55 protein-coding genes (1 of these 55 cut by a window edge) are annotated in these 55,969 nt (G+C 71.7%); 23 read left to right on the top strand and 32 right to left on the bottom strand.

Features of this window, described 5'->3' with window-relative positions; genetic code table 11:
* Positions 1–221: the 3' portion of a glycoside hydrolase domain-containing protein gene (locus DJ010_RS19865; RefSeq protein WP_109697051.1), read on the top strand. Its footprint begins 1,123 nt before the window's first position; the window shows 221 of its 1,344 coding nt (coding positions 1,124–1,344); its start codon lies beyond the left edge, outside the window; its stop codon occupies positions 219–221.
* A 38-nt stretch (positions 222–259) separates the two neighbouring features.
* Here DJ010_RS19865 and DJ010_RS19860 read toward each other — a convergent pair whose 3' ends face one another.
* From DJ010_RS19860 to DJ010_RS19845, 4 genes are read right to left on the bottom strand one after another with little or no spacing between them, the layout of a single operon-like run.
* Positions 260–703, bottom strand: a complete 444-nt coding sequence (locus DJ010_RS19860; RefSeq protein WP_109697049.1) for a DUF3817 domain-containing protein — start codon at positions 701–703, stop codon at positions 260–262.
* Complete coding sequence (purQ, locus tag DJ010_RS19855) at positions 700–1,368, bottom strand: phosphoribosylformylglycinamidine synthase subunit PurQ (RefSeq protein ID WP_109697047.1); 669 nt, start codon at positions 1,366–1,368, stop codon at positions 700–702. Before purQ ends, DJ010_RS19860 begins: the two co-directional genes overlap by 4 nt.
* Positions 1,365–1,619: a phosphoribosylformylglycinamidine synthase subunit PurS gene (purS, locus tag DJ010_RS19850; RefSeq protein ID WP_109697045.1), complete on the bottom strand. Its 255-nt coding sequence runs from the start codon at positions 1,617–1,619 to the stop codon at positions 1,365–1,367. The genes purQ and purS overlap by 4 nt, the downstream gene beginning before the upstream one ends.
* Positions 1,620–1,628: 9 nt before the next feature.
* Positions 1,629–2,636, bottom strand: a complete 1,008-nt coding sequence (locus DJ010_RS19845) for a phosphoribosylaminoimidazolesuccinocarboxamide synthase (protein WP_109697043.1) — start codon at positions 2,634–2,636, stop codon at positions 1,629–1,631.
* A gap of 74 nt (positions 2,637–2,710) precedes the next feature.
* Here DJ010_RS19845 and DJ010_RS19840 point away from each other — a divergent pair, with 74 nt between their 5' ends.
* The 3 genes from DJ010_RS19840 (at position 2,711) to DJ010_RS19830 (ending at position 5,107) form a co-directional block, all read left to right on the top strand.
* Positions 2,711–3,139 (top strand): hypothetical protein, encoded by a 429-nt coding sequence (locus DJ010_RS19840; RefSeq protein ID WP_109697041.1) that lies wholly within the window; start codon positions 2,711–2,713, stop codon positions 3,137–3,139.
* Between the two features lie 30 nt (positions 3,140–3,169).
* Positions 3,170–4,684, top strand: a complete 1,515-nt coding sequence (locus DJ010_RS19835) for an alpha/beta fold hydrolase domain-containing protein (RefSeq protein ID WP_245927730.1) — start codon at positions 3,170–3,172, stop codon at positions 4,682–4,684.
* Positions 4,685–4,789: 105 nt separating this feature from the next.
* Positions 4,790–5,107 carry an antibiotic biosynthesis monooxygenase family protein gene (locus tag DJ010_RS19830; RefSeq protein WP_109697039.1) on the top strand — a complete coding sequence of 106 codons (318 nt, stop codon included), beginning with the start codon at positions 4,790–4,792 and terminating at the stop codon, positions 5,105–5,107.
* Between the two features lie 2 nt (positions 5,108–5,109).
* On the opposite strand, the gene DJ010_RS19825 is transcribed toward DJ010_RS19830, so the two are convergent.
* The 6 genes from DJ010_RS19825 to purD all read right to left on the bottom strand — a co-directional run bounded on the left by DJ010_RS19825 (position 5,110) and on the right by purD (position 10,753).
* Complete coding sequence (locus DJ010_RS19825; protein WP_109697037.1) at positions 5,110–5,760, bottom strand: hypothetical protein; 651 nt, start codon at positions 5,758–5,760, stop codon at positions 5,110–5,112.
* On the bottom strand, positions 5,760–6,344 hold the full coding sequence (locus tag DJ010_RS19820) for an RNA polymerase sigma factor (RefSeq protein WP_109697035.1): 585 nt from the start codon (positions 6,342–6,344) through the stop codon (positions 5,760–5,762). Before DJ010_RS19820 ends, DJ010_RS19825 begins: the two co-directional genes overlap by 1 nt.
* A 36-nt stretch (positions 6,345–6,380) precedes the next feature.
* On the bottom strand, positions 6,381–7,304 hold the full coding sequence (locus DJ010_RS19815) for an oxygenase MpaB family protein (protein WP_109697033.1): 924 nt from the start codon (positions 7,302–7,304) through the stop codon (positions 6,381–6,383).
* A gap of 9 nt (positions 7,305–7,313) precedes the next feature.
* Complete coding sequence (purB, locus tag DJ010_RS19810) at positions 7,314–8,753, bottom strand: adenylosuccinate lyase (RefSeq protein ID WP_109697031.1); 1,440 nt, start codon at positions 8,751–8,753, stop codon at positions 7,314–7,316.
* A 232-nt stretch (positions 8,754–8,985) separates the two neighbouring features.
* Complete coding sequence (locus DJ010_RS19805) at positions 8,986–9,444, bottom strand: GNAT family N-acetyltransferase (RefSeq protein ID WP_109697029.1); 459 nt, start codon at positions 9,442–9,444, stop codon at positions 8,986–8,988.
* A gap of 1 nt (position 9,445) precedes the next feature.
* On the bottom strand, positions 9,446–10,753 hold the full coding sequence (gene purD / locus DJ010_RS19800) for a phosphoribosylamine--glycine ligase (RefSeq protein WP_109697027.1): 1,308 nt from the start codon (positions 10,751–10,753) through the stop codon (positions 9,446–9,448).
* A 100-nt stretch (positions 10,754–10,853) separates the two neighbouring features.
* Here purD and DJ010_RS19795 point away from each other — a divergent pair, with 100 nt between their 5' ends.
* Positions 10,854–12,947 carry a serine/threonine protein kinase gene (locus DJ010_RS19795; protein ID WP_158283075.1) on the top strand — a complete coding sequence of 698 codons (2,094 nt, stop codon included), beginning with the start codon at positions 10,854–10,856 and terminating at the stop codon, positions 12,945–12,947.
* Positions 12,948–12,957: 10 nt separating this feature from the next.
* Entirely contained in the window at positions 12,958–15,150 is a 2,193-nt protein-coding gene (locus DJ010_RS19790; RefSeq protein WP_109697023.1) for a protein kinase domain-containing protein, read from the top strand.
* A 10-nt stretch (positions 15,151–15,160) separates the two neighbouring features.
* Here the strand turns inward: DJ010_RS19790 and DJ010_RS19785 are convergent, their stop codons facing one another.
* The 4 genes from DJ010_RS19785 to DJ010_RS19770 all read right to left on the bottom strand — a co-directional run bounded on the left by DJ010_RS19785 (position 15,161) and on the right by DJ010_RS19770 (position 20,226).
* Positions 15,161–15,448, bottom strand: coding sequence for a hypothetical protein (locus DJ010_RS19785; RefSeq protein ID WP_109697021.1), 288 nt, complete (start codon positions 15,446–15,448; stop codon positions 15,161–15,163).
* A gap of 103 nt (positions 15,449–15,551) precedes the next feature.
* The gene (locus DJ010_RS19780; protein WP_109697019.1) at positions 15,552–17,297 is read right to left on the bottom strand and encodes an Ig-like domain-containing protein; all 1,746 of its coding nucleotides are present in this window, start codon (positions 17,295–17,297) and stop codon (positions 15,552–15,554) included.
* A 150-nt stretch (positions 17,298–17,447) separates the two neighbouring features.
* Complete coding sequence (locus DJ010_RS19775) at positions 17,448–18,731, bottom strand: adenylosuccinate synthase (RefSeq protein WP_109697017.1); 1,284 nt, start codon at positions 18,729–18,731, stop codon at positions 17,448–17,450.
* 67 nt (positions 18,732–18,798) lie between these two features.
* Positions 18,799–20,226 (bottom strand): carboxyl transferase domain-containing protein, encoded by a 1,428-nt coding sequence (locus DJ010_RS19770; RefSeq protein WP_109697015.1) that lies wholly within the window; start codon positions 20,224–20,226, stop codon positions 18,799–18,801.
* 41 nt (positions 20,227–20,267) lie between these two features.
* Here DJ010_RS19770 and DJ010_RS19765 point away from each other — a divergent pair, with 41 nt between their 5' ends.
* Both DJ010_RS19765 and lysS read left to right on the top strand, forming a co-directional pair.
* Positions 20,268–21,197, top strand: coding sequence for a diacylglycerol/lipid kinase family protein (locus tag DJ010_RS19765; protein WP_245927728.1), 930 nt, complete (start codon positions 20,268–20,270; stop codon positions 21,195–21,197).
* A gap of 17 nt (positions 21,198–21,214) precedes the next feature.
* A complete protein-coding gene (gene lysS, locus DJ010_RS19760) occupies positions 21,215–22,945 on the top strand; it encodes a lysine--tRNA ligase (RefSeq protein ID WP_109697013.1) in 1,731 nt (576 codons plus the stop codon).
* Positions 22,946–23,010: 65 nt separating this feature from the next.
* Here lysS and DJ010_RS19755 read toward each other — a convergent pair whose 3' ends face one another.
* On the bottom strand, positions 23,011–23,433 hold the full coding sequence (locus tag DJ010_RS19755) for a DUF3151 domain-containing protein (RefSeq protein WP_109697011.1): 423 nt from the start codon (positions 23,431–23,433) through the stop codon (positions 23,011–23,013).
* Positions 23,434–23,510: 77 nt separating this feature from the next.
* On the opposite strand from DJ010_RS19755, the gene DJ010_RS19750 reads away from it, so the two are divergent.
* Both DJ010_RS19750 and DJ010_RS19745 read left to right on the top strand, forming a co-directional pair.
* The gene (locus tag DJ010_RS19750) at positions 23,511–25,016 is read left to right on the top strand and encodes a DHA2 family efflux MFS transporter permease subunit (protein WP_245927727.1); all 1,506 of its coding nucleotides are present in this window, start codon (positions 23,511–23,513) and stop codon (positions 25,014–25,016) included.
* A 7-nt stretch (positions 25,017–25,023) separates the two neighbouring features.
* Positions 25,024–25,635 carry a class I SAM-dependent methyltransferase gene (locus DJ010_RS19745; protein WP_211318892.1) on the top strand — a complete coding sequence of 204 codons (612 nt, stop codon included), beginning with the start codon at positions 25,024–25,026 and terminating at the stop codon, positions 25,633–25,635.
* A gap of 1 nt (position 25,636) precedes the next feature.
* Here DJ010_RS19745 and fbaA read toward each other — a convergent pair whose 3' ends face one another.
* The gene (fbaA, locus tag DJ010_RS19740; RefSeq protein WP_109697008.1) at positions 25,637–26,668 is read right to left on the bottom strand and encodes a class II fructose-bisphosphate aldolase; all 1,032 of its coding nucleotides are present in this window, start codon (positions 26,666–26,668) and stop codon (positions 25,637–25,639) included.
* Between the two features lie 134 nt (positions 26,669–26,802).
* On the opposite strand from fbaA, the gene DJ010_RS19735 reads away from it, so the two are divergent.
* The 5 genes from DJ010_RS19735 (at position 26,803) to DJ010_RS19715 (ending at position 31,534) form a co-directional block, all read left to right on the top strand.
* Entirely contained in the window at positions 26,803–27,645 is an 843-nt protein-coding gene (locus DJ010_RS19735) for a septum formation family protein (RefSeq protein WP_109697006.1), read from the top strand.
* A gap of 29 nt (positions 27,646–27,674) precedes the next feature.
* Positions 27,675–29,435 (top strand): right-handed parallel beta-helix repeat-containing protein, encoded by a 1,761-nt coding sequence (locus DJ010_RS19730; RefSeq protein WP_109697004.1) that lies wholly within the window; start codon positions 27,675–27,677, stop codon positions 29,433–29,435.
* Complete coding sequence (locus tag DJ010_RS19725; RefSeq protein WP_109697002.1) at positions 29,432–29,971, top strand: hypothetical protein; 540 nt, start codon at positions 29,432–29,434, stop codon at positions 29,969–29,971. The genes DJ010_RS19730 and DJ010_RS19725 overlap by 4 nt, the downstream gene beginning before the upstream one ends.
* Positions 29,972–30,095: 124 nt before the next feature.
* Complete coding sequence (locus DJ010_RS19720) at positions 30,096–31,040, top strand: hypothetical protein (protein ID WP_109697000.1); 945 nt, start codon at positions 30,096–30,098, stop codon at positions 31,038–31,040.
* Positions 31,037–31,534 carry a SigE family RNA polymerase sigma factor gene (locus tag DJ010_RS19715; RefSeq protein WP_109696998.1) on the top strand — a complete coding sequence of 166 codons (498 nt, stop codon included), beginning with the start codon at positions 31,037–31,039 and terminating at the stop codon, positions 31,532–31,534. The genes DJ010_RS19720 and DJ010_RS19715 overlap by 4 nt, the downstream gene beginning before the upstream one ends.
* Positions 31,535–31,537: 3 nt before the next feature.
* Here the strand turns inward: DJ010_RS19715 and DJ010_RS19710 are convergent, their stop codons facing one another.
* On the bottom strand, positions 31,538–32,185 hold the full coding sequence (locus DJ010_RS19710; RefSeq protein ID WP_109697222.1) for a TrmH family RNA methyltransferase: 648 nt from the start codon (positions 32,183–32,185) through the stop codon (positions 31,538–31,540).
* 103 nt (positions 32,186–32,288) lie between these two features.
* Here DJ010_RS19710 and DJ010_RS19705 point away from each other — a divergent pair, with 103 nt between their 5' ends.
* Entirely contained in the window at positions 32,289–33,056 is a 768-nt protein-coding gene (locus DJ010_RS19705) for a DedA family protein (RefSeq protein ID WP_245927725.1), read from the top strand.
* Between the two features lie 26 nt (positions 33,057–33,082).
* Here the strand turns inward: DJ010_RS19705 and pyrE are convergent, their stop codons facing one another.
* Entirely contained in the window at positions 33,083–33,628 is a 546-nt protein-coding gene (gene pyrE, locus DJ010_RS19700; RefSeq protein WP_211318891.1) for an orotate phosphoribosyltransferase, read from the bottom strand.
* 50 nt (positions 33,629–33,678) lie between these two features.
* Here pyrE and DJ010_RS19695 point away from each other — a divergent pair, with 50 nt between their 5' ends.
* The gene (locus DJ010_RS19695; RefSeq protein ID WP_281271152.1) at positions 33,679–34,854 is read left to right on the top strand and encodes a pyridoxal phosphate-dependent aminotransferase; all 1,176 of its coding nucleotides are present in this window, start codon (positions 33,679–33,681) and stop codon (positions 34,852–34,854) included.
* Here the strand turns inward: DJ010_RS19695 and DJ010_RS19690 are convergent.
* The 4 genes from DJ010_RS19690 to DJ010_RS19675 form a co-directional block, all read right to left on the bottom strand.
* The gene (locus DJ010_RS19690; RefSeq protein WP_109696996.1) at positions 34,844–35,962 is read right to left on the bottom strand and encodes a hypothetical protein; all 1,119 of its coding nucleotides are present in this window, start codon (positions 35,960–35,962) and stop codon (positions 34,844–34,846) included. The two genes, DJ010_RS19695 and DJ010_RS19690, sit on opposite strands and share 11 nt — an antisense overlap.
* Positions 35,963–36,217: 255 nt before the next feature.
* Positions 36,218–37,075, bottom strand: a complete 858-nt coding sequence (locus DJ010_RS19685; RefSeq protein ID WP_109696994.1) for an SGNH/GDSL hydrolase family protein — start codon at positions 37,073–37,075, stop codon at positions 36,218–36,220.
* A gap of 30 nt (positions 37,076–37,105) precedes the next feature.
* Positions 37,106–39,715: an ATP-dependent chaperone ClpB gene (gene clpB, locus DJ010_RS19680; RefSeq protein ID WP_109696992.1), complete on the bottom strand. Its 2,610-nt coding sequence runs from the start codon at positions 39,713–39,715 to the stop codon at positions 37,106–37,108.
* Between the two features lie 109 nt (positions 39,716–39,824).
* Positions 39,825–41,150: a serine/threonine-protein kinase gene (locus DJ010_RS19675; RefSeq protein ID WP_109696990.1), complete on the bottom strand. Its 1,326-nt coding sequence runs from the start codon at positions 41,148–41,150 to the stop codon at positions 39,825–39,827.
* A gap of 102 nt (positions 41,151–41,252) precedes the next feature.
* Between DJ010_RS19675 and DJ010_RS19670 the strand changes: the two genes are divergently transcribed.
* Positions 41,253–41,762 carry a metallophosphoesterase family protein gene (locus tag DJ010_RS19670; protein ID WP_109696988.1) on the top strand — a complete coding sequence of 170 codons (510 nt, stop codon included), beginning with the start codon at positions 41,253–41,255 and terminating at the stop codon, positions 41,760–41,762.
* A gap of 18 nt (positions 41,763–41,780) precedes the next feature.
* Here the strand turns inward: DJ010_RS19670 and DJ010_RS22525 are convergent, their stop codons facing one another.
* Together DJ010_RS22525 and DJ010_RS19660 are read right to left on the bottom strand one after the other, a co-directional pair.
* Positions 41,781–42,722 (bottom strand): Abi-alpha family protein, encoded by a 942-nt coding sequence (locus DJ010_RS22525; RefSeq protein WP_245927751.1) that lies wholly within the window; start codon positions 42,720–42,722, stop codon positions 41,781–41,783.
* A gap of 26 nt (positions 42,723–42,748) precedes the next feature.
* Complete coding sequence (locus DJ010_RS19660; RefSeq protein ID WP_245927724.1) at positions 42,749–44,101, bottom strand: DUF445 domain-containing protein; 1,353 nt, start codon at positions 44,099–44,101, stop codon at positions 42,749–42,751.
* 227 nt (positions 44,102–44,328) lie between these two features.
* On the opposite strand from DJ010_RS19660, the gene DJ010_RS19655 reads away from it, so the two are divergent.
* The gene (locus DJ010_RS19655) at positions 44,329–44,790 is read left to right on the top strand and encodes a hypothetical protein (protein WP_109696986.1); all 462 of its coding nucleotides are present in this window, start codon (positions 44,329–44,331) and stop codon (positions 44,788–44,790) included.
* Between the two features lie 20 nt (positions 44,791–44,810).
* Here DJ010_RS19655 and DJ010_RS19650 read toward each other — a convergent pair whose 3' ends face one another.
* From DJ010_RS19650 to DJ010_RS19620, 7 genes are all read right to left on the bottom strand, one after another.
* A complete protein-coding gene (locus DJ010_RS19650; RefSeq protein ID WP_109697210.1) occupies positions 44,811–45,239 on the bottom strand; it encodes a heat shock protein transcriptional repressor HspR in 429 nt (142 codons plus the stop codon).
* A gap of 5 nt (positions 45,240–45,244) precedes the next feature.
* Positions 45,245–46,411, bottom strand: coding sequence for a molecular chaperone DnaJ (dnaJ, locus tag DJ010_RS19645; RefSeq protein ID WP_109696984.1), 1,167 nt, complete (start codon positions 46,409–46,411; stop codon positions 45,245–45,247).
* Between the two features lie 35 nt (positions 46,412–46,446).
* Positions 46,447–47,070, bottom strand: coding sequence for a nucleotide exchange factor GrpE (gene grpE / locus DJ010_RS19640; protein ID WP_109696982.1), 624 nt, complete (start codon positions 47,068–47,070; stop codon positions 46,447–46,449).
* A complete protein-coding gene (gene dnaK, locus DJ010_RS19635; protein ID WP_109696980.1) occupies positions 47,067–48,920 on the bottom strand; it encodes a molecular chaperone DnaK in 1,854 nt (617 codons plus the stop codon). Before dnaK ends, grpE begins: the two co-directional genes overlap by 4 nt.
* A 114-nt stretch (positions 48,921–49,034) precedes the next feature.
* The gene (locus DJ010_RS19630; RefSeq protein WP_109696978.1) at positions 49,035–49,613 is read right to left on the bottom strand and encodes a hypothetical protein; all 579 of its coding nucleotides are present in this window, start codon (positions 49,611–49,613) and stop codon (positions 49,035–49,037) included.
* A 45-nt stretch (positions 49,614–49,658) separates the two neighbouring features.
* A complete protein-coding gene (locus DJ010_RS19625) occupies positions 49,659–50,090 on the bottom strand; it encodes a nuclear transport factor 2 family protein (protein WP_109696976.1) in 432 nt (143 codons plus the stop codon).
* Positions 50,091–50,162: 72 nt separating this feature from the next.
* Positions 50,163–50,645, bottom strand: a complete 483-nt coding sequence (locus tag DJ010_RS19620; protein WP_109696974.1) for a nitroreductase/quinone reductase family protein — start codon at positions 50,643–50,645, stop codon at positions 50,163–50,165.
* 144 nt (positions 50,646–50,789) lie between these two features.
* On the opposite strand from DJ010_RS19620, the gene DJ010_RS19615 reads away from it, so the two are divergent.
* The 4 genes from DJ010_RS19615 to DJ010_RS19600 are packed head-to-tail and all read left to right on the top strand — an operon-like array spanning position 50,790 to position 55,709.
* Positions 50,790–52,160, top strand: a complete 1,371-nt coding sequence (locus tag DJ010_RS19615) for a calcium-binding protein (RefSeq protein WP_109696972.1) — start codon at positions 50,790–50,792, stop codon at positions 52,158–52,160.
* Positions 52,161–52,195: 35 nt separating this feature from the next.
* Positions 52,196–53,596 carry a calcium-binding protein gene (locus tag DJ010_RS19610; RefSeq protein ID WP_158283074.1) on the top strand — a complete coding sequence of 467 codons (1,401 nt, stop codon included), beginning with the start codon at positions 52,196–52,198 and terminating at the stop codon, positions 53,594–53,596.
* 41 nt (positions 53,597–53,637) lie between these two features.
* A complete protein-coding gene (locus DJ010_RS19605) occupies positions 53,638–54,534 on the top strand; it encodes a TIGR03619 family F420-dependent LLM class oxidoreductase (protein ID WP_109696967.1) in 897 nt (298 codons plus the stop codon).
* Positions 54,531–55,709 carry a hypothetical protein gene (locus DJ010_RS19600; RefSeq protein ID WP_245927723.1) on the top strand — a complete coding sequence of 393 codons (1,179 nt, stop codon included), beginning with the start codon at positions 54,531–54,533 and terminating at the stop codon, positions 55,707–55,709. Before DJ010_RS19605 ends, DJ010_RS19600 begins: the two co-directional genes overlap by 4 nt.
* Before the next feature lie 139 nt (positions 55,710–55,848).
* On the opposite strand, the gene DJ010_RS19595 is transcribed toward DJ010_RS19600, so the two are convergent.
* Positions 55,849–55,969: integrase core domain-containing protein (locus DJ010_RS19595; RefSeq protein ID WP_146207348.1), on the bottom strand; the 121-nt coding region annotated here is incomplete at its 5' end.

Genomic DNA, 55,969 nt, shown 5'->3' with positions numbered 1-55,969 from the left:
GCCGGGACTACGCGCAGAAGATCGGGTCGACCGGCCCGCACGTACGACGCGCGCAGCGTGCCCTCAACGCGGCGAACTCCTCGCTGCAGCGGAAGGTCGACGGCATCTTCAAGAAGAAGACGGCGAAGGACGTGAAGGCCTACCAGCGGAAGGTCGGCCTGAAGGCGACCGGCATCGTCAACCGGGCCACCTGGGAGCGGTTGCGCGCTGGTCGGTCCTGACCGACTGCCCCGGGCGCGCGAGTGGAGCTACTCCATCTTCAGCCGACCGGCGGGCCGACCAGCAGCGCGAGCCCGGTGAGCGCGGCCACCGCGACCACGAAACCGGCCAGCGCCTGCCGCCGGTGGCCGATCAGCCAGGCGACGGCGCGCTGGGAGCCGTTCGGGCTGTCGGGACGCGAGTGCCAGGTGTCGTCGAGCCCACCGCGCGCCTCGACGTGGCGGTCGAACCACACCGTCATCAGCGGCGGCACGGCCGACACCAGGCCGAGCACCAGCCGCCCGCTCGTCCACCGCTGGTCGACGCCGACGACGACGGTCGCGAGGCAGTAGGCGATGAAGACGGTGCCGTGGACCGGCCCGGCGACCTGCACGCCGACCTCGGACGCGTCGACGACGTACTTCACGAACATGCCGGCCAGCAGGCAGACCCAGGTGATGGCCTCCGCGACGGCGAGCGCACGGAAGACCCGGCGCGGCGTCACGTCAGGACAGCCGCGGCGAGCGAGGTGAAGAAGCCGAGCCCGTCGGTGCCGGAGCCGGTCAGCTCCTCGACGGCGTGCTCCGGGTGCGGCATCAGGCCGACCACGTTGCCCCGCTCGTTGGTGATGCCGGCGATGTCGTTGAGCGACCCGTTCGGGTTGACCTCGAGGTAGCGGGCGACGACCTGCCCCTCCCCCTCGATCCGCGCGAGGGTCCCGGGGTCGGCGACGAACCCGCCCTCGCCGTTCTTGAGGGCGATGACGATCTCCTCGCCCGGCGCGTACGACGACGTCCACGCGGTGCGGTTGTTCTCGATCCGCAGCCGCTGGTCGCGGCACACGAACTTGCGGTGGTCGTTGCGGATCAGCGCACCCGGCAGCAGGTGGGACTCGCAGAGGATCTGGAAGCCGTTGCAGATGCCGAGCACCGGCAGGCCGTCGGTCGCGGCGCGGACCACCTCGGTCATCACCGGCGCGAACCGGGAGATCGCGCCGCAACGCAGGTAGTCGCCGTAGGAGAAGCCGCCCGGCAGGACGACGGCGTCCACGCCCTTCAGGTCGGCGTCGGCGTGCCAGAGGGCGATCGCCTCGTTGCCGCCGATCCGTACGGCGCGACGCGCGTCGACGTCGTCGAGCGAGCCGGGGAAGGTGACGACCCCGACCTTCACCGGTCGGCCTGCTCGACGCTCACGGTGTAGTTCTCGATGACCGGGTTGGACAGCAGCGTCTCGGCCATCTTCTCGACCGCGGCGAGCACGTCCGGCGTGGCGTCGCCCTCCACCTCGAGCTCGAACCGCTTGCCCTGGCGCACGTCGGTCACACCGGTGAAGCCGAGCCGGGGAAGCGCCCCGAGCACCGCCTTCCCCTGGGGGTCGAGGATCTCGGGCTTCGGCATGACGGCAACGACGACTCGGGCCACGCCTGAAGTCTAGAAGGTCTCGCCGGTCAGCAGCTCATAGGCCTCGACGTAGCGCGACCGGGTCCGCTCAATGACCTCCGGCGGCAGCGGCGGCGGGGCCTCACCGGACGCCTTGTCCCAACCGGACTCCGGCGAGAGCGCCCAGTTGCGCACGATCTGCTTGTCGTACGACGGCTGCGCGCGGCCGGGCCGCCACTCGGCGGCCGGCCAGTAGCGCGACGAGTCGGGCGTGAGCACCTCGTCGCCCAGAACGATGCCGTCGCTGCCGGTGGAGGTGGTCGAGCCGTCACCGGTGGTCGAGCCGTCACCGGTGGTCGAGCCGTCACCGGTGGTCGAGCCGTCACCGGTGGTCGAGCCGTCACCGGTGGTCGAGCCTGTCGAGACCCCGAACTCGAGCTTGGTGTCGGCGAGGATGATCCCCCGCTCGCGGGCGATCTCCTCGGCCCGGCCGTAGACGGCGAGCGTCAGGTCGCGGAGCCGGGCGGCGACCTCGGCGCCGACGGTGGCCACGACGGCGTCGTAGGAGACGTTCTCGTCGTGGTCGCCGAGCTCGGCCTTCGTCGCCGGGGTGAAGATCGGCTCGGGCAGACGGCTGCCGTCGACCAGGCCGGGGGGCAGGGCGATGCCGCACACCTCGCCCGTCGCGTCGTAGTCGAGCAGCCCGGTGCCCGTGAGGTAGCCGCGGGCGACGCACTCGACCGGGTACATCGCGAGCTTCTCGCAGATGACCGCGCGGCCGGCGACCTCGGCCGGGACGTCGGTGCTGACGACGTGGTTCGGCACCAGGTCGGCGAGCTGCTCGAACCACCACAGCGACGTCCGGGTGAGGATCTCCCCCTTGTCGGGGATCGTCGTCTCCAGGACGAAGTCGAAGATCGAGAGCCGGTCGCTGGCGACCATCAGCAGCCTGCCGGCGTGCGGGCCCTCGGTCAGCTCGTAGAGGTCGCGCACCTTGCCCGAGTGGAGGTGGCGGGTTCCGGGGAGGACCGGTGCCGGCGGGATGTTCGCGAGCGTCACGGGGCCAGCCTAGGGAAACCCGTGAGTTCGGGGGTCTCTGCCCTTCGCTCGGAGCGGGATGGCAGAGTCCTGCCATGCCGCTCTCACCCGCCGAGGCCTACGACCAGATCGTGTCCGCCACGCGACCGTCGCTCGACGACGGCTGCCCCGAGTGCATCCGGGTGGCGACCGACCGCATCGTGTGGGAGGACGAGAGCTGGGTGCTGTCCGCGGCCGACCATCCCGACAGCGTGGCCGCCGCGCTGCTGCTGCAGACCCGTGAGCACAGCAAGGTCGGCCAGCTCGACGACGAGCTCGCCTCGGCGTTCGGCCGGATCTCCAACCGGCTGGTGCGGATCATCGAGAGCACGCCGCAGGCCGAGTACGTCGACGTCAGCCGGTACGGCGCGCATCGCGGTCACTTCCACGTGTGGTTCTTCGCGCCGGCCGTCGGCGACGGCCCGGCGGACCTCCACCTGATCGCGACCAAGCTCGCGAACTGGGGCGGCGACGGCAGGGCATAGCCCGTCGGGGAGGAACTCGTTCCTCCCTTCGTGAGGGACATCAGGCGCATCCTCGGCACGCTGGCGCTCGCGCTGGCCACCCTGCTCGCCGTCGCACCGTCGCACGGTGCACCGGGCGATCCCGACCCCAAGGGCCTGCTCGGCGACACCGAGGCCGACCTCGCGAACATGCGGGCGGCGTACGGCCGGATCCTCGACAGGGGCGGCCAGCTGCGGAACCCGGCGTACCTCCCGGCGCTGGTGCGCGAGAGCTCGGCCGTCACCGTCTCCCAGCTCCTCGCCCAGGCCGCGACGCCGGACCGGCTGGCGGTCACGCCGGCGCTGCTGGTGCCGGGCTGGAACGTGGGCAACCCGCTGCGTGCCGGCTGGAACGGCACCCGCGGCCGCTCGCAGCCGGTCGCGTTCACCAACCGGTTCGGTGCGCTGCTGCGCGGCACCCTCTACGGACCGCTGCCGGGCGCGAAGGACCCCTACACCGGGAAGGTGCTCGCGGCGCCGTACCCGGGCGTCGTGATCACGCCGGGCTCGGTCGGCGGTTCGCAGGGCATGTACCAGTGGCTGGCGCAGGACCTCGCCGAGCGTGGCTACCTCGTGCTGCTCTACGACGTGCAGGGCCAGGGCACCAGCGAGACCCTGCCACACACGGGCGACCCGGTCTTCCCGTTCTGCAACCCGTTCGCGCCCGTCGAGGGTGACCCGGCCCTCGGCACCGGCCAGATGACCCCGTGCCCGGGCGTGCCGTTCCAGCAGCTCGCCAACTTCACCACCGGCACCGTGGACGCGCTCGACTTCTTCACCTCGCGACCGTCGGCGCCGTACGCCAACCCCGGCGTAGGCACCACGAAGGTCGATGCCTACAACCCGTGGTGGCAGCAGTGGGACCGCTCCCCGATCGAGGACCCGCAGACGGCGGGGCGGACCACCCGGCTCGCGGTCATCGGCCACTCGATGGGGGCCTCGGCGGTCTCCTACGTGCAGGCGTACGACGACCGCGTGGCCACCGTCGTCGCGCTCGACAAGCTGTTCGCCGACGCCCCGGCGCCGGTGGGCCAGGGCCACGTGGACCCGGTGGTGCCGGCTCTCGGCATCCAGTCGGAGTACGGGTTCACGGTGACGCCGCGCCAGCTGTCGGCCGGCTCGTCACTGGTGCCGGCGGCCGGCCTGCCCGACCCGATGCGGGAGCGCGCGAGCGGATTCGAGGCGTGGCGGGCCGAGGACCTCGACACCATGGTCGTGGTGCCGCGTGCGAGCACCCACCTGGAGTACACCGACATCCCGCTGGTGCTGCCGGCCAGCCGCTACGGGCAGGCGCTGAGCAGCGTCTACACCCAGGCCTGGCTCGGCCACTACCTCAAAGGCGACACTAGTGCGAAGGCCCTGCTGGCGGAGCGGTTCCGCTACCTCGAGCCGGTCGGCCGCGGCCGCTGGGCACCGATCACCCTGCGCCGCGACCCGCTGCTGAGCGCGCGGTACTGCTCGGCGTACCACCTCGATGTCGACGGCCAGGTCCGCACCGACCTCGACGTGGTGGACGTCGGCTGCTGAAACCTCGGTGATCGAGCAGCCCGAGCGCCGTACGCGGGGACCCCGGTGGTCGAGTAGCCCGAGCGCTCTGCGCGAGGGCGTATCGAGACCCCTTACGCTCGAGCCATGTCCGTCGTCAAGATCAACGCCATCCACGTGCCCGAGGGTGCGGGGGCCCACCTCGAGGAGCGGTTCGCCGCGCGCGCCGGGACCATCGACGGCTCCCCCGGCTTTTTGGGCTTCCAGCTGCTGCGGCCGGTGGCTGGCGACGACCGCTACTTCGTCGTGACCCACTGGGAGGACGAGGAGTCGTTCGCCGCCTGGCGCGACGGTGCCGGCATGGCCGCGCACGCGAAGAGGCCCGGCGAGGAACAGCAGAAGCCGGTCGCGAGCGGCGCGGACCTGCTGGAGTTCGAGGTCGTGCTGGACGTCCAGCCGGGCTGAGGTCAGCCCCGCTGGCGGGGCTTCTCGGGGACCACCCGGATCCACTTGCAGTCCTCGCCGATGGCGATCGCTTTCCGTCCCTTGCGGACGACGTAGAGCTTCCAGTGGTGCTTGCCCCGCTTCAGGACCTTGTCCAACCGGGTGAGCTCGTCGTTGCGGTCGAGGGTCTTGATGTCGGTCAGGCACTCGCGCAGGGTGCGGACGTCCCCGATGCGGACGCCCGTCCGACGGACGTCGTCTCGTCGACGGGGCTCCTTGGTCGGTTTCGCGGTCTCGGTCGCGGTGACCTCGGTCGTCGGCTCCGTCGACTCCGGTGACTCCGTCGACCCGGTCGGGTCGCTCGCCTCGTCGCTCGGGCCCGGGCCGTCCGAGGACGCAGCGACCTGGGCGTCGTCGCGATCCCCGCCGGAGCCGTCGGAGCCGTCGTTCGTGACCGCCCAGGCGCCACCGACGACGAGGGCGAGGGCGGCTGCGATGCCAGCGGTGGACAGCAGGACTCTGCGACGGGCGGGTGATTCGCCGGCTTGGGACACGATCTCCTCCAGGAGCTCCTGGCGCGCGTCGTGGAGGGGCCAGACGTCGATCTGCTCCCGCGGGTGCGGGTCCTTGCCGGACAGTGGGTCGGGACCCGCGTCCTTCCGATCGTCGCTCATCAGCCCTCCCCGATCACGTGCTCGAACGGGACTGCCTGGACATGTCCGAGCAGGGCGGGTGCGTCACACCCAGGTTCGGCGATCTCGCGGAACCGCTGCCGCGCGCGGGCCAGCCGCATCCGCGCGGTGCCGGGTGCGATGCCGATGACACCGGCCGCCTCGGTCGGCGTGAGCCCGTCCCAGCCGACGAGCATCAGCAGCTCGCGGTCGTCGGGACGCAGCTTGAGCAGCACCCGCCGGAGCCGGTCCCACTCGGCGACGCCGATCGCCGGGTCGGGCACCACGTCGCGGGCGAGGGCGTCGCGCAGCCGGCCGCCCAGTCGCTGTCGGCGGCGCTGGCCGCGGTGGTAGTTGGAGAGGACGTGCCGGGCGATCCCGAACAGCCACGGCCGCCCGTCCCCCGGCGGGGCCTCGGCGAGCCGGCGCCACGCGACCAGGAAGACCTCGCTCACCACGTCGGCCGCATCGGCCGGCTGATCGACCCGGCGCAGCGCGTAGCCGAGGACGGCGGCGAAGTTGCCGTCGTACAGGGCCCGGAACTGCTCTTCCGGGTCGTGCGCGTCCGCGACGGGGTGAGGGGTCATGCCCTTCCATGTCCGGCCTCGCACGCAGCGTCACACCTAGGCCGAGCCGGCGAGGGAGTCGTACGGCGACGGCGCGTCCGAGACGCCCGGGATGCTGACGCCGCCGCGCTCGAGGAGGGCCTTCTCCCCGCGCTGGACGACCTTGTAGAACTCCTGGCTGCGGCCGCGGGCCAGCCCGGTGCGGGCGACCGGCGACAGCCGGCCGTTGACCGCGCGGCTGGCGCGACCGAACAGCCGCCAGGCCGCCTCGTCCCGCGCGCTCCACGGGATGTCGTAGTGCCGGCGCACCCGGGGTCCGAGGCTCCCCTGCACGATCGTCGCCAGGGTCGGGGAGCTGACCCGGCGCAGCGGCAGGGCGTAGCCGGAGGTGCCGGCGATGTGGCGGCCGACCAGCCGCGCCTCCTCGACGAGGTGCGGCTCGTCGGAGCGGAGCCAGCCGTCGAAGGTGGCGCGGAACTCGTCGTACGTCGCAGGTGCAGCGGAGCGCGGCATCCCGAACAGCTCGGCCCACCGGACGAACCCGGCGAAGAGCTCCTCACGCTCGCGGTGGCGGAGGCGACGGACGAGCGCGTCGTACATGAACTCGACGGAGTCGAGCGTGAACGCGGCCGTCCACCACATCAGGCCCGGATCGGCCGCACTGTAGGGCGATCCGGCCGGGTGCGCGGCGCCGCCGTCGACGGACATCGTGCCGCGGACCGTCGTGTGCCGCTTGGCCGCGTAGTCGAGCGCGCGGTCGGCCTCCTCCCTGCTGCCGAGGAAGACCGACTCGAAGAGGCGGGCGGTCAGCCCGAGCCGGGTGTAGGGCGATTGCCGGTGGGTGGTGTGCTGCGCCGTACCGACGAAGAGGCGGGGGTGCAGCGCGCCGATCACCAGCGCCCGCTGGCCGTAGGTGAGCCCGACCGCGCGCGACGACAGGGCGCGCACGACCATCGAGTCGGCGGCGAAGTAGCCGGGCATGCCCCGAACCTAGAGGATCGAGCCCGGGGAGTACGTCGCTGCCGCCGGGTGCCGCTCGACGACCTCGGCCACGCGGCGGCAGACCGCCTGGGTCTGCGCGACCGCGGCGCCGGTGAACGTGATCGGGTCGGCGACGAGCGTGTCGAGCTGGTCGGCGGTGAGGCCGAGCCGCTCGTCGGCGGCCAGCTTGGCGAACACGTCGTTGTCGGCCTGGCCCTGCCGCATCGCCAGCGCGGTGCCGACGGCGGCCTCCTTGATCGCCTCGTGCGCGGTCTCGCGGCCGACGCCGTTGCGGACGGCGGCCATCAGCACCTTGGTGGTGGCGAGGAACGGCAGGTAGCGGTCGAGCTCGCGCTGGATCACCGCCGGGAACGCCCCGAACTCGTCGAGGACGGTGAGGAAGGTCTGGAACAGTCCGTCGACGGCGAAGAACGCGTCCGGCAGCGCCACCCGTCGTACGACGGAGCAGGAGACGTCGCCCTCGTTCCACTGGTCGCCGGCCAGCTCGCCGACCATCGAGAGGTAGCCGCGGGTGATGACCGCGAGCCCGTTGACCCGCTCGCAGGAGCGGGTGTTCATCTTGTGCGGCATCGCCGACGAGCCCACCTGACCCTCCTGGAAGCCCTCGGTGACCAGCTCGTTGCCGGCCATCAACCGGATCGTGGTCGCGAGGTTGGAGGGTGCGGCGGTCAGCTGCACGAGGGCCGAGAGCACGTCGAAGTCGAGGCTGCGCGGGTAGACCTGGCCCACGCTGGTCAGCACCCGGCCGAACCCGAGGTGGGCGGCGACCCGCTGCTCGAGCTCGGCCAGCCGGTCCTCGTCGCCGCCGAGCAGGTCGAGCATGTCCTGCGCCGTGCCCATCGGGCCCTTGATGCCGCGCAGTGCGTAGCGGGCCAGCAGGTCCTCGACCCGCTCCAGCGCGATGAGCAGCTCGTCGGCCACCGTCGCGAACCGCTTGCCGAGCGTCGTCGCCTGCGCCGCCACGTTGTGGGAGCGCCCGGCCATCACCGTCAGCTCGTGCTCGGAGGCCAGCCGCGCCAACCGCGCCAGCGTCGCGACCGTCCGGTCCCGCAGCAGCTCGAGGGACTGCTTGACCTGGAGCTGCTCGACGTTCTCGGTCAGGTCCCGCGAGGTCATCCCCTTGTGGATGTGCTCGTGCCCGGCCAGCGCGGAGAACTCCTCGATCCGCGCCTTCACGTCGTGCCGCGTCACCCGCTCCCTGTCCGCGATCGACGCCAGGTCGACGCTCAGCTCGCCCTTGGCGACGACGTCCTCGTAGGCCTCCACCACCCCGTCCGGCACGTCGATCCCGAGGTCGCGCTGCGCCTTGAGCACCGCGATCCACAACCGCCGCTCCAGCACGATCTTGTGCTCGGGCGACCAGATCTCGGCGAGGTCGGCCCCGGCGTACCGGGTGGCCAGGACGTTGGGCACGGTCACGTCCCTCATTCTCCCACGACGTCGATTCCTCCCTCGTGGTCGGTTGAATCGTGGGTTGTGGTCAGTTGATTCGTCAGTCGTGGCCCGTTGATTCGTCAGTCGTGGCGGGTTGATTCGTCAGTTGTGGCGGGTTGATTCGTCAGTGGTGGCGGGCTGGGTCGCCACGAGAGACGAATGAACAGGCCACGAGGGACGATTCGACCCGCCACGAGGGAGGAATCAACCCGCCACGAGGGAGGAATCAAGGAAGGGGCGGGAGGGGACGGACGAGGACAAGCTCGCCGTCCTCGTTGGAGCCGCGGATCTCGGTGAAGCCGGTGCGGGTGGCGACGGCGAGGCTGGCGGCGTTGTCGGGGGCGATGCTGGCGCGGACCCGGACGCCCTCGCGGTCGCAATTGGACAGTGCCCACTGGAGGGCGCGGGTGGCGATGCCGCGGCCGCGGACCTCGGCGACGAGGCCGTAGCCGACCTCGACCTCGGGTACGCCGTCGGCGGCCGGCTCGGGCGCGCCGAAGAAGCCGATCGAGCCGGAGACCAGCCCGTCGACGACGATGGAGCGCGGGCCCCACGGGTCGCCCTCGCGCCAAAGGCTCGCGGCGTCGACGTCCTCGTTGCGCGGGAACGACGGGTGCCAGCCCGCGAGCCGCCCGCCGGACCGGATCGCCGCGACGGTCGCGGCGTCCCAGAGCGGCAGCGTCACGTCAGGAGCCCTCGGGGTCGGCCAGCGACGCGCCCTCGACGACGCCGAGCGGCTCGGCCGCGATGTCGGAGCGGCGCTGGAGGCCGTCGAAGGTGATCAGGTCGGCGGCGGCGTACGCACGGGCGCGGGCGTCGGCGACGTCGTACCCCACGGCGCGTACGGCGAGCACCCGCCCGCCCGCGGTCACCAGGTGCTGGTGGTCGGGGTCGCCCGGCTCGGGGGCGGCGACGATCGCGGTGCCGGCGTGGATGACGTCGACGTCGTTGACGCCGTTGGCCGCGCCGACGCCGCGGATCACGTCACCCTTCGACGACGACTCGGGGTAGCCGGCCGACGCGAGCACCACCGTCACCGCGGCGTCGTCGCGGAAGACCGGGGCCGGCACGTCCGTGAGCCGGCCGGTGGCCGCGGCGCGCAGCAGCGCCCCGAACGGTGAGTCGAGCACGGCCAGCACCGGCTGGATGTCGGGATCGCCGAAGCGACAGTTGAACTCGATGACCCGGGGCCCGTCGGCGGTGAGCGCGAGGCCGACGTACAGGCAGCCAACGAACGGCGCGCCCCGCCGGGCCATCTCGTCGAGGGTCGGCTGCACGACGGTCTCCATCACCACCTGCGCCAGGTCCGGCTGCGCCCAGGTGAGCGGCGTGTAGGACCCCATCCCGCCGGTGTTCGGGCCGCGACCGCCGTCGAAGATCCGCTTGAAGTCCTGCGCCGGCTGGAGCGGGTACGCCGTCCGCCCGTCGCACACCGCGAACAGCGAGACCTCCGGCCCGTCGAGGAACTCCTCGACCACGACCCGACCGCAGGTCGCCGCGTGCGCGAGCGCCTCGTCACGGTCGCGGGTCACGACGACCCCCTTGCCCGCGGCCAGCGCGTCGTCTTTCACCACGTACGGCGCGCCGTACTCCGCCAGCGCCGAGGCGACCTCCTCGGGCGTGGTGCACGTGCTCGAGCGGGCCGTCGGGACAGCGGCCGCGGCCATCACCTCCTTGGAGAACGCCTTCGACCCCTCGAGCCGCGCGGCGGCTGCGGACGGGCCGAAGCAGGGGATCCCGGCGGCGGTGACGGCGTCGGCGACACCCGCGACGAGCGGCGCCTCCGGACCGACGACGACCAGGTCGGCGCCGACCTGCTGGGCCAGGGCGGCAACGGCCGCACCGTCCATCGGGTCCACCTCGTGCAGCGTGGCGAAGGCACCGAGCCCCGGGTTGCCCGGCGCCGCGTGGACCTCGGTCACCCCGGGGTCGCGGGAGAGGGCCAGGCCGATGGCGTGCTCGCGGCCACCGGTGCCGATCACGAGGGCTCTCACGGGGCTCGATCCTAGGGCCGCACCGGGCCCACCGGGATTGCCGGTCCCACGGCTGGGGCAGACTGGCCGACGTCCATCAATCTCATGGGGGTTTCTCGGCGTGGTGTTCCCGCAACCCGGCGACCAGATCGGTCGCTACCGGATCGACTCGGTGATCGGCCAGGACGGACTCGGGGTGGTGTACGCCGCGACCGACGAGCGGCTGCAGCGGACGGTCGCGATGCACGTCCTACGACCCGAGCTCGCCGCGACCCCTGGGTTCACCGACCGGTTCCGGGAGTCGGCCACCCGGCTGTCCCGCCTGTCGTCGCCGTACGTCGCCCAGGTGCACGATCACGCGACCGACGGCGACCACGTCTACCTGGTCAGCCAGCACGTGCCGGAGGGGACGCTCGCGGCCTGGCTGCAGCAGCACGGGGCGCTCCCCCAGCACGCGGCCCTGACGCTGGCCGAGCAGGCGGCCGCCGGTCTCGCCGACGCGCACCGGCAGGGGCTCGTGCACGGCGACGTCGGGCCGCACCAGGTCCTGGTGCGGGAGGCCGGCACGGTCCGCGCCCATGCCTGGCTCACCGGCTTCCCCCTGACCGACGCCAACCCGCAGGCGAGCACCACCGGCGACCTGCAGGGGGTCGGTCGGCTGCTCATCGCCGCCCTGACCGGCACCGACCCCGGGCCGTCACCCACCCCGCCCCCGCCGGGCAGCTTCGGCCCGCAGGTCGACGCCCTTCTCAACCGGCTGCTCGGTCCGCACCCGGAGGCCGGGCCACCGCACGCGGACGCCCTGCGCGCCGAGCTCGCGGACATGACCCGCCGCTGGGCCCCGGCCACCCCGCCGCCTGGGGCACCCGGCGCACCCGGGGCAGCCCCCTCCTCCGCCGCAGCGCCGACGGCGATCCGGCCCGCCGCGCCGCCGACCGCCGTCCGTCCTGCTCCGCTGGCGCCGCCCCCACCGCCCAGCTCTCCGCCCGCGAGTGACGGGAAGGTCCGGCGCAACGGCCTGCTGGTCGCGCTCGTCGCGGCCGCCGTGGTGCTGGTGGTCGTCGCGGGGGGTGTCGCCTGGCGGCTGCTGTCCGATGGCGGCGACGGAGACGGTGACGGCGGCGGCGACCCGACGACAGCGGCCGGCGTCGTGACCGGCGACCTCGACGGCGACGGCCGCGGCGACGTGCTCCTCGACCGCCTCGACCCCGAGACGCTCGGCAAGGTCGGCGAGACGGTCTTCCTGTCCTCGGGGGAGGACGGTGTCGGCGATCCGGCGAGCGAGCCCTACCCCGACGCCGTGGCGATCGACACCTTCCCCACGCTCCAGCTCGCCGACGTCGACGGTGACCAGCAGCTCGACAAGGTGTTCACCGCGAGCGTCGACCTGGCGCTCGTCATCGACGTCGTGCCGGCCGAGGGTGAGCCGTGGCACCAGGAGATCCGTACCGAGGGCACCGACTGGGGAGCGACGGACTCGTTCACCGCGCTCTTCGGCGACGTCGACCGCGACGGCCGCGACGACCTCATCATCGGCAACGAGTTCGCTGCCGGCGGCGGCGTCCGCCTCTTCGTCGGGTCGGCCGGCGACGATGCCTTCGCCGACCCCGCGGAGTGGTACTCCTCCGACAGCGACGCCGACTACGCCCAGTTCGACGTCGCCGACTTCGACGGCGACGGGGAGGACGACGTCCTGGCCACCCTCGAGGGCGACGGCCCCGGCGAGGGCGAGCAGCCCTGGGACATCGAGCTGCAGCTGATCACCTCGGACGGCAGTGCACTGGCCGACGCCGGCGCGCCGCTGCCGTTCGGCCCGGACAACTACACCCAGGGCGTCCGGCTGTACGGCGACCTCGACGGCGACGGCGACGACGAGCCGCTGCTCGTCGGGCCCGACGGCTTCGCCACGACCGAGTTCGCGGACGGCGCGTGGTCGGCGATCGACCTGATCTGGCAGGCGCCGCCGGACAACGCGGCCTGGCAGGGCCGCTACAACCGCTACAGCTCGTCCGCGACCGCCGACTGGGTCATGTCGGACGTGGACGGTGACGGCGACGACGACCTGGTGTTCCTCAAGTACAACGGCGACCCCAGCAAGCCGGTGACCGTCCGGATGGCCGAGGGCGGCACCCTGGCGGAGCCGGTGCCGTGGGGGACCTTCGACTGCGCACCGAGCTGCGGTGACAGCTTCAGCCCGGTGACCCCGGCGTACTGATCGGAGAGCGATGCAGATCCCCCAGCCCGGGACCGTCCTCGGCCAGTACCGCATCGAGCGGCTGATCGGCCAGGGCGGCATGGGTGTCGTGTACGCCGCGACCGACACCCGGCTCGGCCGCGAGGTCGCGCTCAAGGTGATCACAGGCCCGCTCGCGTCCAACGAGGAGTTCCGCCGCCGGTTCCACCACGAGGCGCTCGCGATGTCGCGGGTCCAGTCGCCGTGGGTCGTGCAGGTCCACGACCACGACGAGCTCGACGGCTATCCCTACATCGTCACGCAGTTCGTCGCCGGCACCGACCTCGGCTCGTTGGTCGAGCAGCAGCAGCGGCTGACCGCACGCCGGGCACTGCGGCTCTGCGCGCAGGTGGCCCGCGGCCTCGACGACGTGCACCGGGCCGGCGTGCTGCACCGCGACGTCAAGCCGGGCAACGTCTTGCTCTCCGACCCCGGCACTCCTCACGAGCGGGCCTTCCTCTGCGACTTCGGCATCGCGACCTCGGACGCGGCGAGCCACCACACCGCCACCGGCATGGTCGCCGGCACCTGGGCCTACCTGGCGCCGGAGCGCACGCTCGGCTCGCCCGCCGTCCCGGCCAGTGACCTCTACGCCGTCGGCTGCATGCTGTGGACCTGCCTGACCGGTAGCACGCCCTACACCGGCACCGAGGTCGAGATGGCGATCGCGCATGCGAGCGCCCCGATCCCCCAGCTGCCGGATGACGGTGAAACGGTCCGCGGCCTGAACGCCCTCCTCACGCGGGTGATGGCGAAGGACCCGAAGCAACGGCACGCCGACGGCGCCGCCCTGGCTGCGGAGATGGAGGCACTGGCTGCCACTGCGTCGGACGAGCCGGTGCGCGCACCCGTGGCCGCGGCACCCCCGACCGCCGTCCGCAGCAGCTCACCCGGGAGCCACGGGAGCCCACCACCTCCGCCGCCCGCCGCTCCCGCGGCGCCGACCGAGGCGGCGCGACCCGCCGGGCCCTCACCCCGCCGGCGTCGTTGGCCGTTGGTCGTCGGTGGGATCGTCGCCCTCGCGCTGGTGGGCGGACTGGCCACCTGGGCCGGGCTCGCAGCGCGGGACGACGACGAGCCGGGGGGCGCGAAGGGCGACCCGAAGCCGGTCGAGCTGGTGAGTGGCGACCTCACCGGCGACGGCCTGGGGGACGTGGTGGCGCAGGTCCGCGCGAACGCCTTCGAGGCCGAGGCGAGCGGCACCGGGACCGTCACGAGCCTGGCGTCGACCGGCACCACGCTGGGCGAGCCGAAGGACCACGGCACCGAGGCCGGTCGGCCGCTGCTGGGCGACGTCGACGGCGACGGCCGGATGGACCAGGTCTGGTTCACGGCGCAGGACGGAGCAGGCACCTACAAGCTGCGGGTGATCCCCGGCGACGGCTCGATCTGGGAGCACCCCCAGACCCTCACCGCCACCGTCGAGTGGGACGTGCTCACCCCGTACCTCGCCGATGTCGACGGCGACGGCAGCGACGACCTCCTCTTCGCGAACAGCTATCTCGACGACGGCAGCCTCGTGACGATGTATGCGTCCCTCGCGGGCGACGAGTCCTTCGCGAAACCCGAGCTGGTGCTCGACCTGGGCCGGACCGAGGACCCGATCACCGGCGTCGGGGACCTCGACGGCGACGGCGACGACGACCTGTTCCGCGCGACGAACACCCACCGCGGGAACCGGATCACCGGCGTCGAGCTCCAGCCGTTCGTCAACGACGACGGCAGCTTCTCCGCAGAGGAGCCGCTGCGTCCCGACGTCGACACCTGGGGCGTCGGGTGGTTCATGGCCGGGGACGTCGACGACGACGGTGCCGACGAGGTCGTGGTCACCAACGGCCGGCGCGGGTCTGTCGGGGTGGTCGAGCTCGACGCGGACGAGGGCCGCTTCGGCGACGTCACCGAGTGGCTGCCCGGCCGTGGGACCGACGAGGAATGGGAGCAAGAGGTCTTCGACCGCGGCGCGCCGGCCTTCGAGCAGTCGCTCTCGGACGTCGACGGCGACGGCGACGACGACCTGGTGTCGACCAGGGAACGCGACGGCGCGCTCCAGATCGGCGTGGCGGTCTCGGACGGCGAGAGCTTCGCCCCCTTCGGCGAGGACGTGTGGGGAACCATCACGTCGTGCCCGCTCGAGGGCTGCGGCCTGATCCGCCTGGTGGTGAACGTGGAGCCGTCCATCCTCTAGCGGTGGAAGGTCAGGCCCCGTCGAAGCCGTTGAGCAGCAGGAAGAACAGCACGACGCCGACGAGCGCGGCGCCGACGCCGACCAACGCACCGAGGGCGACCCGCTTGCCGCCGGACGCGCCGTCACCGACGAGCGGGGGGGTGACCGCGCCGACGAGCGCGCCGATGACGGCCATCCCGCCGAGCTGGGCGGGGAGGATCCAGTTCTCCGAGCCCTCACCGTCGAACACCGCTGCGGCGACGGGCAGGCTCAGGACCCCGGCGACCAGCAGCACGAGGTAGGCGAGGATGCGTGGCACGCGCCGAGCGTAGAGCCACAGAGTTGCGCGGGTCCCGGAAACGGCGATCGCCCCGCCGGCACCGAGGTGCCGACGGGGCGTCGTCGTGGTGCTGGGATCAGCGCTACTTCTTGGGGGCGCGCTTCACCGTGATGGTCTGCTCCGTCGACGAGGGCTTGGTGAAGTCGCCCTTGAAGACCTTGACCGAGAGCACGTGCTCGCCACGGGGCAGCTTGCCCACGACGAACTTGACCTGGCCGTCACGGTCGAGCGTGCCGGTGCCGACCCGCTTGCCGTTGTCCTTGACGACGAACGCGACACCGTTGGTCGCGCCGGAGGTCTCGACGGCAAGGAACACCTTGACCTTGTTCTTCACCGTGATGACGTCGGGCTTGACCGTCATCGTGCTGCTGGTCGGCGCGCGGTCGACCTTGACGGTCACGGTGCCGGTGTCGCTGCCGCCGCGGCCGTCCTCGACGGTGTAGTCGAACGTCTTGGTCCCGACGAAGCGCGGGCCGAACGAGGCCTCGAGCACGCCGGCGACGGGCTCGCCGTCGACGGTGTAGGTCAGCTCGTCGCCGTCGGCGTCGGTGGCCTCGAGCGGGACGGAGACGCTGCCGCCGGCGACGGTGCTGGCGGTGAGGTCCTCGGCGACCGGGGCCGTGTTGGGGGCCTCGGCGGCGGTGAACGTGTAGGTCGTCAGGCCGACGGTGATCGACTCGATCACGCCGTCACCCTTGACGCCCGAGCCCAGCGACCAGCCGGCCGCGACGACGGTGGCCTCGGCCGGCAGCGCGGCGCGCCACTCGGCGAGGGTGCCGTTGAAGGCCGAGCCGTAGCCGCCCGAGGTGGACGGCGCCAGCGCCTTGAAGTCGGCGGACGAGCCGTTGGTCAGCCACCAGTTGGTGAGGCCGAAGTTCTCGCGGTAGAGCGCGTCGCCGTTGGCGTAGCTGCGCTCGCCGACGAGACGGCCGTCGAACGCGCCGTCGCCGTTGATGTCGATGAACAGCTGCAGGCCCGGGCGGAGCGTGTTCTCCGAGCCGTTGGCGCGCCAGCTCATGCTGGGCTCGCCGACCTCGGCGAACGGCTGGCCGACCAGGAAGGCGCCGGCAGCCTTGTCGCTGCTGGTGTTGCCCTCGGTCCAGACGCGGACGCCCGACGTGAGCCGGAAGTCGTTGTGACCGGTGGAGCCGGACTCCTGGGTGTTGACGTCCCCGGGACGCAGGACCTTGGTCTCGTCCGCCTGCTCGTCGCTGAAGAGGTACTCGGTGCCGCCCACGGTCAGGCCGTAGACGGTGCCGTCGCCCTTGACGCCGGAGCCGAGCGACCAGCCGGCCTGCACGACCTCGGCGTCGGGGTAGGCCGTCTGCCACTCGGTCAGGGTGCCGTTGAGCGGGCCGCCGCCACCGCCGGTGGTCGGCGGAGTGTTGGGCTCGGCGAAGACGGCGGCGTCCTGGACGCTGCCGACCCACCAGTTGCCGCCGTACACGGTCTCGCCGACGAGGATGCCGTCGACGTCGCCGTCACCGTCGAAGTCGGTGGTGAGCTGCAGGCCCGGCTCGGGACCGGTGCCGGCCCACTCGAGGCTCGGCGTGCCGACCTCGGCGAGCGCCAGGTGGACGTCGAAGTAGGCGGCGGCCTTGTCGGTCGAGGTGTTGCTCTCGGTCCAGACGCGGACGCCGTCGGTCTGGAAGTCGTTGTGGCCGGTGGCCCGCGTCGCGTCGGTGTTGACGTCGACGGGGGTGAGCACGACCTGGTCGGCGTGAGCGGCCGGAGCGCCGGCGATCACGAGCCCGGCAGCAGTGACGGCACCGGCGGCGAGGCCGGCGCTGACGCGCCCGATCTTGGGCGCGCTGAAGCGGTTGAACATTCGTTGCCCTTCGGTTGGTTCGTTCCCTCCGCTCCGCAGAGCGCGGAGCCCGGCCGCCGGACCGGCGGCCGACTAGACCACACCACGAACCGGCGGGCTTTTATGCGGTTTTCGGTAAAGAGATGAAAGAAATAGCCGAACGGGCAGATCTCAGCGCAGCGGGTGGAGCACGACGGCCTGCTCGCGCTCCGGCCCGACACCCACGACGGACATCCGGCCACCCGAGATCTGCTCGAGCTCCTGCACGTAGGAGCGGGCGTTCGCCGGGAGGTCGTCGAGGGTGCGGGCGCCGCTGATGTCCTCGGTCCAGCCGGGGAAGTACTCGTAGATCGGCACCGCGTGGTGGAACGCGCTCTGGTTGGCGGGCATCTCGTCGTACCGCTCGCCGTCGACGTCGTAGGCCACGCACACCGGGATCTGCTCGAGACCGGTCAGCACGTCGAGCTTGGTGAGCACGAAGTCGGTCACGCCGTTGACGCGGGCGGCGTAGCGGGCGATCACGGCGTCGTACCACCCGCAACGGCGCGGCCGCCCGGTCGTGGTGCCGAACTCTGCGCCGGTGTTGCGCAGGAAGTCGCCGGACTCGTCGTGCAGCTCGGTCGGGAACGGACCCTCTCCCACCCGGGTGGTGTAGGCCTTCACGATCGCGATCACCTGGTCGATCCGCGTCGGCGGGATGCCGGAGCCGGTGCACGCGCCGCCCGCCGTCGCCGACGACGACGTCACGAACGGGTAGGTGCCGTGGTCGACGTCGAGGAGCGTGGCCTGCCCGGCCTCGAGCAGCACGGTCTCGTCGCGGTCCAGGGCCTCGCCCAGCAGCAACGTCGTGTCGCAGACGTACGGCGAGAGCCGGTCCGCGTGCGCCAGCAGCTCCTCGACGGTCTGGTCGACCGACGGTGCGCGGCGGTTGTAGATCTTGGTGAGGATCTGGCTCTTGAGCTCGAGCGCGCCCTCGACCTTCTGGGCCAGGATCTTCTCGTCGAAGAGGTCCTGGACGCGGATGCCGAGCCGGTTCATCTTGTCGGCGTAGGTCGGGCCGATGCCGCGCCCCGTCGTGCCGATCTTGCGGCTGCCGAGGAACCGCTCGGTCACCTTGTCGAGGGTGCGGTTGTAGTCGGCGATCACGTGCGCGTTGGCGCTGACCTTGAGCGCGCCGGTGTCGATGCCGCGCGCCTCGAGCCCGTCGATCTCGTGGAACAGCACGTCGAGGTCGACGACGACGCCATTGCCGATGACCGGCGTGCAGCCTGGGGTGAGGATGCCGCTCGGGAGCAGGTGGAGCGCGTACTTCTCGTCGCCGATCACCACCGTGTGGCCGGCGTTGTTGCCGCCGTTGAACTTCACCACGTAGTCGACGCGGCTGCCGAGGTGGTCGGTCGCCTTGCCCTTGCCCTCGTCGCCCCACTGGGCGCCGACGATCACGATCGCTGGCATCGGTTGCGCTCCTTCGCAAAAAGCGAGAAGCCCGGTCGCAAGACCGGGCTCTTGCGGAGAGACGCTATCAAAACCTCAGGTGATGAGCGATCTCGGCGACGACGGCGGACGCCAGGTCGGCGGGGGTGTCGTCGTCGCGCTCGGGGACGACGACGTGGACCTCCCCGCCGGTCAGCAGGTCGACCGCGCGAACACCCTGGTCGGCGGCCATCTCCGCGGCCCGCTCGACGGTGCCGTACCGGATCACGCTCGCGCCCTCGGGCGGCAGCGGGGAGAGCCAGGCGTGCTCGGTCGCGATGACGGTGCGGGCGGGGAGCAGCGCGAGCGCGCCACCACCACAGCCCTGGCCGAGGATCACCGAGACGGTGGGCACGGTCATCGTCACGAGGGTCGCGATGCAGCGGGCGATCTCGCCGGCGATCGCGCCCTCCTCGGCTGCCGGCGACAGCTCGGCGCCGGGGGTGTCGACGACCGTGACCAGCGGCAGCCGGAGCTCCTCGGCGAGCCGCATCGCGCGCCGGGCCTCGCGCAGCGCCCCCGGCCCCATCGGCGTGGCTGCCGTCTGCCGGGAGCGGTCCTGGCCGACGACCACGCACGGGGCGCCGTCGAGCCGGGTCAGCGCCACGATCACCGTCTCGTCGCGCTCGCCCTCGTCGGTGCCGCGCAGGCGCAGGGTGCCCTCGGCGCCGTGCTTGAGCAGGTCGCGGACGCCGGCTCGACCCTCGGCGCGGGTGCGCTCGATGGACTCCCAGGCCGGCGCACCCTCGCTCCCCGCCGGCAGCGGCGTACGACGCTCGCGGGTGCTCGGCGCCGGCGGGTCGACCAGCACCGCGAGGGCCCGGTCGAAGAGCAGCCGCAGGTCCTCGCTGGCCACGACGGCGTCGATCACACCCTTCGCGGCGAGGTTCTCGGCGGTCTGGACGCCGGCGGGGAACGGGCGGCCGTTGAGCGCCTCGAAGACCTTCGGACCGAGGAAGCCGACCAGTGCGCCCGGCTCGGCCACCGTCACGTGTCCGAGCGACCCCCACGAGGCGTACACCCCACCGGTGGTGGGGTGTCGCAGGTGCACGACGTAGGCGAGCCCGGCCGCGCGGTGCTCCATCAGCGCCCGGGTGATCTCGATCATGTGGACGAACGCCCGGGTGCCCTCCTGCATGCGGGTGCCCCCGGACGCCGTGCTCGCCACGACCGGGATGCCCTCGGCCGTCGCCCGACGGACGGCAGCGGCGATCCGCTCCGCGGCGGCGACACCGATCGAGCCGGCCAGGAACCGGAACTCGTTGACCACGAACGCGACCGGACGCCCGTCGACGGTGCCGCGTCCGGTGAGGACCGACTCGTCGGTGCCGGCCTTCTCGGCGGCGGCACGGAGCTCGGCCTGGTAGTCGGCGGGGTGCCCGCTGACGTCGACCGGCTGGTCCCACGACTCGTAGGACCCCTCGTCGAGCACCAGGTCGATCAGCTCACGCGCGGTCCACCGGCGGCTCGTCCCCATGCCGCTGCATCCAACCACCACGTGCCGCCTAGGGTGGGGCGGTGTCCAACCCCGAGCCGCTCCTGGTGATCACCAACAGTGACGCCGGCACCGCCGACGACGCCGCGCTCGACGCCGCGCTCGGTGTGCTGCGGAGCGCGACGTCGGTCGAGGTGGCCGCCACCTCCGACCCCGGTGAGCTCGACGGCGCGCTGCACCGCGCCGGGTCGCGCCGGGTCGTGGTGGCCGGCGGTGACGGCAGCCTGCACGCGGTCATCACTGCGCTCTACCGGCGGCGCGAGCTCGGCCCGGACCGGGTGCTCGGCCTGATCCCGCTCGGCACCGGCAACGACTTCGCCCGCACCCTGGGCATCCCGCTCGACGCGGTCGAGGCGGCGGAGTCCCTCGTCGAGGGCAAGGTGCGCGAGTTGGACCTCCTGGTCGACGAGGTCGGCCAGATCGTCGTCAACCAGGTGCACCTCGGCGCGGGCGCGGAGGCCGGCCGCAAGGCAGTGCCGTGGAAGGAGCGGCTCGGCCGGGTCGGGGTCGGCCCGGTGAACCTGGGCCGGCTCGGCTACCCCATCGGCGCGCTGCTCTCCTCGATCGACCCGCCCGTCCTCCGGCTGCGGATCGAGGTCGACGGCGAGGTCGTCTGCGACGTCGACCACCCGGTGCTGATGGTGGCGCTCGGCAACGGCGCCACGGTCGGCGGCGGCCTCGAGCTCACCCCTGACGCCGACCCCGGCGACGGACGCATCGACGTGATGATCGCGCGTCCCAAGGGCACGCTCTCCCGGCTGGCGTACGTCGCCCGCCTCGGCATCGGCACCCACGCGACCCACCGGGACGTCGAGACCCGCAGGGCCTCGACGGTGACCGTGAGCGGCAGCGAGTTCTGGTGCAGCGCCGACGGTGAGCTCTACGGACCGGAGCGGCACCGGAGCTGGCGACTCGAGCCGTCGGCGTACTCGATGATCGTCCCGGCCGGCTGACCCAATAACCTCGTGGGGTGGCACGAGGACGCAACACCGACCCGTCAGGCGCCGACCCGACCGACTGGGTGACCCGCACCGCCGACCTGGCGCTCCGCCACGCGGAGACCGTCAACGGCGGCGCGCTGCCCGAGGTCGTGACCTGCGCGTCCGGCATCAGCCCGTCCGGACCGATCCACCTCGGCAACCTCCGCGAGTTCCTCACCGTCCACTTCGTCGCCGAGGAGATCCGGCGCCGCGGCGTCACCGTGCGGCACCTGCACAGCTGGGACGACTACGACCGGTTCCGCAAGGTGCCCGCCGGCGTCGACCCGTCCTGGGAGGAGCACATCGGCCGGCCCTTGTCGGCCGTGCCCGACCCGACCGGCGAGTTCGAGAGCTGGGCGGAGCGCTTCAAGGCGCCGCTGCGCGACGCGCTGGCCGCGATGGGCTGCGAGATGGTCGAGGTCGAGCAGACCGGGATGTACCGCTCCGGCGCCTACCGCGAGCAGGTCCTCACCGCGGTCCGCAGGCGCGGCGAGATCGAGTCCGTGATGTCGCGCTACCGCACGAAGAAGACGGAGGCGGCTGACGCGGCCGAGGCGGCGGAGGAGGGCGCCGAGGACGGCGGCCACGGCGCCAACGAGGACCTGGCCCGGTTCCCGTTCAAGCCCTACTGCCGCGGGTGCGGGCGTGACACGGTCACCCTCACCTCCTACGACGACGAGTCGACCGACCTCGCCTACACCTGCGACGTGTGCGGCGACTCCTACGTCACCAACCTCGCGACCCAGGACGAGGGCAAGCTGGTCTGGAAGGTCGACTGGCCGATGCGCTGGACCTACGAGGCCGTCCACTTCGAGCCCGGCGGTGTCGACCACGCCAGCCCCGGTTCGTCGTACACCGTCGGCAAGGAGATCGTCGGCCCGGTCTTCGGCGGCACCGCCCCGTCGTTCGTCGGCTACTCGTTCGTCGGCGTCGCCGGCATGCCGAAGATGTCGTCCTCGAAGGGCGGTGTCCCGACCGCTGCCGAGGCGCTGCGGATCCTCGAGGCACCGATCCTGCGCTGGCTCTACGTGCGCCGGCAGCCGAAGCAGGCGTTCAACGTGGACTTCGGTCAGGAGGTGCTGCGCCTCTACGACGAGTGGGACGCGCTCACCAAGAAGGCCGCCGTCCCCGAGAAGCGCGACGCCGCCGTCCTGGCGTGGGAACGGGCATCGGCCACCGCCGCCGCCGGCACCCTGCCGACGCCCGAGGTCGTCGTACCGTTCCGGATGCTGTCGTCGGTCGCCGACGTCACCGCCGGCTCCCTCGACCTGATCTCGCAGACCGTCGGCAAGGTGGGCTACGTCCACGACTCCGTCGCCGAGCTCGAGCCGCGGCTGTCGAAGGCCGCGACCTGGATGACGGAGTACGTCGACCCCGAGGACCGCACCAACGTCCGCGACTCCCCCGACGCCGACCGGCTCGCCGCGCTGAACGAGGACGAGGAGCTCTGGCTGCGCCAGCTGCTCGACCGGTTGCCCGACTCGTTCGACGACGCCGACGAGCTGACCACGCTGATCTACGGCGTCCCCAAGCTCGGTCGCGGCCTCACCCTCGAGGACGCGCCCACCGACGAGGTCAAGGCCGACCAGAAGGCATTCTTCCGCCTCCTCTACCAGCTCCTCGTCAGCGCCGACCGCGGCCCGCGCCTCCCCACCCTCTTCGCCGCCCTCGGCCCCGAGCGGGTGCGGTCGCTGCTCACGCCTTCATCGGTCGTCGAGTAGGGCGCGAGCGCAGCGAGCGACCGTATCGAGACGCGTCTCGACACGGTCTCGCCCAGGGTCTCGGCCTACTCGACGACCGGCAGCAGCGCGTCAGCCGCGGTGGGGCTGGACTCGCGGAGGAAGGTCGAGCAGCGCTCCCACTCCTCGTCCTCGCCGATGGCGCGGGCGGCCTTCGCGAGGAGGGCCAGGCAGGTGAGGAAGCCGCGGTTGGGCTCGTGCTCCCACGGGACCGGGCCGTGCCCCTTCCAGCCGTTGCGGCGCAGCAGGTCGAGCGAGCGGTGGTAGCCGACGCGCGCGAAGGCGTAGACAGTCACGTCGTCGGCGTCCTGGTCAACGGCGGCGGTGGCGAGGGCGGCCCAGGCAGCGGGCGACGCCGGAAACCGTCGTACGACGGCCGCCGGCGCCTCTCTCGCGGCGAGTGCCTCGGCCGCGGGGTCCTCCGGCAGGTGGGTCGGCGGGGGTCCGGCCATCAGGTCCTGGTGACTCATGTGACCAGCCTGACAGACACCGGAGCACTCATCACGCCCGGGGAATGGTTGTCGGCGGCAAGTGGTTGGGTCGCACCGTGACCCAGACCTCGACACCCGCGGCCGGCACGCCGTCCGACGTGAGGCCCTGGCCCGCGCTCGCGGCCCTCTGCATCGGCTTCTTCATGATCCTCGTCGACATGACGATCGTGACCGTCGCGACGCCGGACATCATCGTCGAGCTCGACGCCAGCCAGAACGCGGTGCTGTGGGTCACCAGCGCCTACCTGCTGGCCTACGCCGTTCCGGTGCTGATCACCGGGCGGCTCGGTGACCGCTACGGCCCCAAGTGGCTCTACCTCATCGGGCTGGCGGTCTTCACGGTCGCGTCGCTGTGGTGCGGGCTGAGCGGGTCGATCGAGATGCTGATCGCCGCTCGCGTCCTCCAGGGCGTCGGCGCGGCGCTCATCACCCCGCAGACGATGGCCGTCATCACCCGGATCTTCCCCGCCGAGCGGCGCGGCCAGGCGATGGCGCTCTGGGGCGCGACCGCCGGCGTCGCCACGCTGGTCGGGCCCATCCTCGGCGGCGTCCTCGTCGACGCGTTCGGCTGGGAGTGGATCTTCTACATCAACGTGCCGATCGGCCTGGTCGCGCTCTACCTCAACTGGCGCCTGGTGCCGGTGCTCTCGACCAACGACCACCGCTTCGACTGGCTCGGTGTGGCGCTGAGCGGGGCGGCGATGTTCGCGCTGGTCTTCGGGATCCAGAACGGCGAGCAGCGCGCGTGGGACGGCGTCGTCTGGGCGCTCATCGTCGGCGGGCTGGCGCTCTTCGTGTTGTTCGTCCTCTGGCAGGCGCGCAACCGCCAGGAGCCGTTGGTCCCTCTCGGGATGTTCGCCGACCGCAACTTCTCGGTGTCCAACCTCGGCATCTCGTGCATGGGGTTCGCGGCCGTCGCGATGGGCTTCCCGCTGATGCTCTACGCCCAGCTGGTGCGCGGGCTGTCCGCCCTCGAGGCCTCCCTGCTGATGGTCCCGATGGCGGTGGTCTCACTCGTCATGGCGCCGGTCGTCGGCCGGTTCACCGACAAGGTCCACCCGCGCCTGCTCACCGCCACCGGCTTCGGGCTCGCGGCAGCCGGGGTGTTCTGGGTGGGCCATGCGCTGGCACCGGAGACGCCGTACTGGGAGATCCTCGTGCCGATGGGCGTGCTCGGCCTCGGCATGTCGGGAGTCTGGGCGCCGCTGGCGGCGACCGCCACCCGCAACCTGCCCATGCACCAGGCCGGTGCCGGTGCCGGCGTCTACAACGCGACCCGGTTGGTCGGCTCGGTCATCGGCTCCGCCGGCATCGCCGTGCTGCTCGACAGCCGGCTGATCGCCAACGGGCTCGGCGCGGGCGGCGGGCCCGAGGCCGCCGGGCAGTCGCTGCCGGAGCAGGTCTACGCCCCGTTCAGCGAGGCGATGTCCGAGGCGATGCTGCTGCCTGCCGCGGTGCTCGCGCTCGGGTTCGTCGCAGTGCTGTTCTTCGAGGCACCGCGCCACTTCGGCGCGGCGTCACCGGCCGCCTCCACTCCCCCGGTGGCCGCGCCGGTGGAATGATCGACCCATGGTGAGCCCGTACGAGCGCTACGTGCTGCCCTGGCTCTTCGAGCACGCCTGCGGCGTCGGCCCGATCCAGCAGAAGCGAGCCGGGTTGGTCCCGCGGGCGCAGGGCCGGGTGCTCGAGATCGGCATCGGCACCGGCCACAACATGGCGTTCTACGACGCGGACCGGGTCACCGAGGTGATCGCCGTCGACCCCGCCGAGCAGATGCACGACAAGGCACGTGCCCGCGCGGCCGCGGCCGGCATCGACGTCCGCGTGCTCGGCCTGTCCGCCGAGTCGATCCCGCTCGAGGACGGAGAGATCGACACCGTCGTCACGACGTTCACGCTCTGCTCGATCCCCGACCCGGCCGCGGCACTCGCGGAGATGCGGCGGGTCCTCCGGCCCGGCGGCGAGCTGCTGTTCTGCGAGCACGGTCTCGCGCCGACGGACCGGGTCCGGAAGTGGCAGCGCCGGCTCAACCCGGTCCAGCGCCGGATCGCCGGCGGCTGCCAGTTCGACCGCGATGTTCCGAGCCTGGTGCGTGGCTCGTTCGAGGTCACGACCCTCGAGGAGGGCTACTTCCCCGGCCCGAAGTTCGCGAGCTACCTCTACACCGGCACGGCCGGCTGAGTCAGCCGACGGTCTTGCCGGCCGACCGCAGGTTCTCGCAGGCCTCGACGACGCGCTCGGCCATGCCGGCCTCGGCCGCCTTGCCCCACGCCCGCGGGTCGTAGGTCTTCTTGTTGCCGACCTCGCCGTCGACCTTGAGGACGCCGTCGTAGTTGCTGAACATGTGCGCGGCGACCGGGCGGGTGAAGGCGTACTGGGTGTCGGTGTCGACGTTCATCTTCACCACACCGAAGTCGACGGCCGCGCCGATCTCCTCGGCCGTCGAGCCGGATCCGCCGTGGAAGACCAGGTCGAACGGCTTCGAGCCGGCCGGCAGGCCGAGCTTCTCGACGACGGCCTCCTGCGCGGACTTGAGGATCTCCGGCCGCAGCCTGACGTTGCCCGGCTTGTAGACGCCGTGCACGTTGCCGAAGGTGAGCGCGGTCAGGTAGCGGCCCTTCTCGCCGACCCCGAGCGCGGCCACGGTCGCGAGCGCGTCCTCGGGGGTCGTGTAGAGGTGGTCCCCCATGCCGCCCTCGACGCCGTCCTCCTCGCCGCCGACGACGCCGACCTCGATCTCGAGGATGATTTTGGCCGCCGCCGCCTTCGCGAGCAGCTCCTCGGCGATCTGCAGGTTCTCGTCCAGCGGTACGGCGGACCCGTCCCACATGTGGGACTGGAACAGCGGGGCCTCACCGCGCGCGACCCGCTCGGCGGAGATGTCGAGCAGCGGCCGGACGAAGCCGTCGAGCTTGTCCTTCGGGCAGTGGTCGGTGTGCAGCGCGATGTTGACCGGGTAGTTCTTGGCGACCTCGGCGGCGTAGGCCGCGAACGCCACCGAGCCGCTCACCATGTTCTTCACCGTCGGGCCGGAGAGGTACTCCGCACCGCCGGTCGAGACCTGGATGATGCCGTCGGAGCCGGCGTCGGCGAAGCCCTTGAGGGCGGCGTTGAGGGTCTGCGAGGACGACACGTTGATCGCAGGGAACGCGAAGGACCCGGCCTTCGCGGCGTCCAGCATCTCGGCGTACTTCTCGGGGGTGGCGATGGGCATCGGGCTACTGCTCCTGCTCACGGGGTCGGTTGCGCATCCACCCTAGTCGGGCCGGGGGCTTTACTTTCGGCTCGGTCGCGACTTATGGTCCGCGCGCACCATGGCGGTGCGTTCACCGAACTCTGGGGATCCTCTTGAAGCTGCGACTCGGCGCCGCCGTCATCCTGGCCGCTGCCCTCACTCCGTTGTCGGTCGTGACCACGACCTCGGCCGCTGCCGGCGCCGGTGTCGACACGAGCCCTCCCGCGATCGGGAGCTGCTTCAACCTGACGTACGACGAGATCCGCGGCGTGAGCAGCGACAAGCCGCCGGTCGACTGCTCGACGCGTCACACGACGCTCACCTTCGACGTCGTCGAGTTCGATGTCGCACCCGACTGGAACGACGAGGACTCCTACCTCGGCGAGGTCTACGGCCAGTGCAATCCCTCGTGGATCAAGGTGCTGGGGGGCGACCCGCGCAAGATCGCCCGGTCCGCCTATACCTACCACTGGCTCCTGCCGACCCCGGTCCAGCGCGAGGCGGGCGCGTCCTGGGTCCGCTGCGAGCTCACCATCGCCGGGGGCTCCAGGACGGTGCCGCTGCCGGAGAGCGTGCGGCTGCGAAGGCTGCCGCTGCCGGCCAGCATCGCGCGGTGCAGCGAGGGCGCCCGCGGCGACTTCCGGGCCACCGCGTGCTCCCGGCCGCATCAGTGGCGTGCGACCCACTCACCCGCGGTGCGCTCCAAGCGCTGGCGCGGCGCCGACAAGATCCAGCAGCTCGCTCTCGACGCCTGTCGTCGCGAGATCCCGCGTGGCTCCTTCAGGTACTCCTGGCCCTCGTCGCAGTACTGGTGGCGCCTCGGATTCCGCTACGCCGTCTGCTACAAGCGGGACGCCGACCGGAAGGCCGCCCGGGCCGAGGAGCAGGTCGCCCGACCCACTCCCCGTAACTCTGTGACCTGGGACACGTTGGCAGGGCATCAGCGGAGGCGGTAACGCGGCTGCCTCCGTGGAGGAGGCTCCCGATGCGCCGTACCCCTGCCGGCCTGTTGATCGTCGCCCTCGGGCTGCTCGCACTGCTGCTCTCCGCAGCGCCCGCCACCGCTCACGAGGAGCGGGACTCGCAGTTCCCGCCCGGCAACGGGTCGACACCGAAGCACCGCAGCGAGGCGCAGGCCGCCGACGTGATCGTCGTCTGCCGCCCCGACTCGCGGAGGCGGATCGACCGGATCGGCAACGCCGCGGTCCGCCAGCGCAACCTCCGGCTGTTGCAGGACTGCGAGTTCCGCAACCTGCAGGCGGCCGTCGACGCGGTCCGCGTGCAGCGCACCAACATCTACGTCCTGCCCGGCGTCTACCGCGAGCGGCCGTCGTGGGACGCCGCCTGCATGAAGGGGTACGACGGCGGCATCGTCACCTACGAGCTCTCGCACTCGTGCGGGGAGGTCGTCAACCTGGTCACCATCGCCGGCGACGACCCGGAGGACCAGGACATCGTCTGCGACAGCGCGCTGTGCAACCTGCAGGTCGAGGGCACCGGCGCCCGCCCTGGCGACGTGCTCTTCCGCGGCGGGTTCGCCGAGAACGGCGACTGGATCAAGCACAACGGCATCAAGGCCGACCGCGCCGACGGCTTCTACCTCGCCAACATGACGCTCGAGCTGTTCCGCGAGAACGCCGTCTACATCCACGAGACCGACGGCTACGTCGTCGACCGGGTCGTCACCCGCTACAACGACCTGTACGGCGTGCTCACCTTCACCTCGGACCACGGGCTGATCCAGCGCTGCAACGCCCACCACAACGGTGACTCCGGCATCTATCCCGGCAGCGCCGCCGACGTGAACGCCCGCAACCGCAAGACCGGCCCCCTGACCCGGTGGGCGGTCGAGGTGCGCAACTGCAACATGCACCACAACGCGCTGGGGTTCTCGGGCACGGCCGGCAACTCGGTCTACGTGCACGACAACAAGATCCACCACAACGGCGTCGGCTACGTGGTCGAGTCGATCCTCGCCGGGCACCCGGGCATGCCCCAGGACCACGGCTGGTTCTCGGACAACAAGATCTACTCCAACAACGTCAACTACTACGGCAACGTCGCCGGCGACGACGCCCCCTGCCAGGCGGAGCACCCTGTCGATCGCGGGCACCAGCGCGGCGTGGTCTGCCCGGCCTTCGCCCTCCCCGTCGGCACCGGCGGGATGATGGTCGGCAACCACAACTACGTCGAGGGCAACCAGGTCTGGAACAACTACCGCCAGGGGTTCATGCTCTTCTGGGTCCCGCCGGCGCTGCTGCGTGACGACTTCAACCCGCTCCACCAGTTCGACAACTCGAACTTCAACCACTTCACCGACAACGTGATGGGGATGACGCCGAACGGGAAGCGCAGCCCCAACGGCCTCGACTTCTGGTGGGACGACGCCGGCCGCGGCAACTGCTGGGAGGACAACGAGGCCGCGAAGGGCGAGAAGATCACCCACAACGCGACGCTCGGCTACCTGCCCGACTGCAAGGCGCCCTCCCTGCTCCCGATCAGCAACCTGGTCAAGACCACCACGCTGCTGAGCTGCGCGTCGTACGACCGCTACTCCAAGCCGACCCCGGCCGGCTGCGACTGGATCGTGACGCCGCCCAAGCCGACCGCCGAGAGCATCGCGGCCGCCCAGGCCGCGGCCGAGCAGGGTCCGAACGACCCGACGGTCCCGATCGCGCTGGTGGCGATCGGCCTGGTCGGCGCCGCCACTCTCCGGCTCCGGGCCCGGACCGCCAGGACGCGATGATCCTCCTCCTCAAGACCGCCTCGCTCGGCGTCGCCGGCCTCGCGGCCGGGTGGGCGCTGCTGCCGCTCGGCGTGCGGCTCGATCCCGAGGTCGCGCCGTCGCTGCCGGTCGACGCCGGGCTGCAGATCCGCGAGTACGGCAGGGAGGGGACGTTCGCGCTCCACTACCGCCACCAGGACGAGGTCACGATGAGCGTCCCCGTCGACAACGGGGGCCCGCTGCCGATCACGATCGACGCCGCCGACCTCGACGACGGACCCCTCCCCCTGCTGGTGCCGGTCGCCGACAACCTGCCCGTCGAGGTAGGCGCCTGGGGCGAGGAGGTCGTCGAGCTCACCTTCCGCTTCGACAACTGCCGCTACTACCACGAGCGGTCGGCCGTCACCTGGGACCGCGTCGACCTCGAGGGCTCGGTGCTGGGCCGCGGGTTCGACCGCGAGCTGGAGCTGGAGTACCCGATCGCCCTGCACGGCCAGGTGATCCGCAACTGCCCCGACCGGACGCTGGTCCGGGGCGACGACGTCCGGCCCCACTAGCCGGGTCGTCATCGCCAGCGCGGCGTGGGGGTCACGCTGGCGATGACGATCCCGAACGCCTGGCAACCGATCGGCGGCTCGGTCCGTATCCACGGTTGAGGAACACTCGACCGACGGAGGAACCATGCCGAACATCGCCGACCAGCTGGACGCAGCCATCGGAGCCGCACCGTCGGACGGCCCCGCGCTCGCCCCCACCCTCGAGCTCGGTCGCCGCGCCGTGCGGCGACGCCGGCTGGCGTACGGCGCCGGAGTGGTCGCGACCGCTCTGGTCATCGGCGGTACGGCGTGGGCGGCCTCCCCCGGCGACACCGAGCGGCAGCGATCGCAGGAGCCCGGGTTCGCCGGCGGGCCGACGGCCTCGCCCTCCGCCTCGCCCTCCGACCCTGCCGACGAAGGCGTGGACTCGACCGAGCGAGACCGGGAGGAGCCGTGGTTCGGTGCCGACGCGGCCCGCCGCGGTCCGGACGGCCGGCTCGAGATCAGGGACGGCTGGACCGCCACCCGGGTCATCGAGGAGGTGAACGGCCCGGGCACGGTCGGGGTCGAGGTCGCCAAGGGCTCGCGTCTCCAGTGGTTCCTCTTCGGTCACCGGATGACGATCGCCACCCTGCGCGCGCCGTCGGAGGGCTACTCCGACTTCCAGGAGTGGATCGACGTCAACGGCCCCAACATCAAGAGCAGCCGTCCCGACAAGAAACGCGACGGCACCGGAGAGGGGAGCGACGCTGCCGGCGACTGGCCCGGCGTGCCGCGCGACGACCTGGTCGTGTTTGCCCCGAAGGCGATGTCCTCGGCCCGCGGCCTGGTCGCGGTCAGCGACGACGTCGTGGTCGTCGACCAGGTCTACGACCCCGACCTCGGCGCCTCCTTCGCGCCGCCCGGCGAGTCCGGGGTCGCGAAGGTCCGCAAGGACGGACAGGTCTGGTACGTCGTCGCCCGCCGCCCCGACGACTACATCGCCGTCTCGGCGTCCAAGGCCTCGGAGCAGTACGACGTCGAGGACCTCGCCGACTTCATCGCCTTCGCGCAGGAGCGGTACGCCGAGGGCGGCGGTGGGCTGCTGTGAACCGCACCGAGCGGGAGGCGGCCTACGTCGACTACGTGACCGCCCGGCGCGCCCACCTCCGCCGCGTCGCCTATGCGCTGTGCGGCGACTGGCACCGGGCCGACGACCTCCTGCAGACCGCCCTCGTCAAGCTCTACGTCGCCTGGCCGCGGGTACGGCGGGCCGGCTCCGAGGACGCCTACGTCCGCAAGATCCTGGTGCGCGCGGCCATCGACGAGTCGCGCCGGCCGTGGCGGCGCGAGCAGGCGACCGACGACCTGCCCGACCGGCCGGCGCCCGAGCCGACCGGTGTCGAGGAACGCTCCGCGTTGTTCGCCGCGCTCCAGGCGCTGCCCGTGCAGCAACGCGCGGCGGTGGTGCTGCGGCACTGGCTCGGGCTGTCGGTGACCGAGACCGCCGACGAGCTGGGGCTCGCGGAGGGCACGGTGAAGAGCCACACCTCGCGCGGCCTGGCGACGCTGCGGCTCTCCCTCGAGCCGAGCGAAGCGGGCTGAGGCTCACCCCCGCCAGGCCGACTCGTCGCTGAGGTCGGCGTGGGCGCGGACCCACGCGTGCATCGCGATCGCGGCGGCGGCGGAGGCGTTGATCGACCGGGTCGACCCGAACTGGGCGATCGAGAAGGTGCCGTCGCAGGCGGCGCGGGCGGCGTCGGAGAGCCCGGGGCCCTCCTGCCCGAAGAGGAAGCAGACCCGCCGCGGCACCGCCATCGTCTCCAGGTGCGCGGAGCCGGGCAGGTTGTCGATGCCGAGCAACGGCACCGGCCCGTCGTCGGTCCCGGCGAGGTAGGCGTGCAGGTCGGCGACCGTCGGGTGGTGGCGCACGTGCTGGTAGCGGTCGGTCACCATCGCGCCGCGCCGGTTCCAGCGACGGTTGCCGACGATGTGCACCTCGCGCGCCAGGAACGCGTTGGCCGAGCGCACGATCGTGCCGATGTTGAAGTCGTGCTGCCAGTTCTCGATCGCGACGTGGAAGTCGTGGCGGCGGGAGTCGAGGTCGGCGACGATCGCCTCGACCGACCAGTACCGGTAGCGGTCCACGACATTGCGACGGTCGCCCTCGGCGAGGAGCGCGGCGTCGTACTGCTCGCCCTCGGGCCACCGCCCCTCCCACGGCCCGACGCCGACTTCGGCCGGCCCGTGCGGCATCGGGTCGTACGGCGCCCGCTGCTCCTCGGGTGTGTCCGGATCCACCTCCACGAACGGCACCCTAACGACCACACGGGTTGGGATCGGCCGGTACGGTGGCCGCGTGAACTCGCTGGTCGCGACCCCGGTCGTGGTGCCGATGCTGCTCGGCATCGAGTGGCTGGATCCCGAGTGGCTGCAGCACGAGTACGGCTCCGCGTTCATCTGGATCGCGATCGCCATGGTCTTCGTCGAGTGCGGGTTGTTCTTCCCGTTCCTCCCCGGCGACACCCTGCTGTTCGCGCTGGGGCTGTTCATCGCCGGGAGCAACGCGACCGGCTACTCCGTCGTCGGCATCGAGAACGAACCGGTCGAGCTGGTGATCGCGATGGCGCTGCTCATCGTGGCCGGGTTCGGCGGGAACTGGTCGGGCTACGAGATCGGCCGCAAGATCGGCCCGCCGCTCTACCAGCGCGACGGCAGGATCCTGAAGAAGGAGTACCTCGACAAGACGAGCGCCTTCTTCGACAGGCACGGCAACAAGGCGCTGGTGCTCGGCCGGTTCGTGCCGTTCGTGCGCACCTACATCACCGTCGTCGCCGGGGTCACCCTGATGGAGCGTCGCCGGTTCCTCGTCTGGAGCGCGATCGGCGCGGTCCTGTGGGTCGTCTCCATCACCCTGCTGGGCTACTTCCTCGGCGCCGCGTTCCCGTGGCTCGGCGAGAACATCGACTACGTCACCATCGCGATCCTGGCGTTCACCCTGGTGCCGATCGTGTGGGAGTGGTGGCGGCACAAGCGGCACGGCGCGCACGCTCCCAGCGAGGAGGACGTCGCCGTCGCCCCCGAGATCGTCGGGCCCGCCGAGATCGACTCCCCGGTCGCCGACTGACGTCCACGCCCGGCACCCGGCCGACGTCAGGCGGTCGCTGCCGCCCGCGCCGCGTCCAGCTCGGCCTTGGTGAGCACCGCCCGGATCTCCAGGCCCAGGTCGGCGAGCGGGTTGCTGCCCTCGGGGCTGCGGTCGATCGCGCACACGACGGTCTCGACGACCGCACCGCCCGCCCGCAGCGCGTTCGTCGCGTCGCGCACGGCGCCGCCGGTGGTGATCACGTCCTCGATCAGGGTGACCCGCTTCCCGTCGTACGACGGGCCCTCGGCGAGCTTGCAGGTGCCGTACTCCTTCACGGCCTTGCGCACGAACAGCGCCGGCATGCCGATCAGCTGGCTGATCGCGGTGGCGATCGGGATGCCGCCCATCTCCAGGCCGCCGAGCAGCTCGGTGTCGGCCGGCAGCAGCTGCGCCATCTCGCGCGCGACGCGGGCGAGGAGCAGCGGGTCGGCCTCGAAGAGGTACTTGTCGAAGTACTCGTTGCTCACCTGGCCGGATCGGAGCGTGAACTCCCCGCTGAGACGGCAGGTGGCGTCGATGTCGGCGGCGAGGTCGGGATCGGTCGTGGTCACGGAGTGCAAGGCTAGAGGATCGCCTTCGGCGCTCCTGCTTGGATGAGGAGGTGACCGCGCGTAGAGCACGCCGCCTCGACGGCGTCGAGACCACGATCTTCACCGAGATGTCCGCCCTCGCGGTGCGGACGGGGGCGGTCAACCTCGGTCAGGGCTTCCCCGACCGCGACGGCCCGCCGGAGGTGATCGCTCGTGCGGTCGCCGCTCTCGAGGGCGGCGCCAACCAGTACGCGCCCGGGCCCGGTGTGCCCGCGCTGCGCACCGCGATCGCCGACCACCAGCGGCGGCACTACGGGATCGAGCTGGACCCGGACTCCGAGGTGGTCGTGACGACGGGCTGCACCGAGGGCATCGCCGCTGCGCTGCTCGCGTTCGTCGACCCGGGCGACGAGGTGGTGGTGCTCGAGCCCTACTACGACTCCTACCAGGCGATGATCGCCTTCGCCGGAGGAGTACGGCGCCCGGTCACCCTGCGCTCCCCCGACTTCCGCCTCGATCCCGACGAGCTCCGCGGCGCGGTCGGTCCGCGGACGCGGGTACTCCTGCTCAACACCCCGCACAACCCGACCGGCACGGTGCTGACCCGTGCCGAGCTCGACGCGGTCGCGGCGGTGGCGATCGAGCACGACCTGGTGGTCGTCACCGACGAGGTCTACGAGCACCTGGTCTTCGACGACCACGAGCACGTGCCGATCGCGACCCTGCCGGGGATGGGGGAGCGGACGGTCACCCTGTCCAGCGCCGGCAAGTCCTACTCCTTCACCGGCTGGAAGGTCGGCTGGGCGACCGGGCCGGCCGGCCTGGTCGGCGCGCTGTTCGCCGCCAAGCAGTGGCTCACGTTCACCTCCGGCGCTCCGCTGCAGCCCGCCGTCGCGACCGCGCTCGACGAGTGCGGATCCTGGCCCGCCGACCTCGCGCGCAGCCTGCAGGGTCGGCGCGATCGGCTGGTCGCGGGGCTGCGGGAGGCCGGGCTGGCGCCGTACGTCCCGCAGGGCACCTACTTCGCCACCGTCGACATCGCCCACCTCGGCTGGTCGAGCGGCCGGGAGTTCTGCAACGCGCTGCCCGACCGGGCGGGCGTGGTGGCGGTGCCGATGGAGGTCTTCTACGACGACCCGGACGCCGACGGTGCCGGGCGGCAGCTGGTGCGCTTCGCGTTCTGCAAGGAGACCGAGGTCATCGACGAGGCGCTGCGCCGCCTCGCGGCGGCCGACCTCAGCGCCTGAACCAGGCGGTGACGTCGGCGCGCAGGAGCAGCCAGAACGTCACGCCGATCGCCCCGAGGACGAGCACGAGCGGCGGGCTGGCCAGCGTGGCAGCGAGCGCCACCAGGCCGGCGACACCGGTGCAGACGATGAGCGCGATCCGTGCCCAGCCGATCCGGCGGAACGCGAGAGCCGCGAGCACCATCGCCACCACCGACCAGACGACGACCAGCCCGGTCGCGACGAACATCCCGGTCGCGAGCTCGGCGTGCGTCATGCCTCCGAGGTCGAGGTCGGGCTGCTGCCGCTCGAGCTCGTCGAAGAGGTCCTCGCGTGCGACCGCGAGCACCAACGACACCAGCAGCAGGAAACCGGAGACCAGCGCGGTGGTGACCCAGGTGATCACGCAGGCCGCGACGAGCGAGGCCGGCCGCTTGGCGGTGGGCGAGCCCTGCGGGCGGGCGTGGGGCTGCGGGGCGTACGGGTTGGGGGAGGGGTAGGGCGCCTGCTGGTGCGGGGCCGGCGAGTCGGTCGGCGGGGTGGCCGGCGGGGGCGGTCCGCCGTACGTCCCCTGGTAGGGGCCGGGGCGGGTTGGGGCCGGAGGCGGCTCCGGCTTCCGCTCCTCCGGCTCGGCCCGGTCGGCGGACCGTGGCGCGAACGGGTCGGGGCGCTTCGGGCCGGCGGCTGACACCGCGGGCGCCCACGGCCGTCCGGCGAACCAGTCGCGCGTCGGCCGCAACCAGAGCATCACCACACCGGCGACGACCAGCGGCGCGAAGATGCCCGCCGTCGCGAACCCGCCGATCAGCACCACCGGCGCCAGCAGCGTGAGCGCCAGCCGAGCACTGGTCGACCGCTTCAGCGCGTGCCACCCCAGGATCGTCGATGCCGTCGCCGCCGCCGCCGCGACCATGCACATGACGCGGATCGTGGTCTTGAGGCCCTCGAACCCGAGGCCGCTGCTGCTGAGCGGCGGCTCCGCGAGCACCCGTCGCAGCTCCTCCTGCACCTCCAGCGTGTGCAGGCTGGAGATCCGCTGCCACGCCGTGACCACCAGGATCACCGACCCACCGATGATCAGCCAGGCCGCGAACGTGGCCTGACCCGGCCGGGGCGCATCCTGACTCATGAGTCCATTGCACCAGACGGGTGATGGCGCAGCCCCATCGGTCTCGATCCAACCGACCCGGCGCAAACTCGCGCGGATTTCAGCTCGACCCGTCGCAAACTCGCACGCAGATCGGGCCGCCCGGCGCGAGTTTGCGCCGGGTCGGCGCTTTCCCGGTGCGAGTTTGCGCCGGGTCGGCGCTTTCCCGGTGCGAGTTTGCGCCGGGTCGGCGCTTTCCCGGTGCGAGTTTGTGCCGGGTCGGCTCAGGAGGAGGGCTTACTCCGAGATCGCAGCCGCGACGATCCGCGCCTGAGCAGTGGCCCCGGCCAGCCCGGGGTGGATCGGCTGGCCCGACAGCGGGGGCTCGACCCACCGGACACCCCACGGCTTGCAGACGTCGTGGCCGATCGACTCCGACCAGACGTCGATGACCGTGGCGTCGTTGAGGTCGGCCTGCTCGGCGAGCACGTCGTTGAGGTGCTTCTGGAGGGCGTGCATGTAGGCGGTGTCGCCGGAGGTCAGCGGCAGCTTGGCGTAGCAGCGGCCCTTGGCCGGGGTGATCGTCGGGTAGTTGACGACGAAGACCTCGGCGTCGGGCGAGCGCTCGTGGATGGCGCGGATGGCGGCGCCGATGTTGGGCGCGTCGGCCTCGATGAGCTGGTCGAACCGGTCGCCGTAGGCCCGCTTGCACGGCGCGCCGCGGTCGACGACCGCGACCGGGGCGAACGCACCGCACGAGAGGATGGCGCTGATGAACAGGCCGTTGTCGTTGCCGCCGATGCCGAGCGTGACGACGTCCTCGGTGCCGTCGAGGGCGTCGAGCTGCGGCGGGGTGTTGCGGTACTGCGCGGTCGTCAGGTGGTTGACATTCGCACCGCCGCAGGTGACGTCGACCAGGTCGAGGCCGAGCTCGGCCGCCACCTGCTTGGGGTAGTTGCGCGCCGACTGCAGGCAGACCGGGTTGGTGCCGGGCGTCATCGGGCCCACGCCCGAGTCGGCGGAGTAGGAGTCGCCGAGCGCGACGTACCGGCTGCCCGCGGGCGGCGGCTCCGCCGGCGCCGGCGCCGGCGCCGGCACACCGACCAGCGCCGCCGCGACGGCGAGCACCCCCACCTTGACCGCCAGAGACCTCATGACGTGGTCAACGGGCGAGGACCCGCGACGTCACCCGACGCGCAGCTCCAGCCCCTCGCCGGCTCCGCCGGCAGCGCGGTCGACCACGACCTTGCCGCCATCGGCGACGGTGCCGGCGAGCAACGCCTTCGCCAGCCGGTCGCCGATCGCGGTCTGGATCAGGCGGCGCAGCGGCCGGGCGCCGTACGCCGGGTCGAAGCCCGCGTCGGCCAGCCACTCCTTGGCCGCGTCGGTGACGTCGATCGTGATCCGCCGGACCGCCAGCCGCTCCTCCAGCAGCGCGAGCTGGAGGTCGACGATGTGGGCCAGGTCGGCCTTCGACAGTGCGTCGAAGGTGACGATCTCGTCGAGCCGGTTGAGGAACTCCGGCTTGAAGCTCTGCCGCACCAGCGCCAGCACCGACTCCCGCGCCAACTCCTGTTCCAGCAGCGGGTCGACCAGGAACTGCGAGCCGATGTTGGAGGTGAGGATCAGGATGGTGTTGCGGAAGTCGACGGTGCGGCCCTGCCCGTCGGTCAGCCGACCGTCGTCGAGCACCTGCAGCAGGATGTCGAAGACCTCGGGATGCGCCTTCTCCACCTCGTCGAGGAGTACGACGGAGTACGGCCGGCGCCGCACCGCCTCGGTGAGCTGCCCGCCCTCCTCGTAGCCGACGTAGCCGGGAGGCGCACCGACCAGGCGCGCGACCGCGTGCTTCTCGGAGTACTCGCTCATGTCGATGCGGACGATCGCCCGCTCGTCGTCGAACAGGAAGTCGGCGAGCGACTTGGCGAGCTCGGTCTTGCCGACGCCGGTGGGGCCGAGGAACAGGAACGAGCCGGTGGGTCGGTTGGGGTCGGCGATGCCGGCGCGCGCACGTCGTACGGCGTCGCTGACCGCGCGCACCGCGTCGGCCTGCCCGATCAGCCGCTCGCCGATCACCTGCTCCATCTCCAGCAGCTTGGCGGTCTCACCCTGGAGCATCCGCCCGGTGGGGATGCCGGTCCAGGCCTCGACGACCTCGGCCACCTGCTCCGCGCCGACCTCCTCGCCCACGAGCGGCTCGAGGTCGCTGTCGAGCGCGGCCTCGGCCTTCTCGACCTCGGCCAGCTGCTTCTCCAGCGCCGGGATCCGGCCGTAGAGGATCTCGCTCGCCTTCTCGAAGTCCCCCTCGCGCTGGAGCTTCTCGGCCTCGATGCGCAGCTGGTCGAGCTGGCGGCGCAGCTCGCCCTCGCCCTCGAGGGACGCCTTCTCGCGCTCCCACCGGACCTCGAGCCCGCGAAGCGCCTCCTCCTTGTCGGCGAGGTCGGCGCGCAGCGCCTCCAGCCGCTCGATCGAGGCCTCGTCGCTCTCCTTGGCGAGCGCGAACTCCTCCATCTTCAGCCGGTCGACCTGGCGACGAAGCTGGTCGATCTCCTCGGGCGAGGACTCGATCTCCATCCGCAGGCGCGACGCGGCCTCGTCGACGAGGTCGATCGCCTTGTCGGGGAGCTGGCGACCGGTGATGTAGCGGTCGCTCAGAGTGGCCGCCGCGACCAGGGCGGCGTCGGTGATCCGCACGCCGTGGTGCGCCTCGTACTTCTCCTGGATGCCGCGGAGGATCTGGATGGTGTCCTCGACCGACGGCTCGCCGACGAAGACCTGCTGGAACCGCCGCTCCAGGGCGGGGTCCTTCTCGATCCGCTCGCGGTACTCGTCGAGCGTCGTCGCACCGATCATGTGCAGCTCGCCGCGCGCGAGCATCGGCTTGAGCATGTTGCCGGCGTCCATCGCGGAGTCGCCACCGGCGCCCGCGCCGACCACGGTGTGCAGCTCGTCGATGAAAGTGATGACCTGGCCGCCGGCGTCCTTGATCTCCTCGAGCACGGCCTTCAGCCGCTCCTCGAACTCGCCGCGGTACTTCGCGCCGGCCACCATCGCCGCGAGGTCCAGGCTGAGGACACGCCGGCCCTTCAGCGAGTCCGGCACGTCACCCGCGACGACCCGCTGGGCCAGCCCCTCGACGACGGCGGTCTTGCCGACGCCGGGCTCGCCGATGAGGACCGGGTTGTTCTTCGTACGACGCGACAGCACCTGCACCACGCGCCGGATCTCGGCGTCGCGGCCGATGACCGGGTCGAGCCGACCCTCCTCGGCTGCGGCAGTGAGGTCGACGGAGTACTTCTCGAGGGCGTCGTACGTCGACTCCGCCTCCTGCGAGGTGACCCGGCGGTTGCCCCGCACGTCGGTGAGCACGTCGCGGAGGCCGGCCTCGGACAGGCCGGCGTCGGTCAGCACCTGCCGGGCACTGCTCTCGACGGTCGCGAGCGCGATGAGCAGGTGCTCGGTCGCGACGTAGTCGTCCTTCAGCGAGGTGGCGAGGTCGAGTGCCTGCGCGAGCACCCGGGTGAGCCCGGCCGAGCCGGCGGGCTGCTGGACGGTCGCGCCGCTGGCCTTCGGGAGCGCGTCGCGCTGGGCGACCGCGGACCGCACCAGCGCGGCGGGGTCGGCGCCGGCCTTGGCGATCATCGAGGCTGCGGTGCCGCCCTCCTGCAGGAGCAGGGAGACGAGCAGGTGGATCGGCTCGATGCTGGTGTTGCCCGCGGTGGTCGCGGCGAGCTGGGCGGCCTCGATGGCCTCCCGGCTACGGGTGGTGAACTTGTCGGCGCCGAACTGGCTCATGATGGGCGGCTCCTGTGACGTCGGTCGAACTCATCATCTCCAACGTCGCGAAAGTTGAGTCTGTTCCACTCAACTTTGAGAATTTCGCAACGGCTCGACCCCCCACCCGCTACCGCCTGCCCGGTCCCTTTCCCCGGTCCCGGCCGTGGCCCTTGCCGGGCTTCTTCCCCCGGTTCTTCCCGGGTCCGGCGTGGGCGTGCTGCGGCGGTCCGGAACGGGTCGCACGGTCGCCGCCCTTGGCGGGACCGGACTTCTTCGCCTTCCTCACCTTCGGCTGCACGGCCTTCGTCCGCTTCGGCTCCTGCTGGGCGGGGCTGGTCAGTCCCGCCGGCGTCGAGAGCGACGAGGAGGGCTTCTGCGACGGCTGCACGCCCCTGCCCGCCGACGGGGGTCCGGCCGTCCGCTCGGCCGCGCCTGCCGGAGGCGGTTCGGAACCGGTGCCACCACTGACCCAGACCGCGCCGGCGGCGGCGACCACGAGCGCAGCCGCGGCGACCCCGGCGCGCAGGCCCAGCCTCGGGACGCGCCGGCCGGCCGCCGGGGTGACGACCGATGTCGCGACGGGTCGGGGCGCGGTGGCGACCGGGCCGTGGGCGGGGTCGAGCGCGACCACGGCCCCGGCCGTCCCGAGCACTGCCAGCCGTGCGGCGACCTCCCCGGCAGCCGGCCGGTCGGCGGCCCGGCGGGCGGTCATCTCGTCGAGCAGGTGGGCCCAGGCCGCACCGAGCGAGACCGGGATGAGCGGGCTGCGGTGGAGCCGCGCCAGCGCGGCCTCGGTCGGCGCACCGCCGTACGCCCGGCGACCGGTCAGTGCCTCGAGCAGCACCAGCCCCAGCGCGTAGACGTCGCAGGCACCCGTCACCGGCAGGCCCTCGACCTGCTCCGGCGCCAGGTAGGAGGCGGTGCCGATGATGAAGCCGGTGCTGGTGTAGCCGGTCTGCTCGTCCATCAGTCGCGCGACCCCGAAGTCGGCCAGCTTGGTGGTGCCGGCCGGTCCCAGCAGCACGTTGGCCGGCTTCACGTCCCGGTGGACGATGCCACGTGCGTGCACGTGGGCCAACGCCTTCGCGAGGTCGGTGCCGATCGCGGCGACCTCGTCGGGCGCCATCGGCCCGGCGGCGATCCGGTCGGCCAGCGTCGTGCCGTCGACCAGCTCCATCGCCAGCCACGGGCGCGCGGCGCCATCGGGGTCGTCCACGCCCGCGTCGAGCAGCATCACCAGGTTGCGGTGGTTGAGGCCGGCGAGCAGCCGCGTCTCGGACGCGAACCGTTGGCGCTCGACGTCGCCGGCGACGGTGCCGTCCATGACCTTGACCGCGACCTCCCGGGCGAGGGTGCGGTCCCAGCCGCGGTGGACCTCGGCCATCCCGCCGCGGCCGATGAGCCCCCGGAGCTCGTAGCGGTCGTTCAGCACGATCGGTGCTGGGTCGGTCATCTCGGAGCTCCGTCGGGTCGTGCGCAGGCGTGGGCGTTCGGCGGAGGTCAGTTACCCGTTCCGGCACCCGCCAGTCGACCCGGCCGTCGGTACCGTGAGGTGATGTCCACCCGGTTGCTCCTCACGGCCGACACCCACGTCCCCAAGCGCGCCCGGGACCTGCCGGCCCAGCTGTGGCGGGCGGTGGACGAGGCGGACCTCGTGGTCCACGCGGGCGACTGGGTCGACGTCGCCCTCCTCGACGAGCTCGAGGCCCGGTCCCGGCGGCTGGTGGCGGTGTGGGGCAACAACGACCACGGGGAGCTGCGCGAGCGGCTCCCGGAGGTGGCGCGGATCGAGGTCGAGGGGCTGCGGCTCGGGGTCGTGCACGAGACCGGTGCCGCGAAGGGTCGGGAGGAGCGGTGCAGCTCGCTCTACCCCGACCTCGACCTCCTGGTCTTCGGGCACAGCCACATCCCCTGGGACACCACGACCGGCACCGGGCTGCGGCTGCTCAACCCCGGGTCTCCGACCGACCGCCGCCGGCAGCCGCACTGCACGTACCTGACCGCGGTCGTCGCCGACGGCCGACTGGCCGACGTCGAGCTGCACCGGGTCGTGCGCGACCGCTGACGGCAGCCCGCCGACCCGTCAGTCGCCAGCGCCCTCCGGCGGTGCGTCGTGCTCCGGGAGCTCCGGGCTCTCGGCGGTCACCTCGTCGACCAGTGCCTGCTTGACGAACTCCTCGCCGAACGGCGTCAGGTGGATGCTGCGGCGCACGACCTTGGCGAACTTCACCGAATGCATCGCGTCGAGCACGTCGGGCTGCGCCTCGAGCACCTGGTACTCCATGTGGTCACGCAGCGCCTCGCGGGAGAACCAGACCAGGCCGAGCCGGAACAGGTTGTTGAGGTACGACGGCACCTGGTCGAGGTGGCGGAGGCCGGCCCGTGCACCGACCATGTTGAGCCCCGGCGCGATGAGCTGGCTGCTGACCATCCCGACCGGGCCGCCGGTGCGGATGTCGACGCTGGGCTGCGGGCCGTTCTTCAGCAGCATCACCAGGATCCGCGCCTCGTCCGGCGCGAGGTCGTCGAGGATCCGGTCGAACGCGGGGTGCCGGTCGTCGGTGGCCCACACGTCGCGGGACTTCTCCAGCAGCTCCTGGCCGCGCTCGCGCAGCGTGGTGGGTCGCTCGCCGGTCACCTCCCCACCGACCACGCGACCGTTCTCGTGCGCTCGCGACGGCGAGCCGGAGACGACGCCGCCGAGCTGCTCACCGGCCTTGAGGAGCGCCGTACCGACCGGGACGCCGTCCGCGACCTGCCGGGCGATGTCGCCGACGGTGCCGACGACGGTCCCGACCTCGCGGATCAGGGCGACGGCCTCGTCGCGGTTGGTGGCCGCGCGGCCGACCCGGCGCCAGTTGCGCGCGGTCGTCCGCAGTCCCCAGCCGGCGGTGTTGAGCGCGGCCGTGCCGGCCACCCGCGCCAGCCCCGGCAGGGACTCCGCCACCGGACTGCCGTTCGCGACCGCGGGCAGCCGCGGCAGGCCGTCCCGATCGAGGTCGAGGTCCCTGTCCCTGTCGGTCATCGTCACTCAGCAGCGCCTTCCGGTGGTCACGGCGGGAAGCCGGGGATCCAACCCCAATTGAACAGGCCGAGGTGGATGATCCCGCCGGCGGCACCCATGATCGCGCCGTGGGCGTAGAGCATCCACTCGTCCTCCTTGATCGCCGCGCGCATCATCTCCACGAAGTCCTTCGGCGGGAGCTCCTTGGTGCGGCGGGCGATGAGGACCCGGATCTTCTCCGACTGCCGCTTGCTGAACGACGGGTCGCGGAACGGCATGATCGTGCGCCCGACGGCCTCCATGGCGAACGACTCGCGGATCCGGTCGAACTTCTCCGCACCCACGACCACCTTGGCCGCTCCCCGCAGCGGGCCGGCGGCCTTGTCGATGGCGGGTCGCATCGCGGTGGCGATCATCTGGCGGGTCCGGTCGCCCCGCGGGCCGTCCATGAGGAAGTCCCCGATGCGTTCGAGGGTGATCACGTCGTCGGCGATGATGCTGGCGTAGACCTCGGCGCACTCGTCCTGCCGGCGCAGGAACAGGCCCTGCACCTTGATGCCGAGGATCCGCCTGGGCTCCGGCGGCTCGAAGATCAGCCACATGCCGAGGGCGTTGGTGACCCACCCGACGACGACGCCGAGCAGAGGCAGCAACCACCAGATGTGCCAGGTCTGGTCGACGATCGCGACCGGGATCCCGAGCAGGAACCCGAAGATGAACCCGAAGGCCACCATCAGGTTGAGCTCCTTCTTCCCGACGTCGCGGAAGCAGCGGACGACGAGGTCCGGGTTCTTCCGGAAGTGGTCGATGACCATGATCTTCGGGTCCAGCAGCTGGTTGATGTGCACGCCGATCTCGTCGGTGATCGTGGTGACGACGGCCGGCAGCTGGGCCTGGACGCGGGAGATCACACCCTGCTTGAGCGCGGGCGGGAGGTCGCGCCAGAGCCGCGGGTGCTCGCGCATCATGATCTGGTCGACCATCTGCGGCAGGTCGGGCTCGAACACCCGGACGATGTGGGCCGCGATCTCCTCGGGCTCGAGCTGGGCGTAGAACTCCGCCGGGGTGCCGAGCTTCGCGATCACCTTGTCGACGGCGATGCTGCCCATCTTGGCGGCACGGGCGGGGACGATGCCCTGCCAGCCGACCCTCCCGAACGGGATGCCCGGCACCTCCTGCAGCTTGCGCGGGATCACGGTCGCCAGCTCCCGCAGACCCGGGATCTTGAACCCGTAGAACTTCACCGGGCTGAAGAGCATCCAGAGGCCGGACCAGTTGATCAGCCAGCCGATGATGCCGGTGAAGAACGGGATCGAGACGAACGCGAACCAGTCGACCCCGTGCGAGCCGGTGAGGTCACCGCTGGCCCAGTCACGGAAGAAGTCCGACACCGCGTCCACGCCTGTACCCCTGTCCACCGACCGGGCCGCCCCATGGGGCCCGTCGTCCACCGAGTGCCCCGAGGGTAGTGCCTGGCCCCATGGCCGGGACAGGCATCCGCGCTACGGACTGTCGCACATAACCTCTGGTCCGAACGGGTCTGGTGCGACACGTCCCGGGGCGGTAGGCATGGCTCAGCGGTGCGCCGACGGCTCGGTTCGGCCCGTGGCTCGGAAGGTTGGGGAAGATGAAGACCAGGGTGTGGCTCTCGGCGTTGGTCCTGCTGGCGGCAGCGGGCTGTGGTGACGGTGACGACGGCGACGACGACAGCGGCAACGGCGGCGGCGACAGCAGCAGCGAGAGCAACGGCGACTCCGGCGACTCCGGCGACTCCGGCGACTCGGGCGACTCGGGCGACTCCGGAGACTCCGACGGCGACGGACCGGTCGGCGCGGACGCGCCGCGGGACGCGAGCGTCGAGGACTTCTGTGAGACCTTCGCGGCCACGAGCGGCCTGGTCAGCGGCGACGACGCCGCCGTGCAGCTCGCAGCGACCGGGACTCCGGCCGACATCCCCGAGGATGCGCGCCGCGGCTTCGAGTACCTCATCGACCACCCCGAGGGCGGCGAGGACGTCATCACCAACGAGGACGTCGGCGCCTACGTGACCTGGGGCAGCACGACCTGCGCGGAGATCATCAACCAGTAGTGAGCGGCCGTGCGGCGGTGTTACGTCGTGCGGCGCCAGACGACGATCGACTGCGACGGGTGCTGGGGGCGTACGGCGGGCAGCTTGCTCGGGGCACCCGGCCGCGCGGTCATCGCCTGGCGCAGCGCCTCGTGGGCCGCCTCGAGTTCGGCGAGCAGCTCGTCGCGCTGGGCGCGGAGGGTGGCGACCGCGGACTCGAGCTCGAGGATCCGCCGGACGCCCTCGATGCCGATGCCGGAGCTGGTGAGGTCGGCGATCGCACGCAGCAGCTCGATGTCGCGGTAGGAGTAGCGGCGGCCGCCCCCGGCGGACCGGCCCGGCGTGATCAGGCCCATCCGCTCGTAGGTGCGCAGGGTCTGCGGGTGCAGCCCGCTGAGCTCGGCAGCCACGCTGATCACGAAGACGGCAGCGTCGGGTGCGGGAGGCTCGGATCCGAACGGGTTCGCCATCACCCTCATCCTTCCGCCGTCTCGAAGAGCCCGGCGCGCAACGGCGTGCCGGCGGTGGCCGCGGCGTACGCCTCGAGCGCCGCACGGGCCTCGTCGCTGAGGTGCGCGGGCACCTGCACCTCGACCGTCGCCAGCAGGTCGCCCCTGCTCCCGTCGGCCTTGCGCGCACCCTTGCCCCGCACCCGGAAGGTGCGGCCGTTGGGCGTGCCCGCCGGGATCTTGAGCGTGACGGGCTCGCCGCCCAGGGTCGGCACCTTCACCTGCGCGCCGAGCGCGGCCTCGGTGAAGGAGATGGGTACGTCGATCGTCAGGTTCTCGCCCTTGCGTCCGAAGACGCGGTCCGGCCGCACCCGCACCGTGACGTAGAGGTCGCCGGCCGGACCGCCCCGCTCCCCCGGCGCGCCCTTGCCGCGCAACCGGATCCGCTGGCCGTCCTTGACGCCGGCCGGCACCTTCGCCTGGATGGTGCGGCTGGCGCGGCCGCGGCCGCGGCCGTGGCAGGTCGGGCACGCCTCGTCGTAGACCAGCTGCCGCCCGCCGCAGCCGGGGCAGGTCTCGTTCATCGAGAACGCGCCGCCGACCGAGGCCACGACGAAGCCGGTGCCCTCGCAGGTCGGGCACCGGTGCGGCGACGTGCCGGGCTTGCCGCCGGTGCCCGAGCAGGTCGGGCAGGCCGCGTCGGACGCGACCGGCAGCGAGACCGTGATGCCCTCGAGCGCCTCGACGAACCCGATGGTCGTCGACGTCTCGAGGTCGGCCCCGCGGGCCGGGCGAGGCTGCTGGCGCCGCGCGCCGGCCCCGAACCCGAGGAAGTCGCCGAACAGGTCGCCGAACCCGCCGCCGCCGGCCCGGTCGCGCAGCAGGTCCTCGATGTTGACGTTCCCCGAGAACCCCGCGCCGCCGGCCGGGAACCCGCCGGAGGCGAACAGCTCGCGGGCCTGGTCGTACTTCTTCCGCTTCTCCGCGTCGCCGATGACGTCGTAGGCCTCGGCGACCTGCTTGAACTTCTCGTGCTTGGCGGTGTCGCCCGGGTGCGAGTCGGGGTGGTTGGCGCGCGCGAGCTTGCGGTAGGCCTTCTTGATCTCGTCGCCCGACGCCGACTTGCTCACGCCCAGCACGGCGTAGAAGTCCTTGGTGGCCCAGTCGGACCGGATCCCGTCATTGCTGCTCATCGCACACCTCCCTCAGAAGACTCGGACGGACACGCTCACTCGGCAGGATCCACGACCAGCACCTGCGCTGCGCGCACCACACGGTCGCCGATCTTGTAGCCGGCCTTCGCGACGACCTTGCACGTCGTCACCTCGACCTCGGGGTCGGTGCCGATGTGCGAGAGCGCCTCGTGGACGGTCGGGTCGAACGGATCGCCCGCCTCCGCGAACTTCACCAGGCCCAACCCCGCCACGACGTTCTCCAGCTGCTCGGCCACGGCCTTGAACCCGCCCTCGAGGGGCTCGTGCTCGCGGGCGCGGTCGATGGTGTCGAGGACGTCGATGATCGGCGTGAGCGCGGCGTACGTCGCGTTCTCGCGGATCAGCTCCCGGTCGCGATCGACCCGGCGCTTGTAGTTGACGTACTCGGCCTGGAGCCGCTGGAGGTCCAGGGTCCGCTCCTCGAGCGCCATCTTGGTCACCGCGAGCTCGTCGCCCTCGGGCCCGGCGTCCGCGGAGGCCGCGCCCTCCGGGGAGGCCCCGGCAGCGGCCGGGACCTCCTCGGGGACGACGTCCTCGGCGTCGGTCGAGGAGCTGACCTCGTCAGCCGTCGGCTCGTCCGCCGTGGGCTCCTCGGGCGTCGGCTGGACCGGGTCGGGCGTCGGGTCGCCGTCGGTCACTTGGCCTCGTCCTCCGAGCCGGGCTCGTCGACGATCTCGGCCTCGACGACGTCGTCGTCGGCCTCACCGGTCGCGCCGGTGGAGCCACCGGCCGCGGCGGCGTCGGCCTCCGCGGCGGCGTACATCGCCGCGCCCATCTTCTGGCTGGACTCGCCGAGCTTGGAGATCGCCGCCTGGAGGTTCTCGGGGTCGGTCTCCTCCGTGGCGAGCGCGGTCTTGAGCGCCTCGACGTCGGCGGTGACCTCGGTCTTCACGTCGTCCGGGATCTTGTCGCCGTTGTCGGCGAGGAACTTCTCGGTCGTGTAGACGAGCTGGTCGCCCTGGTTGCGGATCTCGACGGCCTCGCGACGCTTGGCGTCCTCCTCGGCGTACTGCTCGGCGTCGCGGATCATCCGGTCGATCTCGTCCTTCGACAGCGCGCTACCGCCGGAGATCGTCATCGACTGCTCGCGGCCGGACGCCTGGTCCTTGGCGGAGACGTGGACGATGCCGTTGGCGTCGATGTCGAAGGTGACCTCGATCTTCGGCACGCCCCGGGGCGCCGGCGGCAGGCCGGTCAGCTCGAAGTTGCCGAGCGGCTGGTTCTGCGCCCACATCTGGCGCTCGCCCTGCGCGACCTTGATCTCGACCGACGGCTGGTTGTCGTCGGCGGTCGTGAAGATCTCGCTGCGCTTGGTGGGGATCGTCGTGTTGCGCTCGATCAGGGTGGTCATCACGCCGCCCTTGGTCTCGATGCCGAGGCTGAGCGGGGTGACGTCGAGGAGCAGCACGTCCTTGACCTCACCGGCGAGCACGCCGGCCTGGAGCGCGGCGCCGACGGCGACGACCTCGTCGGGGTTGACGCCCTTGTTGGGCTCCTTGCCGCCGAGCAGCTCCTTGACGACCTCGGTCACGGCCGGCATCCGGGTGGAGCCGCCGACGAGCACGACGTGGTCGATCTGGGAGACCGGCACGCCGGCGTCCTTGAGGACCGACTCGAACGGCTTCTTGGTGCGGTCGAGCAGGTCCGCGGTGAGCTTCTGGAACTCCGCGCGGGTCAGCCGCTCCTCGAAGTGCAGCGGGCCGGCCTCGCCGTGGGTGATGTAGGGCAGGTGGATGGTGGTCTCGCTCGAGGACGACAGCTCGATCTTCGCCTTCTCCGCGGCCTCCTGGAGGCGCTGCGCGGCGATCTTGTCGGCCGACAGGTCCACCCCGTTGCCGTCCTTGAACTTCTTGACCATCCACTCGACGACCCGGTTGTCCCAGTCGTCGCCACCGAGGTGGTTGTCACCGCTGGTGGCCTTCACCTCGACGACGCCCTCACCGATCTCGAGGAGGGACACGTCGAACGTGCCGCCACCGAGGTCGAAGACGAGGATGGTCTGGTCGTCGCCCTTGTCGAGCCCGTAGGCCAGGGCGGCCGCGGTCGGCTCGTTGACGATCCGCTGGACCTTGAGGCCCGCGATCTCGCCGGCCTCCTTGGTGGCCTGCCGCTGCGCGTCGGAGAAGTACGCCGGCACGGTGATGACGGCCTCGGTGACGGTCTCGCCGAGGTAGGCCTCCGCGTCACGCTTGAGCTTCTGCAGGATGAAGGCGCTGATCTGCTGGGGGGTGAAGTCCTTGCCGTCGATCTCGGTCTTCCAGGATTCGCCCATGTGGCGCTTGACGGACCGGATGGTGCGGTCGACGTTGGTGACCGCCTGACGCTTCGCGACCTCGCCGACGAGGACCTCACCGTTCTTGGCGAACGCGACGACGGACGGCGTGGTGCGCGCCCCCTCCGCGTTGGCGATCACGGTGGGCTCGCCGCCCTCCAGGACCGAGACGACGCTGTTGGTCGTCCCGAGGTCGATGCCGACAGCACGTGCCATGGTTTGCTCCTCCGTTGCGCTCTGGATCAGACGTCCAGCAAATAAGTTGAGTCGAGTTGACTCAAGTCTGACACAAGGCTCAACGGAGGAACCAGGCGGGTTGTTCCCAGCAGGTCAGCCGACGGTGACGGTGACCGGGTTCGACGTCTCGCCGGTGGCGTTGTCGACGACGCGGAACTTGTTGACCCCGGTCCTCGCGGACTGGACGTAGGTCACGAAGGTCTCGCCGCTGACCGGGATCGTGGCGTCGAACTCGGTCCACACGCCGCTCTCCATCCGCTGCACCTGGAGGATGGCGCCCTCGCCGCCGGGATAGACCCCGGTGAGGTCGATCCGCTCGAAGTTGCCGACGGCCGTCTGGCCGGCCTGGAGCGTGATCGCCTTCTCCTGCTTCGGCTCCTTGGTCGTGGTGTCGTCGGTCTCGACCTCGTCGGTCGCGAACTCGTCGCTCGACTGGGTGTTGAGCGTGACCTGGGGACCGGTGGCGGAGGTCTTCTGGGGGCGTGGAATGACCGCGGACTCCCGTTCGGTCGCGCCGACGGAGTCGGCGTCGTCGCCGGTGAGGCCGAGCATCCGGGAGCCGACGAGCGCGACGCCGCCGAGCACCAGCCCCACGGCGACGGCGACGGCGACCAGGGCGATCAGCCCGGTCAGCACCGGGTTCTCGCGCCTCTGCCGCTCCTCGTCGCTCACGTCCTCATTGTCGCGGACCCGCGCAAGGTGGACGAAATCCCGGTCTCAGAATCCGCGGGTCCAGACGACCTGCTCGTGCAGCCGCCGCGAGCGCCAGCCGGCGTCGGCACGCACGAAGGTGTGGTGGTAGATCCCGCCGACCTCGACCAGGCGCTCACCGCCCTGGCCGTCGGCGATGAGCATGGGGTTGTGGAAGTACGCCGTCACCCGGGCCTCGTCGCGGGTGTTGGCGAACGTGATGGCCACCTGCCCCAGCGTGTGCATGCGCTTCGTCGAGAACGCCGGCAGGTTCTCGGCCAGCCACGGCTTCACCTCGGCGTAGCCGGCCGCGATCCCACCCGACTCCGTGTAGTCGATCTGGGCGTCCGGGGTGAAGACCGTGTCGAGTCGGTCGAACTCCCCGGTGTCGATGGCGATCGTGTAGCGGTTGAGCGTCTCGTTGATCTCGGTGCGGTCGCTCAGCTCGGCGAGGTCCATCTGTTCTCCTTGGTGATCGAGCTCTTCTCCTTGGTGATCGAGCTCTTTCCTTGGTGATCGAGCCTGTCGAGATCAGCGCGGGTCGAGGACCACGACCGGGATCTCCCGCTCGGTCCAGGCCTGGTAGCTCTCGAAGTCGGCGTAGAGGTCGACCAGGCGCGGCCACAGGGCGGCCCGCTCCCCCGGGTCGGCCACCCTGGCTCGCACCGGGCGACGGCGCTCGCCGGGCAGGTCGACGAGGGTGTCGGGGTTCGCGACCAGGTTGTGGAACCACTGCGGGTTCTTCGGCAGCCCACCCTGGGAGGCGACGATGACCAGGCGCGGGCCGTCCTCGAGGTAGAGCAACGGGGTCGTGAACCGGTTGCCGCTCTTGCGGCCGACGTGGTCGAGCAGCAGCGTGGGCACCGGCTTCTTCCAGCCCGCGCCGATCCGCCACTTGCTGCCGATCCGGCCGTTCGTCATCCGGTAGACCGGGACGTGCAGGCGCGCGCCGTACTTGATGATCTTGCCGACGATCGGCTTGTCGAGGCCCTGCGGCTTCTCCTTCACTGCCATGGGCTCACTGTGTCAGATCTCTAGAACAGGTTCTCGCGCCGTCCGCCTAGGCGATCTAAACGGGCAAAGTCTCCGTTCCGGTTGCGGAGGCACGCGCACAGGAGTCGACTGTGCCCACCACTTCTCGACCATGGGGGCTTCACGATGTCGGACCTGCGCGCCTTGCGGCGCCTTCACCTCACTCTCGCCGCCGCCACGGCGGCGGCCGGCCTCGTCGCGCTGGGCCAGCCGGCCACCGCCGCCGACGAGATGTGCAACGGCGTCGCCGCGACCATCGTCGGCGCCGGCGAGATCGACGGAACCCCCGGCAAGGACGTGATCGTCGGTTCCAGCGGTGACGACCTCATCGACGCGGGCGCTGGCGACGACATCGTCTGCGCGGGCGACGGCAACGACCTCGTCAGCGACGGGAACGGCAAGGACAAGATCTTCCTCGAGGGCGGCGACGACCGCGCGGTCGCGTATCAGTTCAAGGACGTCCAGGACGTCGTCGACGGCGGCGCGGGCACCGACACCGCCGACTACTCCGCCCGCGCGACCGGCGTGAAGCTGAGCATCAACGCGGGCGCCGACGACGGCGGCGAGGCCGAGTTCGACCGGCTGCTCGCTGTCGAGAACGCGACCGGCGGCAGCAACAACGACACGCTCATCGGCTCCAACGGCGCCAACGTGCTGGACGGCGGCGACGGCGCGGACAAGATCACCGACCAGGCCGGCGCCGACACCGTCTACGGCGGACCGGGCAGCGACGTCATCAGCCAGGGTGTCACCAAGGACAACGGCGACGTCCTCGACGGTGGCGACGGTGTCGACGAGATCAGCTACGCCGCCCGGCCTGCGACCGCGTTCGGCGGCGTGACGATCGACATCGACAGCACCGAGGGCACCAGCGGCCAGCCGGCGGAGGGCGACGCCCTCTCGGCGTTCGAGAACGCCCGCGGCGGCGCAGCCCCCGACCACATCATCGGCACCGACGGCCCCAACGTGATCGTGGCCGGCAACGGCGCCAACGTCGTCGAGGGCCTCGACGGCAACGACAACATCACCACCGGCACCGGCATCGACCTGGTCGACGACGGCGCCGGCTCGGACCTGGTCTCGACCGGCGGCGAGTGCGACCGGGTGCTCCAGGTCGACGTCAGCACCGACGACATCCAGGCTGCGGGCGGTGCCTGCGACGTCATCGACTACGGCTCGCGCACGGCCAGCGTCACCATCAACATCGGCATCCCGAACCCGGTCAACGGCGCCGGCGGCGAGGCCGACGTCCTGCGCGGCTTCGAGAACGCCACCGGCGGCTCGGGCGACGACACGATCTCCGGCACCGGCGGCCCGAACCTGCTGATCGGCGGCCCGGGCGCCGACTCGGTGGCCGGTGTCGCGGGCAACGACACCCTCGACACGCGGGACGGCGTCGGCGGCAACGACACCGCCAACGGCGGCTTCGGCGTCGACACCGCCCTCATCGACACCGGGGACAACGTCACCGCTGTCGAGACGGTGAACGCGTTCTGAGGCCTCCATCTGAGACTTAGGTCACAATGGTGCCCATGCGTTGCTCCCTCGCATTGGCCCTTGCTGCGGCGACCGCAGCGGTCGGGCTCGTTGCTGCCGGCCCGACAGCGGTCGCAGCGAAGTCCTGCAACGGTGTCGCGGCGACGATCGTCGGCGCCGGCGCCGTCGCCGGCACCCCGGGCGTCGACGTCATCGTCGGCTCGGCCGGCGACGACACGATCGACAGCGGCGCCGGCAACGACGTGATCTGTGCCGGCGACGGCGACGACGTGGTCCGTGACGGCGCCGGCAAGGACAAGGTCTTCCTCGAGGCCGGCGACGACGTCCTCGTCGCCGGGGCCGCCCAGGACCGGGGCGACAGCGTCGACGGCGGCCCCGGCGCGGACACCGCCGACTACTCGGCTCGCTCCGCGGACCTTCGGGTGAAGCTCGCGACGGCGTTCGCCGACGACGGTGGGCCGGGCGAGAACGACACCCTGCGGTTCTTCGAGAACGCGACCGGCGGCAGCGGGGACGACTCCATCACCGGCACCGACGGCGCCAACGTGCTCCTCGGCAACGGCGGAGCCGACACCATCACCGACCTGGCGGGCGCCGACACCGTCGACGGCGGCCCTGGCGACGACAGGCTGCTCCAGGGCAAGAACTACGACGGCGACGACCAGCTCTCCGGCGGCGAGGGAGTCGACGAGGTCAGCTATGCGCTGCGGTCCCGCGGCCCGCAAGGGGAAGGGGCCGTGCTGATCGACCTCTCGGGGATCCGCACCAGCGGAACGGACGGAGGCTTCGAGGGCGACATGCTGGCCGGGCTCGAGAACGCGACCAGCGGCTCCGGGAACGACACCATCTACGGAACAGAGGGTCCCAACGTCCTCGTGACCGGCAACGGCCGCAACCGCGTCTATGCCGGCGCCGGCGACGACGTCGTCACCGGCGGAGGCGGCCGCGACGACGTCGACGACGGCCTCGGCGCCGACACGGTGAGGACCGGCGGGGACTGCGACGAGATCGTCCAGTCGTCGTACAGCCCCGGCGACGTGCTCGACGGCGGCGCCGCTCCGTGCGACCGGCTCCGCTACACCGACCGCGACGACGACCTCGTCGTCGACCTCGGCGTCACCACGCCGGTCAACGGCGGCGTCGGCGAGGCCGACGTGCTGAAGGGGTTCGAGCACGCGATCGGGGGTGACGGCGACGACGTCATCAGGGGCAACAGCGCAGCCAACATCCTCGGGGGTGGCTACTGTTGCGCTCCCGGTGACCCCGCCAGCGACGCCGACACGCTGATCGGCCTCGGGGGAGCCGACATTCTCTCCGGCGTCGACGGCATCGGTGGCAACGACACCGCCGACGGCGGTGCCGGTCGTGACCACTGCGGTCTCGACGTCGGCGACACCTTCATCGCGTGCGAGCGGCAGGACACCTACCCGTTATGACCGCTCTGGCACATTTCTAGAACACGTTCTAGTCTAGGGCGATGCGCTTCTCCTTCGCCGAGGGCATGACCCATGCGGCGTACTACGCCCCCCTCGCCCGGGCCTGCGAGGCCGCGGGCTACACGTCGATGACGATCGCGGACAGCCTGATCTACCCGCAGGAGTCGGACTCGAAGTACCCCTACACCGACACCGGGGACCGCGAGTTCCTGCTCGGCAAGGAGTTCATCGAGACGTTCATCCTGTGCGCGCACCTGTTCGCGGTGACCGAGAAGCTGCGGCTGACGCCGTTCGTGCTCAAGCTGCCGATCCGGCCGCCCGTGCTGGTGGCGAAGCAGGCGTCGTCGCTGGCGTTCCTGTCGGGCAACCGGCTCGGGCTCGGCGTCGGCCTGTCGCCGTGGCCGGAGGACTTCGCCGCGCTGGGCATCCCGTGGGAGAGGCGCGGCAAGCGGATGGACGAGTGCATGGACATCCTCCGGGGACTCATGCAGCCCGGCGACGAGCCCACGTTCTTCGGCTTCCAGGGCGAGTTCTACGACTTCGAGCCGCTCCAGCAGTGCCCGGCTCCGACCGAGAAGGTGCCGCTCCTCGTCGGCGGCCACTCCGACGCCGCCCTGCGGCGCGCCGTACGCAAGGGCGACGGATGGATGCACGCCGGCGGTGACGGCGAGGAGCTCGACCGGCTGCTGACGCGGCTCGCCGAGATCCGGAAGGAGGAGGGCGACACCCGCGGACCGGACGAGTTCGAGGTCCACGTGATCTCCTACGACGCCTACACCGTCGACGGCATCAAGCGGCTCGAGGACAAGGGCGTCACCGACGCGATCGTCGGCTTCCGGATCCCCTACATCAAGGGGCCGGACACCGAGCCGCTGGAGACGAAGATCAAGCACCTCGAGCAGTACGCCGAGAACGTGATCGCGAAGGTGAACCCGTGACGGTCTCGACAAGCTCGACCACCAACAGCCTGCACCTGACGAGGGCCCTCTCCGACGCGATCGCCGAGGCCGAGGAGCTGATCGCGAACGCACCGTTCATCAAGACCGAGGCCGACCGGCTCGAAGGCTACGAGTACCTCTCCGGCCGGATCCGGATGGCGATGCAGAACGCCTTCGACTACGACCTCGAGCAGCCGCTGTTCGTGAACCCGACCCATCAGTTCTCCAAGCAGGGCCTGGACAACCCGGACGCCATCTACTTCAACGCCTACCTGCGCGAGGGCGTCGAGTACGTCGTCCGCGGCCGGCGCGGCACGTCGGCGGACCTGTCGTTCCAGGTGATGGGCGGGGCCTACACCGCCGACTCGGCGGCGACCAGCCTGATGGCGTTCGACGACCGGGAGCTCGACATCGCCGACGACGGGACCTTCGAGTTCCGCTACGTCGCCGAGCCCGGCGCCAAGACGCTGATCGTCCGCGAGGTCTTCAACGACTGGGACCACGAGGAGCGCGGCACGATCACGATCGAGCGGCCCGACACCCGCGGCAAGCCGCGCAAGCCGCTGACCCGCGAGCTCCTCGCCAAGAAGTACGACGTCGCCGCCCGCTCGCTGATCGGCTCGATCCAGACCTGGTTCGCGTTCCCCCAGTTCTTCCAGTACAAGGAACCGGTCAACACGCTGACCGTGCCGAAGTCGACGCCGGGCGGCCTGGCCTCGCAGTTCTCCTCGATCGGCCACTACGAGCTGGCCGAGGACGAGGCGATGATCGTCTCGGTGCCGCGCTGCGAGGACTGCAGCTACCAGGCGATCCAGATCGGCTCGGACTGGTACGCCTCCACCGACTACGAGACCCACCAGACCTCGCTGACGAAGGCGCAGGCGTTCACCTCCGACGACGGCATCATGCGGTTCGTGATCTCAGAGCGGCCGCCGCTGGACGGCGCCCCGATCGCCAACTGGCTGGAGACGACGGGGCACCGCACCGGGCCGATCATGCTGCGCTGGCAGCGGCTCGAGCGCGACCTGACCGAGGCCGACGGCCCGACCGTGCAGGTGGTCAAGCTCGCCGACGTCCCGGCCCACCTCCCCGGCCTCACCGGCCTGACCGAGGAGGAGTACGCCGCCCGCATCGCCGCACGCCAGCGCGCCGTGGCACGCCGGATGATCAGCTGATCGGCCGTCGGTCTCCTCGATCGTCGAGCCTCGGTCGTCGAGTAGGAGCGAGCGCAGCGAGCGACGTATCGAGAGGCCGCAACCCTGCCCACGGCCCCGCGGTCGGCAGTTAGGTTCAGGCGTCTCGATACGGCCTCGCCTAGCTGTGATGTCCAGCCAGGTTGTCCAACCGGGTGATGGGTGGGAGGCCACCTAGGGCTGAGTGGGGCCGGTGGTGGTTGTACTGGTGCAGCCATCCTGCCAGCGCGGCTCGACGGGCG

Source organism: Nocardioides silvaticus (assembly GCF_003160695.1).
GTDB lineage: Bacteria > Actinomycetota > Actinomycetes > Propionibacteriales > Nocardioidaceae > Nocardioides > Nocardioides silvaticus.
This window is presented reverse-complemented; position numbering and strand designations above follow the sequence as displayed.

Bases quoted from the DNA above. Each gene is read 5' to 3' on its own strand.
- DJ010_RS19625 (WP_109696976.1), bottom strand. From the start codon at position 50,090: ATGGACCTCGCCGAGCTGAGCGACCGCACCGAGATCAACGAGACGCTC.
- DJ010_RS19670 (WP_109696988.1), top strand. From the start codon at position 41,253: ATGTCCACCCGGTTGCTCCTCACGGCCGACACCCACGTCCCCAAGCGC.
- fbaA (WP_109697008.1), bottom strand. From the start codon at position 26,668: ATGCCCATCGCCACCCCCGAGAAGTACGCCGAGATGCTGGACGCCGCG.
- dnaJ (WP_109696984.1), bottom strand. From the start codon at position 46,411: ATGAGCAGCAATGACGGGATCCGGTCCGACTGGGCCACCAAGGACTTC.
- DJ010_RS19830 (WP_109697039.1), top strand. From the start codon at position 4,790: ATGTCCGTCGTCAAGATCAACGCCATCCACGTGCCCGAGGGTGCGGGG.
- DJ010_RS19620 (WP_109696974.1), bottom strand. From the start codon at position 50,645: ATGGCAGTGAAGGAGAAGCCGCAGGGCCTCGACAAGCCGATCGTCGGC.
- DJ010_RS19820 (WP_109697035.1), bottom strand. From the start codon at position 6,344: ATGACCCCTCACCCCGTCGCGGACGCGCACGACCCGGAAGAGCAGTTC.
- DJ010_RS19745 (WP_211318892.1), top strand. From the start codon at position 25,024: ATGGTGAGCCCGTACGAGCGCTACGTGCTGCCCTGGCTCTTCGAGCAC.
- purB (WP_109697031.1), bottom strand. From the start codon at position 8,753: ATGAGGGACGTGACCGTGCCCAACGTCCTGGCCACCCGGTACGCCGGG.
- DJ010_RS19725 (WP_109697002.1), top strand. From the start codon at position 29,432: ATGATCCTCCTCCTCAAGACCGCCTCGCTCGGCGTCGCCGGCCTCGCG.
- DJ010_RS19815 (WP_109697033.1), bottom strand. From the start codon at position 7,304: ATGCCCGGCTACTTCGCCGCCGACTCGATGGTCGTGCGCGCCCTGTCG.
- DJ010_RS19655 (WP_109696986.1), top strand. From the start codon at position 44,329: ATGAAGACCAGGGTGTGGCTCTCGGCGTTGGTCCTGCTGGCGGCAGCG.
- DJ010_RS19615 (WP_109696972.1), top strand. From the start codon at position 50,790: ATGTCGGACCTGCGCGCCTTGCGGCGCCTTCACCTCACTCTCGCCGCC.
- dnaK (WP_109696980.1), bottom strand. From the start codon at position 48,920: ATGGCACGTGCTGTCGGCATCGACCTCGGGACGACCAACAGCGTCGTC.
- DJ010_RS19770 (WP_109697015.1), bottom strand. From the start codon at position 20,226: ATGGGGACGAGCCGCCGGTGGACCGCGCGTGAGCTGATCGACCTGGTG.
- DJ010_RS19685 (WP_109696994.1), bottom strand. From the start codon at position 37,075: ATGAGGTCTCTGGCGGTCAAGGTGGGGGTGCTCGCCGTCGCGGCGGCG.
- DJ010_RS19675 (WP_109696990.1), bottom strand. From the start codon at position 41,150: ATGACCGACCCAGCACCGATCGTGCTGAACGACCGCTACGAGCTCCGG.
- DJ010_RS19825 (WP_109697037.1), bottom strand. From the start codon at position 5,760: ATGAGCGACGATCGGAAGGACGCGGGTCCCGACCCACTGTCCGGCAAG.
- DJ010_RS19690 (WP_109696996.1), bottom strand. From the start codon at position 35,962: ATGAGTCAGGATGCGCCCCGGCCGGGTCAGGCCACGTTCGCGGCCTGG.
- DJ010_RS19605 (WP_109696967.1), top strand. From the start codon at position 53,638: ATGCGCTTCTCCTTCGCCGAGGGCATGACCCATGCGGCGTACTACGCC.
- DJ010_RS19720 (WP_109697000.1), top strand. From the start codon at position 30,096: ATGCCGAACATCGCCGACCAGCTGGACGCAGCCATCGGAGCCGCACCG.
- DJ010_RS19775 (WP_109697017.1), bottom strand. From the start codon at position 18,731: ATGCCAGCGATCGTGATCGTCGGCGCCCAGTGGGGCGACGAGGGCAAG.
- DJ010_RS19730 (WP_109697004.1), top strand. From the start codon at position 27,675: ATGCGCCGTACCCCTGCCGGCCTGTTGATCGTCGCCCTCGGGCTGCTC.
- DJ010_RS22525 (WP_245927751.1), bottom strand. From the start codon at position 42,722: ATGACCGACAGGGACAGGGACCTCGACCTCGATCGGGACGGCCTGCCG.
- DJ010_RS19790 (WP_109697023.1), top strand. From the start codon at position 12,958: ATGCAGATCCCCCAGCCCGGGACCGTCCTCGGCCAGTACCGCATCGAG.
- DJ010_RS19710 (WP_109697222.1), bottom strand. From the start codon at position 32,185: ATGCCGCACGGGCCGGCCGAAGTCGGCGTCGGGCCGTGGGAGGGGCGG.
- DJ010_RS19610 (WP_158283074.1), top strand. From the start codon at position 52,196: ATGCGTTGCTCCCTCGCATTGGCCCTTGCTGCGGCGACCGCAGCGGTC.
- clpB (WP_109696992.1), bottom strand. From the start codon at position 39,715: ATGAGCCAGTTCGGCGCCGACAAGTTCACCACCCGTAGCCGGGAGGCC.
- DJ010_RS19840 (WP_109697041.1), top strand. From the start codon at position 2,711: ATGCCGCTCTCACCCGCCGAGGCCTACGACCAGATCGTGTCCGCCACG.
- DJ010_RS19650 (WP_109697210.1), bottom strand. From the start codon at position 45,239: ATGGCGAACCCGTTCGGATCCGAGCCTCCCGCACCCGACGCTGCCGTC.
- DJ010_RS19780 (WP_109697019.1), bottom strand. From the start codon at position 17,297: ATGTTCAACCGCTTCAGCGCGCCCAAGATCGGGCGCGTCAGCGCCGGC.
- DJ010_RS19755 (WP_109697011.1), bottom strand. From the start codon at position 23,433: ATGAGTCACCAGGACCTGATGGCCGGACCCCCGCCGACCCACCTGCCG.